Origin of the sequence: Bacillus sp. JJ1521, from assembly GCF_036965165.1 — a bacterium.
Taxonomy (GTDB): Bacteria; Bacillota; Bacilli; order Bacillales; family Bacillaceae_L; genus Ferdinandcohnia.
In genome coordinates, this window is the sequence record NZ_JBALOX010000001.1 from 1,880 (window position 1) to 48,989 (window position 47,110).

The window sequence follows — 47,110 nt, forward strand, 5'->3', positions numbered from 1 at the left end:
TCATATCGTTAAAGAAAATTCAAATCAATATGGTTTGTTTTTTTTATTACATTAAAAGGAGGTGAATTATTTTTAACGTACCAAAACCCATTACTGCACTAAAGAGAATTAAAATGCTCTTCCGGAGTTTAAACTCCATTGCAATGGGAAAAATGAGAGAGGAAGTTTCTAAGATTTTAAATTAGCTCTTTTCTTGTATTCTCAAATTGGGATTTTTTATGTTCAAAAATTAAATAGGGAGGTTTAAGGTATGCATTTGTTACCTCGAGAAATCGACAAACTTATGATTGTTGTAGCAGCGGACCTTGCGAAGCGTCGGAAGGAGAGAGGCTTAAAATTAAATTATCCGGAAGCTGTCGCATTGATTACATATGAAGTAATTGAGGGGGCAAGAGACGGAAAAACTGTAGCCGAACTGATGGAGTACGGTACCACGATCTTGTCGCGCGAAGATGTTATGGAGGGAATACCCGAAATGATTGATGACATTCAGGTTGAAGTGACTTTTCCAGATGGAACGAAATTAGTCACAGTCCATAGCCCGATACGCTAAACCATACAAGGAGGGAACCCAATAATGATACCAGGTCAATACATTTTAAAAGAAGAAGAGATTATTTGTAATGAAGGAAGAGAGATCGATACTATTTCTGTTACGAATACAGGCGACCGTCCGATTCAAGTAGGATCCCATTTTCATTTTTTTGAAGTGAATGAAGCTCTTCAATTTAAAAGAGATGAGGCATATGGAAAACGATTAAACATCCCTGCTGGTGCAGCTGTTCGATTTGAGCCAGGTGATGAGAAAGAGATTCAACTCATTTGTTTAGCTGGAGAACGCAGGGTATATGGTTTCAATAATAAGGTAGATGGACCTCTAGAAGGCGGGTGTAAATAATGAGTTTCAAAATGTCTAGAAAACAATACGCAGAAATGTTCGGACCAACAACAGGAGACTCCATTCGTCTAGCAGACACGGATCTATTTATTCAAATTGAAAAGGATCACACGACGTATGGAGAAGAGGTTGTATTCGGCGGGGGCAAGGTAATCCGGGATGGAATGGGTCAGCATCCACTTGCAACACGAGGCGAAGGTGTTGCTGATACTGTTATAACAAACGTCGTCATTCTTGATTACACAGGAATTGTAAAAGCAGACCTTGCCCTTCGAGATGGAAAGATTTATAAGATTGGGAAGAGTGGCAATCCATTAGTAATGGATAACGTGGATATTATTATTGGTGCATCGACAGAAATAATTGCGGGTGAAGGCTTAATCGTAACAGCTGGTGCAATTGATACCCATGTCCATTTCATTAACCCAGAGCAGGTCCATGTGGCACTAACAGCTGGTACAACGACATTAATAGGTGGTGGAACTGGTCCTGTTGCAGGATCAAAGGCTACTACTGTGACACCAGGTGAATGGAATATTCATCGCATGCTTCAAGCGGCAGAAGGTCTTCCGATTAATATCGGATTTACAGGCAAAGGACATGCGGCTACTTCGGCTCCATTAGTGGAGCAAGTAAAAGCTGGGGTTATCGGCTTAAAGGTTCATGAGGATTGGGGGGCGACGGGTTCATCTCTCGACCATGCCCTAAGGGTTGCAGAAGAATATGATATCCAAGTGGCGCTTCACGCTGATACATTAAATGAAAGTGGATTCATGGAAAATACGATGGCGGCGGTAAAAGATCGGGTTCTTCACATGTACCATACTGAGGGGGCTGGTGGGGGACATGCGCCTGACTTGATAAAATCAGCAGGATACCCAAATATTTTACCCTCATCAACAAACCCGACACTCCCATACACAGTCAATACTGTTGATGAACACTTAGATATGGTCATGGTATGTCACCATTTAAACCCTTCTGTTCCTGAAGATATCGCTTTTGCGGATTCGAGAATCAGAAGGGAAACGATTGCAGCGGAGGACATTCTCCAAGACATGGGTGTCTTCAGTATGGTCAGTTCGGACTCCCAGGCCATGGGGCGTGTAGGTGAGGTCATCTTACGTACCTGGCAAGTCGCCGATAAAATGAAAAAACAAAGAGGGACGATGCAAGGTGATGCTAAGTTCGCTGACAATAACAGGGCAAAACGCTATATAGCTAAATATACGATTAACCCGGCTATTACACATGGTATTTCCAAACATGTCGGGTCGATTGAAGAGGGCAAGATGGCAGACCTTGTCCTTTGGTCACCGAAATTTTTCGGTGTAAAACCGGAAATGGTGATTAAGAATGGACTTGTTGTGACCGGTTTGATGGGGGATGCCAATGCGTCCATACCTACTCCACAGCCGTATATCTACCGTCCGATGTACGCGCAATATGGGAAAGCTTTGTCGAAAAGCTCAGCTACTTTTATTTCTCAGGCGGCTTTTGATGAAGGAGTCCATGAAAGACTTGGTCTTGAAAAAATCATCCTTCCAGTTGGCGGCATTCGCACACTTTCGAAGAAGGATATGAAATTGAATTCCGAAACACCGGAAATTACGGTTGATCCACAGACATATGAAGTAAGGGTAAACGGAGAACTGCTAACATGTGAACCGGTTGATGTGGTTCCAATGGGACAGCGATATTTTCTATTTTGAGGTGAATGTGGTTGATTATTGAAAAAATTATTACGAATCTAGACGAAATGGATCGCAGTGAAATTGAAAAGCGCCATATCGAAAAAGTGTATTTAGAGAGCTCACATTTGGTAAAAAGAATTCAGAGGGTCAAAACCGACCATGGTAAAGAAATTGGGATTCGATTGAAAGAAATCCGCGACCTAGAAGCGGGCGATGTATTATATATGGACGATAAAAATATGATTGTCATTGATGTACTATCAGATGATTTACTCGTTATTAGCCCTAGAGATATGAAAGAAATGGGAACGATTGCGCATCAGTTGGGTAACCGACATCTCCCAGCACAATTTGAAGAAGAGAATATGCTTGTTCAATATGATTATTTAATAGAAGAACTGTTGCAGCAGCTTGAAATACCGTATAAACGGGAAGACAGAAAGGTAAAACAAGCGTTCAGGCATATCGGTCATAGCCATGGATAAAAATATCCTCTCTTTATTTCAATTATGTGACTCTAATTTACCGACCGGGGCGTTCAGTCATTCCTTTGGTTTAGAGACTTACATACAAGAGAACTTTGTAACGGATCAGAAAACCTTTTACAAGTGGCTTCAAGTGTATGTTCATGAGCAGCTCATCTATACAGATGGGCTTTCATGTCGTTTCGTTTATGAAGCATTACAAAATGAGGATATTCAAAAAATCTGGGAGCTTGATCGCAAAATAACCGTCCAAAATTTGCCTCGGGAAACGAGGGAAGGAACACAAATGATTGGCGATCGCATGCTTAAGCTGGCTACAACTTTATATGACATGCCATCCCTCTCACTGTACAGGGAACAGATTAGGCAAAAGCAGGCTTATGCCCACCCATCTATTGTCTTTACAATGGTGGCTTTCGGACTTGAAATATCGAAGTCCAATGCCATCCTATATTATTTATATTCCACAGTTTCGAGTCTTGTTCAAAATGCAGTGCGTGCAATTCCTATTGGTCAAACTGCAGGGCAGCAAATTATTCATGATGTTCAATCTGAATTAACCACGGCGGTTGAAAAGGTTCTGGAATTACCGGAAGAGGATTTTGGAGTTGTATCTCCAGGTCTTGAGTTATCGCAAATGAAGCATGAACGAGTTAATGTCCGTATCTTTATGTCGTAATTAATTTTTATAAAGGAGAGTTATGTGATGGAACCAGTTAAAATTGGAGTTGGAGGACCTGTTGGGGCAGGTAAAACAATGCTAGTAGAAAAATTAACCCGTCGTCTTGAAGGGGAAATAAAAATGGCAGTTGTCACTAATGACATTTATACGAAGGAAGATGCTAAGTTTCTTATGGAAAATGGTGTGCTTCCTGAAGATAGAATCATAGGTGTGGAAACTGGAGGGTGTCCGCATACAGCTATTCGCGAGGACGCGTCTATGAATTTTGCTGCGATTGATGAATTAATAAGTCGTCATCCTGATGTCGAGCTTATTTTTGTGGAGAGCGGCGGAGACAATCTTGCAGCTACTTTTAGTCCGGAATTAGTTGATTTCTCTATTTACATCATTGATGTGGCTCAAGGAGAGAAGATACCTCGAAAAGGTGGACAAGGTATGATTAAATCCGATTTGTTTATTATTAACAAGACTGATCTTGCGCCTCATGTCGGTGCTAGCTTGGAAGTAATGGCAAGTGATACAAGGGTATTTCGAGGGGATCGACCATTTGTCTTTACAAATTTAAAAAGTGAAGAAGGACTCGATGAAGTTATTGACTGGATTAAGCAACATGTATTATTAAAAGGATTAGAGTAAGATGACAGCTTGGACAGGTGAATTATCTTTGAATCTGGAAGAGAGAAACGGGAAGACTGTTGCGAAAAGGGTTTATTTTCAGGGTGCCTTCAAAGTAATGAGACCTGTGTATCATGATGATTCAGGGAAGGTCTGCTACTACCTCTTAAATCCGGGCGGCGGGTATTTAGATGGTGACCGCTATCGGATGGAGATTGAAGTAGAAGAAGGGGCTAAAGTAACCTTAACGACTCAAGGAGCAACGAAAGTATATAAAACACCAACTGACCACGTCTATCAGGAAACAGAGATTTCACTTAAGAAAGGGAGTTATTTGGAATATCTCCCTGATCCATTAATCGCTTATGAAAATGCCCATTATAAGCAAAAAAATGTGATTCATATTGAATCAGGTGCTACCTTTCTTTATACAGACATCATAACCCCGGGCTGGTCTCCGAGCGGGGATAAATTCAGTTATACTACCATTCAATTAGTGAATGAGATCTATATAGATGGTACACTCTGTGTATTTGATCATATTAAACTAACCCCCTCACAGCAATCCTTAACGGATATAGGATTTATGGAAGGTTATACCCATCTAGGATCAATGATCGTGATTGGCAATCAAACTAGTAACCATCTACTTGACGAGTTGTATGAAATGATTAAAGGAAATGAATCTGACTTTACTTTCGGTTTATCAAGGCTAGCGGTGCCAGGATTTAGTATTCGGGTACTCGCTAACTCGACACAGCTTATTGAACGTATCTTCGCAAACTGCCATAGTAAAATAACACAAAAATGGTTTGGGACTGTTCCGAGTTCATTACGGAAATATTAAATTTAAATAACATAAGTCCCCTCTCTTTGAAAATGAAGAATAATTATCCTATACTTAGGAAATTACTTTAGTAGTAAATACATGAGGGGGATTCTAATGCCTAAGGAAAACAATGAAGAAAAAACTGTAATCGAAAATTTTGAGGTTGAACCACTTTTAGTGGATCATGTTCATCATCAAAGACATGCCTTCACCTTTAAAATCCAAGGTGATGAGTTCAAGGGGCACCTGCATGACGGTGAAATCAAATGGCTTCATCCACATCCAAAACAAATGATTGGTGAGGAAAAAGTAGAAGCAATCGAAGGAGCTATCCATGATTCAATGAGGGAACACGGAATTAGCAGTAGGATTAAAGACTTTGAAATAATGCAAGCTTTTGAGGACCGCACGTATGAACGTAAGCAATTCATACTTCAAGTGCAGGGGGAGGAATTCAAGGGATTTGTGCACGAGGGAGAAATTCAGTGGTTCCACCCACACCCACATCAAAAGCTCGAGGAAAAGCATGTTGATGCAATTGAAGCAGAGATTCATGATAAAATAGTGGATCCAAAGGAAGACAAATAATTCTCTAAAAAAACAAAAAAGACCAGGAAGGTCTTTTTTTGTTTTTACGTACCCATGTTTATCGACTATAATAAAGAGAGAGAATTATGAAATTTAATTTCATTAAATATAGTAGTCGAAAATTTATTTTTAGAGGAGTAATTAGATGAGTTCATTACTGTTAAGAATAGAGCAACATTTGAATAGATTACCAGAAGCAGAAAGGAAAATAGGCGAATTTATTTTGAAAAATCCCGAATTGGTGCCAAATATGACAACTAAGGACTTGTCAAAGAACAGTGGTGTAGGCGAGTCGACTGTCATAAGATTTTGTAAGTCTATTGGAATTGGGAGCTTCAAATCCTTTAAACTAGAGCTTGTAAAAGATATTACCTTAACAGATATGAACTTGACCGATTTTAATATATTGAATAAAAAAGATGAACCGTATGACTTATTCCAAAAGGTAGCATATGTAAATAAGGCCGCTATTGAAGCAACACCGTCTTCACTAGATCGAAAGGAATTTGAAAAAGCAGTAGACGTATTAGCCAATGCGGATACACTGATGTTTTATGGGGTAGGCGGATCTGCAATTGCGGCCTTAGATGGTTATTATAAGTTCACAAAACTTGGCTATCGATGTACCAATCATCATGATTTTCATTTTTTACTGTCAGCAATCCCGCACTTAAACGCTAGGTCTGTGTTTATTGCTGTTAGTATGTCAGGAAAAACAAAGGATGTCTTGGACCTATCTAGGTTTGCTAAAGCAAAAGGGGCAACTGTTATTGCGATTACGAATATAGATAAATCGCCTCTATATAAAGAAGCGGATATTATCTTATGTACCCCAAAGGTAGAGCATGATTATAGAATCGGCAGCATTCCATCTAGAATGACGCAACTTACAATAATTGACGCGTTATATCTAAGTGTTTTCCACTTAAAAGGAGAAAATGTAATTAATCAATATCATGAGGCTAGGGATGAAGTAGTTCGCTTGCGACGGTAAGCGGGCTTTTTATTTAACTTTCTTTGCTAAGTGGGAAATAAATAAACCTATTCACAAGCTTTTGAAATTTAATTTCATGTTTATACACAACAATATTGACTTTTAATTCCTAAAAGTTATAATGTAATCAAGAAGTAAAATTTCATAAAAGAGGGTGAGATAATGCTAGATAAATTAACTACAGAATTGAGAAACCCTAATAGCATGGATTTGGATAAAAAGTCCATTAAAGAAATCTTAATATTGATGAATGAAGAGGATTCAAAGGTTCCGTTAGCTATTAAAAAAGAAATTGACAATATTGAAAGCGTAGTCAAACTTACGATTGAAGCATTTAGAAATGGTGGCAGATTAATTTATGTAGGTGCAGGGACAAGTGGTCGTCTTGGAATATTAGATGCTTCAGAATGTCCGCCGACCTTTGGGGTAGACCCTAAATTAGTACGTGGTATTATTGCAGGTGGGGAGAAAGCGATTACAAATGCAATTGAGGGTGCGGAGGATAATGAAATTTTAGGAAGTGAAGACCTAAAAGCTATTTCTTTAACTGAAAAGGATGTAGTGGTTGGGATAGCAGCCAGCGGAAGAACTCCGTATGTCATAGGTGCCCTAAATTATGCGAAACAAGTCGGTGCTGCCACTGCGAGCATTAGCAATAATAGAGATTCAGAAATAGGCAAAATCGCAGATATAGCAATCGAAGTCGTAACAGGTCCAGAAATTGTAACCGGTTCAACTCGATTAAAGGCTGGAACAGGACAAAAACTTGTGTTGAATATGATTACAACAGCATCCATGATTGGAATTGGAAAAGTATATGAAAACCTAATGGTGGATGTCCAACCAACAAACAATAAGTTAGTAGAACGTGCGAAAAAAATCATAATAGAAGCAACTGGTGTTGATTATGATACTGCACAAACGTATTTCGAAGAAGCGAATCAACAAGTGAAACCTGCCATTGTCATGATTTTATTAAAATGTTCATATGAAGAAGCGTTAGTCAGATTGGAAACATCAAAAGGCTTTATTAGACATACAAAATAGATAGTGCCAAAAAAGATAGGGGGAGTAACGATGAAGAAGGAAGAATTACTGGCAAGAGGTATATTGGAACGCATTGGTGGCGAAGAAAATATCGGATCCTTCACTCATTGTATGACAAGAGTTCGAATTAATTTAAAGGATGACGACAAGGCCGATATTAAAGGATTAAAAGAACTAGATGGTGTCATGGGAGTCATTGAGGATGACACACTACAAATTGTAGTTGGACCAGGTACTGTAAATAAAGTTTCTGATCACATTACTCGAATTACAGGTATTAAGATGGGTGAAGCAATTGATGCCAATGATGATGACGTTGTCAGTATGAAAAAAAATGATCTTAAAAAGAAAAATAACACGCCAGTTAAAAATTTGTTAAGAAAAATTGGAAGCATTTTCATACCGCTTATTCCAGGACTTGTTGCATCAGGTATTATTAACGGGATCGCTGGTTTTGCTAAAAACGCGGGTGTTGATCCAACTTTAACTTGGATGCAAATTTTAACGATTCTAGGTGGAAGTATTTTCGGATATTTGGCAATCGTTGTTGGTTGGAATACAGCTAAAGAATTTGGCGGTACTCCAGTACTAGGTGCTATCGCTGGTATCATTACGATGCACCCTGGTTTAGCAGATATTGTTCTATTTGGACAAAACTTAATTCCAGGACGGGGCGGCTTGTTTGGAGCAATGTTTGCCGCTTGGTTAATGGTATTTTTCGAGAGAAGGTACAGAAAGTTTGTTCCAAATACAGTCGACATTATTATCACGCCATTATTAACCGTTTTAACAGTAGGTATTTTAACGATTGCAGCTGTTCAACCTTTGGCAGGACTACTTTCAGATCTTATTACAAGTGGAATTCATGTTGTTTTAGATGTTGGAGGAGTGGTAGCTGGCGGATTATTGGCAGGCTTCTTCCTACCGCTAGTTATGTTAGGTCTTCACCACGGTTTAACACCAATTCATATGGAGTTAATTAACACAGTTGGATCAACTGCATTACTACCGATTTTAGCTATGGCTGGTGCAGGTCAAGTCGGTGCTTCTATCGCGATTTTAGTAAAAACAAAAAATAAACGCATTAAAAACGTAATCAAAGGTGGTCTTCCTACAGGTTTCTTAGGAATTGGTGAACCTTTATTATACGGTGTAACGTTACCATTGGGTCGTCCGTTCATTACAGCTTGTTTAGGTGCTGCGGTCGGTGGTGCATTCCAAGCAGTTATGCACACAGCGGCAGGTGGAATTGGAGTGTCTGGTATACCGTTGATTCCGTTAATCGTTGATAATAAATACTTGATCTACTTCTTAGGATTATTAATCACTTATACATCTGGTTTCTTATTCACTTACTTCTTTGGATACAAAAAGGAAATGGATGATAGCTTTTAAGAATTGATAGTGTCATAGATATAGTGAAACAATTGTGGGGGAGAGTATCAATTCTCCCCCTTTTTAAATTCTGAGTAGATTTACACGATTAAGGATGGTCGAAAGGAGAAGACAAATGCTAGGAATATCTATTTATTTAAACGAAGAATTATCGGAACAAAAAGAGTTATATATGCAGAAAATGAGTCAAATCGGTTTTAAAAGTATTTTTACATCTCTTCATATTCCGGAGGACGATCCTAGTCTTTATACAGACCGATTAAAAGCGCTTGGTTCAATAGCAAGAAAATATAATATGGAATTGTTTGCTGATATTTCCCCAAAGTCACTACACTATTTGGGATACACATGGGAAAACGCAGAGCACTTACAAGATTGGGGTTTATCTGGTTTAAGGGTCGATTATGGAATTTCTGATGAAGTGATCGCAAATCTTTCAAGAAAAATGAAGATAGCGATAAATGCAAGTACTCTTACGAAGGAAAACATACACAAATTAACAGAATACGGGCTTCAGCTAGCATCTGTTGAGGCTTGGCATAATTTTTATCCGCGTCCTGAAACAGGTTTGGATAATGAGGAATTCAATCTTAGGAATCAATGGCTAAAAGCTGAAGGGATCAAGGTAATGGCGTTTATTCCAGGTGATGGTGAAAAAAGAGGGCCGCTTTTCAAAGGGCTGCCAACCATTGAGGATCATAGAGACTTATCGACCTTTGCGGCATATCTCGATTTTCTGAAAAATCCTTCTGTAGATAAAATCCTAATCGGTGACCCGACTATAAGTGAATGGTCAAAGCAACAATTTGAAAGCTTCCAAGAAGGTGTGATTGAACTTAGGGCGAAAAGCGTTACAACTTATAAAAAAGTAATAGAGAAAATGAATCGTATTCTGTCCAATAGGCAAGATGCTGCAAGAGATGTGATTAGAGCTGCAGAATCAAGATTATATGGACTAATAGGGGATTTCCCTGTAAAGCCGGAAAACACTGTTGAACGTTTAATGGGATCAATTACTGTAGATAACTGTGATTATGGCAGATATCAAGGAGAAATCCAAATTACAAAACGTACTCTACCAACAGATACAAAAGTAAATGTTGTCGGAAGAGTAATTGATGAAGACTTGCCGTTATTGGCGTGTATAAGTGGTGGAGATAAGTTTAGGATAAATTGGCTTGAGGGTTAAGTGAAGTTGGGGTGGGTTTAGCCTCCGAAATATCTACAATGTAAATTAGTGCAAACACAGAGGTCTGCTGTCTCAATGATGTGGGATAGTAAGGTCTCTGTTTTTTTGTTTGGGTCGGAACGATCTATAAGAATACCTCAAATTTGAATCACAAATCCCAAACTAACAAATAATATATTAATAATAAGAAAAAGTGTCCACTGGGTATAAACATTTGAAGAATAGTGTGGTAAAGTATGTAGTATAAATGTTGATATAAAAGGTTTTGTGAAATCGAATTTGTATTTCTAGTAAATACACTTGTATTTTGTAAACATACAAAGGAGGATTCTAATGTCGAAGGTGTTGGACTCATTTTTACATGAAAATTTGGCGGATTTAAAGAAGAAAGGTCTCTATAATGTGATCGACCCTCTTCAAAGTGCAAACGGACCTATCATTAAAATCAATGGGAAAGAACTGATTAACCTTTCTTCGAATAACTACTTAGGCTTAGCAACAGATGAACGTCTAAAGGAAGTTGCAAAAGAAGCAATTGATACGTATGGGGTTGGTGCAGGTGCGGTCCGAACCATCAATGGGACACTTGATCTTCACATAAAACTAGAAGAAAGACTTGCGGAGTTTAAACACACAGAAGCAGCTATTTCATACCAATCTGGATTTAACTGTAATATGGCAGCAATTTCAGCTGTTATGGATAAAAATGATGCGATTCTATCTGATGAGCTCAATCATGCTTCAATTATTGATGGATGCCGTCTTTCAAAGGCAAAAATCATTCGTGTCAACCACTCCGATATGGATGATTTGCGTAAAAAGGCGAAAGAAGCAACTGAATCTGGCTTATATAACAAGGTTATGGTCATCACTGATGGCGTTTTTTCTATGGATGGTGACATTGCAAAACTTCCTGAAATCGTACAAATTGCAGAAGAATTTGACCTGATTACATATGTAGACGATGCACACGGTTCAGGTGTATTAGGAAAAGGTGCGGGTACGGTTAAACATTTCGGTCTTTCCGACAAGGTTGATTTCCAAATTGGAACCCTTTCAAAAGCTATTGGTGTAGTTGGTGGTTATGTAGCAGGTAAGAAGGAGCTTATTGACTGGTTAAAGGTTCGAAGTAGACCATTCTTATTCTCTACAGCTGTGACACCAGCTGATGCTGTTGCTGCAACGAAAGCAATCGAAATTCTAATGAATAGTACAGAGCTCCACGATAAGCTTTGGGACAATGCTAACTACTTCAAGCAACAGTTAAAGGAACGCGGCTTTGATATTGGCCATAGTGAAACTCCAATTACACCTGTTATTGTTGGGGAAGAAGTAAAAACACAGGAATTTAGTAAAAGATTAACTGAAGAAGGCGTCTACGCGAAGTCAATCGTATTCCCAACTGTCCCTCAAGGAACAGGAAGGGTGCGCAATATGCCAACTGCTGCTCATACGAAGGAAATGCTCGATCATGCAGTGGCGATTTATGAAAAAGTAGGTAAGGAAATGAACATTATTTAACCAATTCGGGGGAATGAATAATGGAGAAAATCGTAGTAACCGGGGCTCTTGGCCAAATTGGGTCAGAGTTAGTCACAAAGCTTCGCAAGGTTTATGGTGCTGATCATGTTGTTGCGACAGATATCCGAAAAACGGATTGTGAGATTGTCCAGTCAGGTCCGTTTGAGCTTTTAGATGTAACAGATGGCAAAGCGATGTATGACATTGCAAGAAAATACGATGCTGATACGCTAATTCATTTAGCGGCATTGCTATCTGCAACGGCAGAGGCAAAACCACTCTTAGCTTGGAATTTAAATATGGGTGGACTTGTCAATGCATTAGAGGTTGCCCGTGAACTGCGCTGTCAATTTTTCACGCCAAGCTCTATTGGAGCATTTGGTCCTTCCACGCCAAAGGACGGAACGCCGCAGGACACCATTCAGCGCCCCACCACGATGTATGGAGTGAACAAAGTTTCGGGTGAGTTGCTCTGTGATTATTACAATCATAAATATTGTGTGGATACAAGAGGACTTCGTTTCCCTGGATTGATTTCGTATGTGACCCCACCAGGTGGTGGTACGACAGATTATGCTGTGGAAATTTATTATGAGGCTCTTAAAAATAAACGTTACACCTCTTATATTGCAGAAGGAACATATATGGATATGATGTATATGCCTGATGCGCTCCAAGCCATTATTGATTTGATGGAGGCAGAGGAGTGCAACCTGAAGCATCGAAATGCCTTTAATGTCACGGCAATGAGCTTTGCGCCAGAGGAAATTGCGTCAGAAATCAAAAAGCATATTCCTGAGTTTGCGATGAAATACGAGGTGGACCCAGTCCGGCAAGCCATCGCCGAAAGTTGGCCAAATTCAATTGATGCTACGGCAGCAAAGGAAGAATGGGGTTTTAAGACGCAATATAATCTTGAAACAATGACAAAGGATATGCTTGATCAATTAAGTGTTAGGCTTATAAAAAATGTAGGATAAATATATAAAGGAGTATGAATTTCTTGAAGAATTCATACTCCTTTTTTATGTGTTTTTTTCCTAAAATACCCAAAAGTTAGAACGTACAGGTCATTAAGACGATTACCTTTTACTATATTGCACATGCTTTCCAAACAAAAAATGAAAAACCACTCAAAGTGGTTTTTCAATCGCGCATTGCTCCAGCCTCACGGGAAGTCATGGCACCTTGGCCTTGGCTGACATCCGTTTGAATCTCTTGTTTCACCTTTTGCGGGTTAGTTCCTGTAACATTCGTTTGAGCATTATTCTTATTAGGTTGTTTTTGTGGCATACAGACCCTCCTCAATAAAAAATTAACAATCTTATTATTTACAAAAGGCCCAGTAAAATGCAGACAGAGTTTAAAGTCCGGATAGATAGGCAAATAATTTGCGGAGAAATGCTTTTCTCTGCAATGATGATGAATGCTATTTGCAAAATATGCCAACAATATTTTTACAATATACAATAATATTTTATTGCAAAACGATAAATTTTATATTAGAATCAATATGAAAATAATTTAGTGAGGTGCTTTTTTATGAAACGAGGGTCAACACTCTTTTTAAAATTAGCGGTTTTTCTTATGGGGATTCCAGTTCTTGCTTTATGTATATTTGTGTTATTTGAGCTAGTTAAAAACCCAGTAAATCCAGACTATGACCATATACTATATCCCGTTGTAATAGGAATGTTTATATCCGTGATACCGTTTTTCGTTGCGTTGTATCAGGCATTTAAGCTTTTGAGCTATATTGACAAGAACCAAGCTTTTTCGCAAATTTCGGTTGTGGCTTTAAAGAATATCAAATTCTGTGCAATCGTAATCAGTGTTTTGTATGCGATTATTTTGCCGTTCGTGTATATGGTAGCTGAGCTAGACGATGCACCAGGTCTCATCATTGTTGGAATGGTCCCTATCTTTGCTTCAATGGTAATCGCAGTATTCGCTGCTGTTCTCCAAAGGCTTTTACAAGAAGCGATCAATATAAAATCAGAAAATGATTTAACGGTCTGAGGTGAAGAAGATGGCGATCATAATTAATATTGATGTGATGTTGGCAAAGAGGAAAATGAGCGTAACAGAGCTTTCGGAAAGGGTTGGAATCACGATGGCGAACCTTTCTATTTTAAAAAATGGTAAGGCAAAAGCAGTACGATTTTCAACCTTAGAGGGAATTTGTAAGGCGTTAGATTGTCAACCTGGAGATATATTAGAATACCGAAACGAAGAATAATGGGTCGTATCCACAAAAAAAGGAGGCACAAATGATGAGAGCATTAAAACAGCTTGTTCGGTTTGGTTGGGAGCAAGCACTGTCCTGTTTGTTTCCTGTTGTGATTTTTGCTTCATTGGCTTTAACAAAAATCATGCCACTTCCATTCTTACCAAGGTATGACTGGCTGCTTATCATCTGCCTTCTTATGCAATGGTGGATGGTCCGCTCTGGGCTTGAAACACGGGATGAATTAAAGGTTATCACCTTGTTTCACATTATTGGTCTTACTCTTGAAGTTTTCAAGGTACATATGGGGTCCTGGGCTTATCCGGAGGAAGGATTTTTCAAGGTCTTTGGAGTGCCTTTGTATAGTGGTTTTATGTACGCAAGTGTAGCGAGTTATCTCTGTCAAGCGTGGAGGAGGCTGCAGGTGGAGTTGGTGAAGTGGCCACCGTTTTTGCTAGTTGTGCCACTCGCTGCTGCAATTTATTTAAATTTTTTCACCCATCATTTTTGGATTGATATTCGATGGTGGTTATCGGCTCTTGTAATCATCGTATTTTGGAAGTCATGGGTCACGTACGAGGTAAACGGAAGGCGTTACCGTATGCCAATTGCGCTTTCTTTTGTGCTCATCGGATTTTTTATATGGGTAGCTGAAAACATCGCAACGTTCTTTGGGGCGTGGCAATACCCGAATCAAACTGAAGCTTGGAGTCTCGTTCATCTTGGAAAGGTGAGTTCTTGGCTTCTCCTAGTGATTGTTAGTTTTCTTATCGTCGCAACATTAAAGCTAGTTAAAGGGAAAAATCCCACAAGTCTAGATACTAGTCGGGCAATTAATACTGAAAATGACAAGAAGACTGAAATAGGTTTAAAAACTTTTTCTAAATGAGTGGAAAAAAGCAATGTTATCACGTTGCTTTTTTCATATTGCCATTATTTTCGATTAACTTGTAACATAATTTTGGTGACAAAATCTTCTTTGTCGTTCTTTACGACAGTATCATAAATATACTCTTCAAAAGCATAATCACCCATGGTTACATTTAATCGTTCCATCTCTGAAAACAGCCGGTTATACGTTTTATGTATTTTCTTTTCATCTCCAATATGGTATCCGATGAGAAAATCCCCTTTTACAGCCTGGAAATACGGGTATCCCTCCTGTTGATTTGGTTGCTCAATGTATAAATAGCTATATTTGGAGAATTCCCCCTTTAATACTTGTTCCCGTTTCGTTATCACACCTATCGGGTATCCTGTATCAAGCTGTGATTCGTTCAATTCACCTATAAAATCTGAAATAACCTCTAAAAACTCTTCTTCCGTATTATTTTCAATGTTTCTACTTAAATAGAGAGTGGCTTCTGGTAATTGTTCAAGCGTAACTTGGTCAAAATTAATTTTCGAGGCTTCTTCTATTAATTCTATTTTTGCCTCAATCATTTTTTCTTTCAATTCAATTTCCTGCCGCTTTTTTACGATTTCTTCTTTTTGTTGATACATTAAAGTCAAAAAACCTTCAGGCGATTTATTTTGCATATATTGTTGAATGTCGTTTAACGACATACCAAGATCCTTTAATAAATCAATAACATGGAATAACTCTATTTGGTTAATCGAATAAAAACGATACCCTTTTTCATTTTTAAATACCGGAGACAAAAGACCGATTTGGTCATAATAATAGAGTGTCTGTTTATTAATTTTGCAAAGCTTCGCGAATTCTCCTGTAGATAAGTATTTTCTATTTTCTTTATTCATTTTTTAATCCACCACCCTTGACTATATAGTAACTATATACACTAGGATATAGATTGTAAATAAATGAAATGAATACAAATCGGTTTGAGATATACGTTTTGTTAAGGAGAACAAACAGATGAAAAGTTATAAGGTCACCTTAGGATTATTACTAATGAATTTATTCATCGCCTTTTTGGGAATTGGCCTTGTTATTCCTGTCTTGCCCACGCTAATGAATGAGTTGGGTTTAACTGGAACAACAGTTGGTTATTTAACAGCTGCGTTCGCAATTGCCCAATTGATTGTTTCCCCATTGGCAGGTAAAGCGGTCGATAAAATAGGCAGAAAAATTATGATTGTACTTGGCTTATTTATTTTCGGTCTTTCCGAATTTTTATTTGGAATTGGCAAAGAAATTGAGATGTTATTTATTTCTCGTGTTTTAGGTGGAATTAGCGCAGCATTTATTATGCCAGCTGTTACAGCTTTTATTGCCGATATTACTAATTTAGATACGCGTCCGAAAGCACTCGGCTATATGTCAGCTGCAATAAGCACAGGATTTATTATCGGTCCAGGTATAGGCGGATTTTTAGCTGAATTTGGAACACGGATCCCCTTTTACTTTGCTGGTGGACTCGGTACACTTGCAGCGATACTTTCAATTGTTTTATTATCTGAACCAGAACGTGCAAAAGAAAACAATGAACAATCCTCAGAAGAAAAGAGCGGGTTCAAACGAATTTTTGCACCTAAATATTTCGTTGCGTTTATATTAATTTTTATTGCCTCATTTGGTTTGGCTGCTTTTGAATCGTTCTTTAGTCTGTTTGTAGACCACAAATTTCAATTTAAACCATCCGATATAGCCATCGTTATCACAGGTGGGGCAATTTTTGGGGCGGTGTCACAAGTCGTTCTATTTGATAAGCTAACTCGAATTTGGGGTGAAATTAAACTGATTCGATATAGCTTAGTGTTATCAGCTTTACTTGTCTTTTTGATGACTGTTGTGCATTCGTATTTTTCTATATTACTTGTTACATTTATTGTTTTTGTGGGATTTGATTTATTCCGACCTGCTGTTACCTCATATCTTTCAAATATTGCCGGAAATGAACAAGGTTTCGCCGGTGGAATGAACTCGATGTTTACGAGCTTAGCAAACGTTAGTGGACCTATTCTTGGAGGGATCCTATTTGATATAGATATTAACTACCCTTATTATTTTGCGACGGTGATACTAGTGCTAGGGATTGTATTAACATTTTTCTGGAAAAAGCCGGCGGATGAAAGCTCTACTAAAGTGAAGGTTAGAGTAACTGCTGAATAATTTGATGGTGTTGATCCAAGGATAGATTCAAAAAAGCTAGGGACCAACCATCCCTAGCTTTTCTCATACATTTTAATTCATTTCAACCTGTACCTTTTGTTTTTTCATTTTCACTGTAAAATACCCAATTGTAATCGCCATGAAAGCTACCATATAGCTTAAGAGAATTAAGTTGTTGTGCCACATGTAGGCAAAGTCACCACTTGAGATGACGGCCTTAAACGATTGAACTGAATATGTCATTGGCAACAAGGCATTGATTGGTTGCATTGCATTTGGAATTAACTCAAGTGGGAATGTACCAGCACTTGTTGTTAATTGTAAAATTAAAATCACAATCGCAATGAAACGACCTGGGTCACCCATCATCGTCACAAGCATTTGAATTAAGGCTAAAAAGACAAAGCTAGTTATCAATGAAGTGACAAAGAATAACGGAATACTTGCGACCTCGATTTTTAAACCTTCTAGTAAAATGACATCAACTAGAGCTGCCTGGATGACGCCGACAATTGCTAATACACCGAATTTACTAAAGAACCAGTGGAACGCATTTTTTGGTTGAACAGCAGGTTCTTTAAGCTTAAACACAATTGACATAAGCAGCGCGCCAACAAATAAACCAAGTGAGATAAAATATGGCGCAAATCCTGTTCCATAGTTAGGTACTGTGTTAATTTCTTGTTTTTTAACCGTAACAGGGTCACCCATCATATCATAGGTTTCGTCATTCGCTTCAACAGAATTTGCTTGTTTAGCACCTTCTGCTAGTTTCTCAGCAAGTTCAGTTGAACCGTCAGCAAGTTGAACGGTTCCTTCTTCTAATTCCTTCGAGCCTTCCGCAAGTTGTCCGGCTCCATCTTGCAATTGACCTGCGCCGTTTGTTAATTGACCCATACCAGTTGTTAAATCATGGGCACCATTGTTAAGTGCGACAGAGCCATTATATAATTTGCCAATTCCTTGTTGTAAACTGATTTGTCCTTCGTTAACCTGTTGAATTCCAGTAAGTAGTCGGTTAAAGGAAGGGCTAGTTTTTGATATCAATTGATCTTCTAAGCCAGCTGTTGCCGCACCAAATTGTTGATGTAGACCCGTTTTAAATTGGCTAAAGCCTTGATCCAATCCATTGGCTATTCCGGTCGAGATGCTTGGTTCAAGCTGTTGAGTTAATTGCTGTTCAAGCTGCTTTTGTAGCTGTTCTTTAGTTGGCTGGTCTTTAGATACTTCACTAATAATATAAGGAACTTGTGCTTCGTTTATTATTTCTTTTTTGACTAAAGTCTCTAATAGCTCTCCAGTTTTTTCTGTTTGAGATGCAATCATTTGGTCTGCCAATTTTTCAGACAGATTGGCTGCAATCCCATTTGTGAGTTGAGTTGATAGGCCGGTGCTAAGTTTTGCTTCAAGCTCATCAATGCCTTCGTCAACTTTACCAACACTTTCGTTAAGCTGAGCGGTTATGCCTTCAGCAATTTGCTTTGGAAGCTCATCCTTCATAAGGGCAACCCCGTCTTGGACCTGCGAAGTACCATCTACTAATGAAGGAAGTTTTTCATTAACCTCGCCTAGACCAGCTTTTACTTGGTCCGTTGCAGAAGTAAGGTCTGTTGCACCTGATGCTGCTTTTTCAACCCCATTCGTAAATTCAATTGATTTTGAAGCTAAAACGGATAGATTTTCTTCTAATCTTTTTGATCCGTCATGTACTTTCGCAATTCCGTCAGCAAGTTGTTCAGATCCGTCACTAGCTTGAGTTAGACCGTCTGCTACGTTTTGAACCTTGTCAAACATGGTTTCTGCATAAGTAGCAGTGACGTTCTTTGAAATTTCAGCCTTGATTTTTTCGACCGCTGTTTCCCCAATTTGAGATGATAAAAAGTTCGTGCTTTCATTTGGCACATATTTTAGTTCTAATTTTTGCGGATGGCTATCTAATAAAGTAGTCGCATTCGTTGAAAAATCTTCAGGAATCTCAACTAATAAGTAATAATCCCTGTTTTCAAGCCCCTTATATCCATCATTCTTTGACACAATATGAAAATCAAAGGTGGCGTTCTCAGAAAGTTTATCGGTTAACTCTTTTCCAAGCTGTAATTCGTCCCCATCAAAATCTGCTCCTAGATCCTCGTTTACAATCGCGACCGGTAAATCCTCCATATGGTCATATGGATCCCAAAATGCCCATAGGAACATTCCGGCATAAAGGACCGGTACAAAGGCAACTGCTAAAATGGGTATAAGAACTTTTCGATTGAAAAGGATATTTTTTAATTCTGCAAAAAAGGATGATCCCTTCATAAAATTACCTCCAATTAAATTAATGACCGTTTCATTCATTTGGTCATTTTCGACCAAATAAGATGGGTACTCAAGTGAGAGGACCCGTGGCATGTTTATTTTTCTAGTCCATTGAAAAAATACAGCTTAAATAAATTTGAGATTTCTTCTTTTTCTAATGGTTTGTGATTCCGTTCCCAGTCGAAAATTAACGAAACATACAGCTTTAACATTACAAAGGCTGTGATTTCCGGGTTGCAGGGCTTGATTTCATCACGGTCGATGGCTTCTTGAATGATGCCCTTCATATAGTTAATGATTGCCTGCTCGACTCGCTGTACGACCTCGACAACTGCTTGTGTCCCAATATCTCTTTCTTCCTGAAAAAGCTTGATCGTTAATTGATGAGACTTACGAAACTCTAGCAATCGAAAAAGTACCCGATGGGCATTTTCATAAAAAGTACTATTTTTATCCATTGCTTCTTCGGCTACAACTTTCATGTCCCGTATCAGTGTGCTGGTGATCTCATCGAATAGCTCTTCTTTATTTTTAAAAAATGTATAAATCGTGCCCTTTCCGACATTCGCAAGCTTTGCAACTTGATCCATTGTCGTAGCTTTGTACCCGAATAAAGAGAATGATTTTGTCGCAGCCTCTATAATGAGTTGTCTTCTATCAATCGCCACCTTCAATCACCCCATTGTTTATATTTTGACCAAATGAGGAATTCAGTCATTTAATTAACAATGAGAAATATATCATATCAAAAAGACCATTTCAAGTAGCCTTAAAATAATTTTTTAATGAGAAGAATTCAAATAAACTATGAAAACGATTAAATTTTATTCTTGAAATTATTTTTTGCCCATGCTAATATAAATCTTGTAAGAGGAATGCAACCGTTTGCGCAAAGTTGCGCAAAGTCATAAAACCATATAAAACGTAATAGTACCAATGTTATATATTTATTGGGCGTGATAGAAACGTACAATAAATAGTATGTAAATATTCTTAATTTTGACGAAAACGTCAAAAATTATGCAATCGGTTTCCTAAACCAGTGCAACGGTTCCTTCCTTTCAAAAATGAACAAATGGGGGTTTTACCATGAAAGCAAAGAAACTAATTCCTACAGTAATGACACTCTTATTGCTTATAAGTGTTGCTTTAGTAGGATGTTCTTCAAAAGATGAAGGTTCAAGTAAAAGTGAAAACGGTTCAAAAACAACCGTTGATATCTTCCAATTCAAAGTGGAATTTAAAGATCAATTCGAAGCAGTTGCAAAGCAATACGAAGAAGCTCATGACGGTGTTAAGATCAACATCACAACTGTTGGTGGTGGAGAAGATTACGGTGCAGCCCTTCGTTCAAAATTTGCTTCAGGTGAAGAGCCAACAATTTATAATATTGGTGGACCTCAGGATGTTGCAGACTGGGTTGACAGCTTAGCAGATCTTTCTGACACTGCTGCTGCTGGCGCTGCATTGGAAGGCACTCTCGAAGGTGTTTCTCAAGATGGAAAAGTTTTAGGACTTCCTTTTAACCAAGAAGGTTATGGATTAATTTACAATACAGCAGTATTTGAAGAAGCAGGAATCAATCCAGATGAAATCACAACGTTTGCTGCTTTAGAAGAAGCTGTTAAAACATTAGACAGCAAGAAAAAGGAATTAGGTTTAGACGCAGTGTTTGCCCTACCTGGTAAAGAAAAGTGGGTAACTGGTTTACACTTATCAAATGCATTCTTATCCCCTGAATTTGAAGGAAATGTATTAGGAACATTTGATGCTAAATCAGTTGATTTTAAATATGGTGATGCATTTAAGAAGGTTTTAGATTTACAAAATGAGTATTCTGTTCAACCAACAGTAAGCTTAGACTATGCAATGCAAGTAGAAGAATTGTTCTCTACTGGTCGTGTTGCAATGATCCAGCAAGGTAACTGGGTATATGGTTCAATTGCAGGTATCGATGAAGATCTTGCGAACAACGGTGTAAGTATTTTACCAATCCCTGTTGAAGGCTACAAAGAAGACGCCATCCCTGTTGGTATCCCAATGTACTGGGCTGTAAACAGCAAGAAAGATGATGCAGAAGTAAAAGCTGCAAAAGACTTCTTAGATTGGTTATACACTTCAGAAGAAGGTAAAACAGCTGTATTAGAAGACTTTAAATTCATCCCTGCATATGTAGGGTTTGACGCTTCAAAAGTTTCTGATCCACTAGGTAAAGCAGTGTATGAGTATTCAACTGAAGGAAGAACAATTCCTTGGGTATTTATGGGCTACCCAACTGGTTGGGGAGAACAACAGCTTGGTGTTAATATTCAAAAATACATCAGCGACCAAATGAGCTGGGATGACCTAGTGAAGGAATCTCAAAAAGCTTGGGAAGACTCAAGAAAATAATAGATTGACCTAACAATAGAAAACAAGGCAGCGTGTGGTTGCTTTGTTTTCTTTTTAACAAAAGCTTTGACACACATAATGTTTCGGGACTTCGATCAATTGGAGGTAGTTTACTATGCGAAACCGAAATCTATGGTATTGGTTATTTTTAGCCCCAACCTTACTTGCACTTGGAGTTGTTGTAATCGTACCATTAATTTTTGGAACTTATTACTCTTTTACAAACTGGAATGGAATCAAAATTACCGAGTTTGTTGGGCTTGAACATTACCAAAAACTAATTCAGGATAAAGAATTCATGAACTCCCTATGGTTTACCGTAAAATTCTCAGTCGTTTCTATTTTCCTGATTAATTTTTTCGGACTTTCATTAGCTTTATTAGTTACGCAAAAACTTAAAACAAACAATATTTTACGTACCATCTTTTTTATGCCGAACTTAATTGGAGGTCTAATCCTCGGGTTCATTTGGCAATTTATTTTCATGAAGGTATTTGCGAGCATTGGAGATTTAACTGGTATTGCCGCTTTTAAAGGATGGTTATCAACAGATACTACAGGCTTTTGGGCATTGGTTATTCTCATGAGCTGGCAAATGGCGGGATATATCATGATTATCTATATTTCCTACTTGGAAAGTGTTCCACAGGAATTATTAGAGGCAGCGGAAATCGACGGTGCGAACAGCTTCCAGCGTTTTAAAAATGTCACTTTCCCTCTTGTTGCACCAGCATTTACAGTAAGTTTGTTTTTAACCCTATCTAACACATTTAAGCTTTATGACCAAAACCTGAGTTTAACAGGCGGAGGTCCTTATAATTCAACACAAATGGTGGCAATGGAGATTTTTAAAACAGCGTTCTCAGTCAATCAGTATGCTTATGGACAGGCAAAAGCAATTATTTTCTTCATAATCGTGGCCGCGATTTCGTTAACACAGGTTTACATTAATAAGAAACGGGAGGTCGAGATGTAATGAAAAGTAAAAAAAGAAAATTATATTTGCTTGAAATTCTAGGAATTGTTCTTGGCCTACTTTGGCTCTCCCCTTTCTATTTAATGATTGTAAACTCGTTTAAAACAAAGCGTGAGATTTTTACAGATACCTTAAAGTTACCGGATGTTTTTACATTTGATAACTATGTTCAAGCATTTGAAGAGCTTGATTTTATTCGAACATTCTTTAATTCCGTACTGATTACAGTTCTAGGTGTTGTGGTGATTATTCTTTTTTCATCAATGGCAGCATATGCATTAAATCGTCGCAAAGGAAAAACAAGTGGTTTGATTTTATTCCTGTTTATCGCAGCCATGCTCATTCCATTCCAATCCGTCATGATTCCGCTCGTATCCCTATTTGGTAAAATGGACTTACTAAACCGTTTTGGAATTATTTTTATGTACCTTGGCTTTGGTAGTAGTTTATCTATTTTCTTATATCATGGTTCCTTACAAGGAATTTCGAAATCATTAGATGAAGCAGCCACTATTGATGGTGCGAATCGATGGCAAATTTTCTGGCACATCATTTTTCCGATGTTAAAGCCAATTACAGTGACAGTCGCCATTTTAAATATTATTTGGATTTGGAATGACTATTTATTACCATCCCTTGTGATTAACCAAGAAGGAATGCACACGATTCCATTGAAGATGTTCTTCTTCTTTGGTCAATATACGAAACAATGGCATTTAGCTCTTGCTGGATTAACGATTGCGATTATTCCAGTGATTCTCGTGTACTTCTTCATGCAAAAGCACATTATCAAGGGGATTGCAGAGGGTTCTGTAAAATAAAACTGGATAACCAAGGGGATTTAACCCCTTTCATATAGAACTTAGGTTTTTGGAGGGTTGTTGAATGGCAATTACAATCAAAGAAGTTGCAAAAGAGGCAAATGTATCGCCTTCCACTGTCTCAAGGGTCATTGCAGATAACCCTCGAATTAGTGAAGAAACGAAAAAACGCGTACGAGAAGCGATGGAAAAGCTAGGATATCACCCTAATTTCCAGGCGCGTAGCTTAGCGGTAAAAAGCACAGAAACAATTGGGATCGTGACGCCATTTTCAGCTTCACATGTCCTCCAGGACCCCTTTTTCCCAGAGGTTATTAGAGGAATTAGTGTACAAGCTCGTGAGCATAAGTACGGAATGTATCTTTCAACGGCAGGAACGGAGGATGAAATTTTTGAGGAAGTCGTCGGGATGGTGCAGGGGCGTCGTGTTGATGGCTTGATTCTCCTTTATTCTCGGACGGATGATCGTCTGATTAATTATTTACAGAAGAACGATTTTCCTTTTACAGTCATTGGTCGCCCAGTTTCTAGCGCAGAACGTGTTACCCATGTGGACAATGACAATATTTACATTACGAAGGTCGTAACAGAACACTTGATTGAGTTAGGTCATACAAAAATTGCTTTTGTTGGGTTTGATGGTGACTTTGTGTTTATGCTTGATCGCCTTGAAGGTTATAAACAGGCCCTAAGCGATGCTGGGATGCATTTTAATGAAGACTATCTTGTTCACAAAAGCACACTGCGCGAAGGGATAGGGGCAATTAAATCCTTTTTAAAATCAGTTGAGCCCCCTACTGCATTGGTTTGTACGGATGATTTTATTGCAATTGAGTTGATGAGTCATTTTGAGGAAATGAATATACGGGTGCCTGAGGATGTCTCGATTGCAAGCTTCAACAATGTCCTTCTTGCTGAATATTCAAAGCCTCCCCTCACCTCAGTGGATATTGATATTTTTCAGCTTGGAATGGAAGGTGCAAGCTGTTTACTAGAAAAAATAAAAAATCCGAATGTCCTACCGAAACGGATTACGATACCGGCGAAATTAATCGAACGAAAGTCGTGTGCTCGGATAAAGTAGAAAGTGGGTTGTTGGAAATGGAAAACAGAACCTGGTGGAAAGAAAGTGTTGTGTATCAAATTTACCCAAGAAGCTTTAAGGATACAAATGGCGACGGAATTGGGGATTTACAAGGGATTACGGAAAAGTTGGATTATTTAAAGGATCTTGGCGTTGACGTAATCTGGCTCTCCCCTGTCTATGAGTCACCGAACGATGACAATGGGTATGACATCAGCAACTACCGTGAGATCATGAAGGAATTCGGTACGATGGCAGATTTTGATGAGCTTCTGACGCAAATGCATAATCGTGGGATGAAGCTAATGATGGATTTGGTTGTGAATCACTCGTCCGATGAGCATGAATGGTTCCAGGAATCAAGAAAGTCCAAGGATAGCCCGTACAGAGATTATTATATTTGGCGCCCTGCTAAGGATGGAAAGGAACCGAATAATTGGGAGTCCTTTTTCAGTGGTTCAGCTTGGCAATATGATGAACAAGCTGACGAATATTTTTTACATCTTTTTAGTAAAAAGCAGCCTGATTTGAATTGGGAGAATCCAAAGGTTCGCCACGAGGTCTATGACCTGATGACGTTTTGGCTTGAAAAAGGAATTGATGGCTTCCGCATGGATGTGATCAATTTAATTTCAAAGGAACCTGGATTGCCAGATGGTGAACTTCAAGAAGGAAAAAAATATGCTTCTGGAGCCCCATATTATATGAACGGACCGCGAATTCATGAATTTTTACAGGAAATGAATCAACAAGTTTTATCAAAATACGATATTATGACGGTCGGGGAAATGCCGGGTGTTGATACTGAAGAGGCGCAGGCTTATACAGGAGCAGACCGCAATGAGCTGAACATGGTGTTTCAATTTGAGCATATGGATTTGGACTCAGGTCCGTCAGAAAAATGGGATGTCCGCCCATTGAATTTACTAGACTTAAAACATACTTTTACAAAATGGCAAAAAGGCTTGGAAGGCTCTGGCTGGAATAGCCTGTACTTAAATAATCATGACCAGCCTAGAATGGTGTCTAGGTTTGGGGATGACGGGGAATATTGGCTGGAGTCAGCGAAAATGCTCGCAACGTTTTTGCATATGTTGCAGGGAACTCCATATATATATCAAGGTGAAGAACTCGGGATGGCCAATGTTAAGTTCGATTCTATTGAGGATTACAAGGATATCGAGACCCTTAATATGTATAAGGAAAAAATGGAAGCCGGTATTGACCCAGAACAGATCATGCAATCGATCTACGCAAAGGGAAGAGACAATGCGCGTACACCGATGCAGTGGGATGAAAGTGAAAATGCTGGTTTTACAACAGGCACTCCATGGCTTTCAGTTAACCCTAATTACCTTGAAATTAACGCGGCGAAACAAGTTACGGATTCGAATTCTGTTTTTAGCTATTATAAAAGATTAATTGAATTACGAAAACAGCATGAGATTATGGTGTATGGTACCTATGATTTACTTTTACCAGAGCATCCAACGATTTACGCGTATACTAGAATACTAGGTGATGAAAAACTACTTGTGGTATTAAATTTTTCAAAAGAGAATTCATTATTTGAGCTACCTGAAGAATGTAGCTATAAAACAGAGGAATTATTAATTAGCAATTATGAAGTTGACCGAAATGAGTCAATTGAAAAAATAGAGTTAAAGCCTTTTGAGGCAAGGGTGTATCGGTTAACGATCTGAAGATGTAGAACATGAGAAGAGAGGATTCAAATATGAAGCAAGTATGGTGGAAGGAAGCTGTCGCCTATCAGATTTATCCAAGAAGCTTCATGGATTCAAATGGTGATGGTGTTGGTGATTTAAAGGGAATTATTTCTAAGTTGGATTATGTAAAAGAACTTGGCATTGATGTGATTTGGATTTGTCCTGTCTATAAATCACCAAATGATGATAACGGATATGACATCAGTGATTATCAGGACATTATGGCTGACTTTGGGAATATGGCCGATTTTGATGAGCTTTTAGAGGAAACCCATAAGCGCGGCATGAAGTTGATTATTGATTTGGTCATTAACCATACAAGTGATGAGCATCCTTGGTTTATTGAATCTCGTTCGTCAAAGGACAATCCAAAGCGCGATTGGTATATTTGGTGTGACGGAAAAGACGGAAAAGAACCAAATAACTGGGAAAGCATTTTTAGTGGTCCAGCTTGGGAATTTGATGAGGAAACTGGACAATATTACATGCATATTTTTTCAACGAAACAGCCTGATTTGAATTGGGAAAATAAAGAGGTTCGTGATGAGTTGTTTCAGATGGTCAATTGGTGGCTTGATAAAGGAATCGATGGTTTCCGAGTTGATGCCATCAGCCATATTAAAAAGCTTCCAGGCTTCCCAGATATGCCAAATCCAAAGGGTTTAAAATATGTCCCATCCTATGATGGTCATATGAATCGCCCTGGAATCCAAAAGTTTTTACAGGAATTAAAAGAAGAAACATTTGCGAAATATGACATTATGACCGTTGGCGAAGCAAATGGTGTAAGTGCGGATGATGCCGATGAATGGGTTAGCGAGGAACAAGGAAAGTTCAATATGGTTTTCCAGTTTGAGCACCTAGGACTTTGGGATGTGGAGAAAAGAGAACTGGATGTAGTTAGTCTTAAAAAGGTGCTTACGAGATGGCAAAAAGGACTTGAAAACAAAGGCTGGAATGCATTGTTTATCGAGAACCACGATCAACCCCGTGTAGTTTCAACATGGGGGAATGACCGGGAATTTTGGAAGGAAAGCGCAACGGCTCTTGGCACGATGTATTTCTTCATGCAAGGAACTCCGTTTATTTATCAGGGTCAAGAAATTGGGATGACAAACGTTGAATTCCAGACGATCGATGAGTACAACGATGTTGCGACAAAAAACCTCTATAAGCAAAAGCGCAATGAAGGTGTTTCACACGAGACAATCATGGAGGGAATTTGGGCAACAAGCCGGGATAACTCCCGTACGCCTATGCAATGGTCTAGAGCGGAAAATGCCGGCTTTACAACAGGTCAGCCTTGGATGGGCGTAAACCCAAATTTTGTGGAAATCAACGTCGAAAAGCAATTAGCCGATCAGGATTCCGTTTTGCATTTTTATAAAAAATTGATTGCATTGAAAAAAAGCAATAAGCTTTTCACATATGGTGTGTATGATTTGCTATTAGAGGAAGACCCTCAATTGTATGTGTACACACGAACACTTGGTGATGAGAAAGTGATTGTAGTTACAAACCTGTCTACTGATAATACGGTTTGTCGAGTGCCTGAGGGAGAGTTTAAGCATGATGGGCTGATGCTAGCTAATTATCATGTTGAAGCACACGAGAGTACGGATGAGATTGAATTAAGGCCATATGAAGCGCGAGTGTATCGTTTGGCGTAATTTTGGTTTGGAGAACACTGTCGTTGAGGTGAACGAAGGTATTTGTAAGGTAAGCAACATATTACACAAGGTTTTCCAATTTGATCTTATACTATAAATAACAATCAAGGGCTTAGAGGAATAAAATTTCTAAGCCCTATTTTTTTACAGTAATCCATTCGATTCACCTTTTCATGTAACTCTTCAAAATGTATTGACAGAGGGAAGATCTATCATTTCAAAAAAGTCCTTTTGCTTATGTGCATAAGGACTTTAAATGTGTTTTATAATTGATTCTTCTTCCTTATTAATTTATCTCTATCGGAAGCCATTGGAGGTTGTTCCAACCATCCATTTTTTATCATGATATTCGCTCCATCTTCAGAATACATCTGGACTTCTAGGGATAGCCTGTTATACATTACGGTAATATCACCTCTAGGACTTTGGCTGACGGCTGTACCGTAATAGCCTACGCTTAAAGAAATCAAACCAGATGTCAAGAACATCATCAGTTTATCTGAAAATGTGTGCGTGGTGCTATTTGTAATTTCGGAATCCCACCCCATTGGTGCAGGGAGTTTACTTTCCTCTAGCTTACTCCTAAATAATTTAATATGTTTATTCCCAATTTCTAATCCTTTTAAAAAGAATTGTTTTACATCTTTATTTTGTGCAACCTGACTAAATCCAGTAAGTACAGCAACTCCTAATGCGTTTCGTTGAAGATTCCCAAATAAATTAGCGACTTCAGCCGCCGTTAATGGTCTTTTCTCACCAACCACATCTAAAATAAACCATTGTTTTTTCACAAATTCAACCTTTTCCAAATTAGGTAAGCTGGGTGGCCTGACAAGCAATCCTTTTGACAATAATAGGTCTGTTGAATTTTTATATAATTGCATTGTTTCAGTAAGGCATTCCGAGTAATAGGTTCTAATGTCATCTCTAACAGATGCTGCTACACTACCAGCATATGATGTAAGTCCAATTTTAGCCATTTGGTTAATAAAATTAAGTACAAAACTGTCTGAATAAAGCCTAGGAGCATTTAAGTCAACATCCTCTTTTAGACTAAAACCATATGGAACAACATTTTTTTCTCCCTGTAAAATAGCTGTAATTTTTTGAAGATGTGATTGAGACAAATCTACAGCGAATTTGATGATAGGCTTAATTTCTTCATCCTCAGCTTTTTCTAAAAAATACGAAAGAACACATATGCTTGCGCTATCATTTAAGTATTGAATCCAAAGTTGAGCAATTTCACCTGCTGTTAGCCTGATCTGGCTGCCCTTTTCCTCCATTAGTGACCTCCAAAAAGATATACTATAAACTACAATTCCCATAAATTGTTTATAGTATGTATTTGTTCCATTTGCCGTTTTTGAGAGGTTTAGGGGGGAGGTCTTTTCGTATTTTCACGACTACCCCTTCACTGATCCTGCAAGGAGTCCGCGGACAAAGTATTTGCCGAGGAAGATATAGACGAGCAAGGTTGGAAGAGCGGCAAGTAAGGCTCCCGCCATTTGCACATTCCATTGAACAATTTGGCTCCCTGATAAGTTTTGTAAGGCGACCATGATTGGTTGTTGGTCTGATGTTGTGATCGTAACCGCAAATAAGAATTCATTCCAAATATTTGTGAATTGCCAGATAGCAACGACCACAAATCCTGAAATGGAAAGTGGAACCATAATATATCTAAAAATCCGAAGGAAGCCGGCGCCATCTATATTTGCTGCGATAAGATGACTATCAAGTTCACAAAGTTGATATGGATCACTTTACACTAAATGGAAAACGCGACAAAAAAGTGAAGGTAATAGCAAGAAAATGCAGATAATAAACCCGCACCGCATCTGATACTTGTGCTAATATTCAATATAATCTGATATAAAAGGGAGGCTTAAATAGGAAGCGCTTACAACAGGAAAGTAGTTTGTGATTGATTGAATTAAGAGGCATCAAGGTAGATTTATAAGGGAAGAGGAAGCTGAAATAACTATTAATTTAGATCTTAAAGAAAGGTAGAAATGAAAAAATTAGGGAGATGGAAAACGTTGAAGATAATGAATCTTATCAACTATCAACTTTTAAAACTCAGGGGGAAAGTATAAGATGTGGGGGAAAACCAAAAAGATAGTTATATGGTTATTAATTGTTTTTTTAGTGTCAGGTATTGGGATTCAAAATCCTGTAGTTAAAGCATCGGAAGAAGAGTATTCCATTAGTTCGCCTGAAACTTTTATCTATAATACAGATATAAGTGATAATAAACGTCGTCAATTATTTAATGATAATTGGAAGTTTTTTCATGGTGACCAAAGTAATGCCGAGTTGAATGCATACGATGATTCAAATTGGGATGATGTGCAATTGCCACATGATTACAGTTTGAGTCTGCCATACAGCCAAGTAGGTGAAGCAGAGAGTGGTTATAAGCTTGGTGGTATTGGCTGGTACCGTAAGGCATTTACACTTGGTGAAGCCATGAAGGACAAGCGTGTTGTTGTTGAATTTGGTGGCGTTTATATGAATGCAAGTGTGTATATTAATGGACATAAATTGGGTGACCATCCAAATGGATATACACCATTTGCATATGATTTAACTGACTACATCAATTATGACGGGGAAAACGTGCTTGCGGTTCGTGTGGATCATAAATTTCCATCAAGCCGTTGGTATTCAGGAAGCGGTATATACCGTAATGTGCATCTAACGACAACAGATGATGTTCATGTTGATCATTATGGGGTTCAAGTGTTAACTCCAAATCTTAAAAATCAAGTAGGTAAAGATGTTGATGTAAAAGTTAACGCCACAATTATGAATCGGTCATCTGAAGATGTGAATGCAGTTGTAAAACAAAGCATTCGTAAAAAGGGTTCAGAAGATAATATAGTTAGTGAACAAAGCGGCTCATTAAAAGTAAATGCCAATGACTCAGTGTCATCAAGTGTTTCTTTGAAAATAAATAAGCCAACACTTTGGTCCTTATCTAATCCACACTTATATGAAATAGTTACAGAAGTGTTAGTGGATGATAAAGTGATTGATGAATATGTAACGGACTATGGTTTTAGAACTTTTGAATTTAAAACAGATACAGGGTTTTATTTAAATGGAGAAGCCGTTAAATTAAAGGGTGTAAGTATGCACTCTGATCAAGGAGCATTGGGTGCAGCTGCACATTATCGCGCGATGGAACGCCAGGTCGAAATCTTGTTAGATATGGGTGTCAATGCAATCCGTGTTACACACAACCCTGCTGCTGATGAACTCATTGAAATTGCCAATCGAAAAGGGATGCTCATCATTGATGAAGCATTTGATACATGGGTAGGTAGCAAAAATGGGAACAACAATGATTATGCTGGATGGTTTAAAAAATCGGTTGGCGATAATCCATTATTGGGTGCAAGTGCAGATATGACATGGGCAGAATTTGACATTAAGACAATGGTTCGCCGTGGAATTAACGCGCCATCTATCATTAGCTGGTCAACAGGTAATGAAGTGATGGAAGGTAACAGTGGTCCATATAATGAATATCCAGAAATTTTAAAGAATCTTGCAACATGGGTTGCAGAAGTTGACCAAACTCGTCCAGCTACAATTGGTGACAACAAACTTAAAGCAAATTGGAGTGAGGCAATAAGCTTTGGTAACAAATTGACAGAACTTGGTGGCATTGTTGGTTTTAACTATGCAGATGGAAATCAATTTGACCAATTTCATAAAAATTACCCAGAATGGAAAATGTATGGTGCAGAAACAGCATCATCGATCAATAGTCGTGGTGTTTATAAACCTTCAAATTATAATAAACACTTAACATCATATGATGAGTCAGCTGTGGGATGGGGAAAACTTTCAGCGGATTCATGGTATTCCATTATTACCCGTGACTTTATGGCGGGAGAATTTGTTTGGACGGGCTTTGACTATCTTGGAGAACCAACACCTTGGAATAACGTGGGTTCGGGTGCTACAGGTGGTTGGCCTTCACCAAAATCAAGTTATTTTGGGATTGTTGATACAGCAGGTCTTCCAAAGGATCGTTTCTACTTCTATCAATCACAATGGAATGAAGATGTAAATACGCTTCATATCCTTCCAGCTTGGAAAGAAGATATGGTCGAAATCGATGGTAAAGGGAATGTTCGTGTTGATGTTTATAGTGATGCAAGGAGTGTTGAATTATTTTTTAAAAATGCTGAAGGTGAAGAAAAATCACTGGGCAAGAAAACATTCACACAATACACAACAGATGCAGGATATACTTATCAGGTATACGAGGGTAGTGATAAAAAAGGTCAAGATTTCAGAAACCTCTATCTAACATGGAATGTTCCTTATGTAGATGGAACAGTCTATGCTAAGGCCTATGATGAAAATAACAAAGTCATCACTGATACACAAGGCCGTGACAGTGTTACTACATTTAAAGAGGCATCTGAACTAAAACTTAAAGCAGATCGAAAATCGATTGTGGCTGATGGACGTGACTTGTCCTATATTACAATTGATGTTATCGATAAAAATGGTGATATCGTTGAAGATGCTGCAAATTTAATTAATGTAAGTGTAAGTGGTGAAGGGAAACTGATGGCACTTGACAATGGTGACCAAGTGGATCATGAACCTTATGACAGTGGCAAACGTAAAGCATTTAACGGTAAACTGGTTGCTATTGTAAAATCAACAACTAATGCAGGAAGCATGACACTTAATGTTGAGGCTGATGGAATCAAAGGTCAAAGTATAACCATTACAACCACACCTAATCCCGAAGAATCAACAGAAAAATATGTCATTGGGTATACAATGCCTAAAAATTACTATGTGAAATTAGGATACCAACCAAGACTTGTTTCAGAAACAAAGTTACTTTTAAGTGATGGAACTGAAGAAACGCATCCAATTACATGGGAAATTGAAGAAAACATGTTCAATAAACCTGGAACTGTTAACGTTGTAGGACATGTCGATAAGTATGATCTTCGTGTCTTAACAAATGTTACAGTTATTGAATCAGTAGGTGCAATTCTGAACTATTCACTAGCCACTGCGACAGGAGTTGACAATGTTAACTTACCTTCAAGTAGGCCTCTTGTTTTAGAGAATGGTGATGTTTTACAAACTGAATTCCCGGTAGAATGGGAAACTCAAGATGCTAAAAACTATAAAAAACCAGGACTTGTAACCATTAATGGAATTTCAACAGTGTTTGGTGAAACAATTCCTGTAACTGCGTCCGTTCGAGTTAATGATGCAGAGGTTACGCTAGGTGATAATATAGCGGGTAATAAATTAACATTAACACAAGATATACCAACAGAATTGCAATCTGATAGTTTAGAAGCGATTATCGATGGTAATACAGGATTCAAAACGGTTGAATCAGGACCGAACCCATCAGTTTGGACAAACTATGATATGGCTCAAACAGGACATAACAAGGCAGAAATTATTTTCACATATGCAACTGCACAATTCTTAGGATCTGCAGACTTATACTTCTATCAAGATGATTGGGCTGCACGTTTACCTGAAAATGTTGAACTATATTGGTCCAATGAAGGTACAGAGGATGCAAACTGGACAAAATTGGAAAACGTAATAGAAACTCGTGGAGAAACATCAAAAGGTACTCCAAATATTACAAAAATTAATTACCGTTTCAATGGTGTTCCGGCTGTTGCGTTTAAGATCGTCTTAACGAGTAATCCTGGAACCAATAGTGCTGGTAAAAAATTAGCGGTCGGACTTTCAGAGGTAGAATTACGTGTTGAACATAGTTCGCTTAAAGTAAATGCCGAGGCAACACTTGATGATTTACTACTCAATGGTAACAGTGTCCCACCTAAAGAACTGAAAGATAAAGTGATTAACACTGAATACCAAAAAGCAGTTGTTGAAGCAGTTAGTGATAAAAACGTTGCAGTAACAGTACTGAAACAATACAAAAATGTGATTCGCATTATTACAGAATCGGAAGATCATTTAACCAGAGATATCTATACGGTTCATTTAGATCAACCTACACCCGATGTGGATTTACCTGCAGATGATGATTCCCGAGACTATCCATATGGAAAAACTACGGCAACCGCTGGGGATTACCACAAAAATCACGCAACAGAAGGTGACCCTAAATTTGCAGTGGATAACAAAACATCTACAATATTCCATACTCCATGGGGTGGGACAGATAAATCAAACTTTTGGATTACCTTGGAGATGGAAGAAGTAACAGAAATTGATGCACTCCGTTATTTATCACGTAGTGGCAATAGTAATGGTATTGTAAACGAGTATAAAGTTGAAATTTCTTTAGATAATGAAACATGGGAAGAGGTATCAGTTGGTAATTGGTCAAGTAAAACGGATACATGGTCTATTGCAAAATTCGACGAACCAAAAGAAGGTAAATTCGTACGACTCACAGCCTTGTCAACCTACGGTGATGGAGCTCAAGCTAATCGATTTATGTCAGCAAAAGAAATTAGACTTCGTAAACCAGCTGTTGGAAAGGAATCATTAGAAAGTGCAGTAGTTACACTTGATCAAGATGTGTTTTCATATGATGGAAAAGGAAAGACTCCTAAAGCAACTGTAACGTTAGATTCTACAGTACTTGAAGAGGGCATCGACTATCGCGTCGCATATGGAAATAACGTTGAAGCGGGCGAAGCCAAAATCATAATTACAGGTATTGTAAAATACGAAGGCACCTTAGAAAAAGTATTTAACATCCTAGACAAAATTGAACTAGAATCCTTAGTCACGGAAGCTAAGAAGCTTAACCCGGAGGATCACTCAGAAGACTCCGTTAAAGTTCTAAATGATGCAATTGAAGTGGCAGAAGAAGTACTAGAAAAGGCAACAACTCAGGTAGAACTGGACGAAGCACTTGCTATGTTAGAAGAAGCCATTGAGAATCTTGAAACGATTGAAAATGTGATAGCTTCTGCAGTGGTCAACCAGTTGAAAGGAAATCAGAATGAATTGGTCATCACCGTCGAAGAAGTCTATGCAGACGGTAAAGGAAGCGGGACTTTGGCTGAGACCATTCTCATCGAAAAAAATGCAGAGGGAATTTACCAAGTGGGACGGTACGATGTATTCGTCAACACTAAAGGCAATACAAAGGTCTTTGAAATCTATATCATCGAATAGCAAAAAAACGGTTCAGCCTTAGGGTTGAGCCGTTTTTTTCTAACATCAGAATGGGAGTGGTGGCTGCTTTTGGGAAAGGAATTGCCCTCTTGCTGTTTGTAGGGCGGAAAACCCTGAAACCAGCAGGAGGGCAAGAAGGCAATAATTAATTCCTATTTTCTACTCTACGTATAGGCCAACTACCCCTTCACAGAACCTGCAAGGAGTCCACGAACAAAGTATTTGCCGAGGAAGATATATACGAGCAAGGTAGGTAGGGCTGCAAGTAAAGCTCCCGCCATTTGCACATTCCATTGAACAATTTGACTACCTGATAGATTTTGTAAGGCGACCATGATAGGCTGTTGGTCAGATGTCGTGATCGTCACCGCAAATAAGAACTCATTCCAAATGTTTGTAAATTGCCAGATGGCAACGACAACAAATCCTGAAATGGAAAGTGGGACCATAATATATCTAAAAATTCTCACGAAGCCAGCTCCATCAATTTTTGCTGATTCAATCATTTCATCAGGAATATTGGCGTAAAAGTTCCTGAACATGAGTGTTGTAATCGGAATCCCATACACAACATGCACAAAAATGAGTCCAGTAATCGTGTTATAAAGTCCGACCTCACGTAAAAATTGAATCATTGGAATTAAAATACTTTGGTATGGGATAAACATCCCGAATAGAATCAAAGTAAATAACGTGTTGGCCCCTTTAAAGCGCCATTTCGATAATACATAACCATTTAATGCACCTAATAGAGCGGACAGCAACGTCGCGGGTACGACTAAATAAATCGAATTAAGAAAATTAGGGACAAGCTTTTCAAAGGCTACCTGGTAGCTGCTAAAGTCGAGTGTCGCAGGTAATTTCCACATCTGGCTTAATGAGATTTGATCAAGCGGCTTGAGGCTAGTCACAATAATCACGTAAACGGGCATTAAATAAAAAAGGCTGAGGCCAATTAAAACAAGGTAAAGCAAAGGTCGAGTAACTGTTTTAATGGTCATTATGCTTCACCCTTTCTACTTGAGATCAAATACGGAACAATAAAAATGGCAACTGAGATTAACATGATGATTGCAATGGCAGCCCCATTTGCGTAATAATTACCGCGGAATGTCGTTTCAAACATGTATACACCTGGAACGTCAGTCACAAAGTTTGCCCCAGGACCGGTCATCGCATAAATTAAATCAAATATCTTAAGTGAGATATGGGCCATAATAATCACGACACTCACCGTAATTGGACGTAGCATTGGGAGAATAATCTTTGTGTAAATTTGAAATTCATTTGCACCGTCCATACGTGCAGCTTCTCTAACTTCATCAGGTATTCCGCGTAGTCCCGCAAGATACATGGCAAGCGAGAATCCCGTCATTTGCCAAACTGCGGCAATGATTACAGCGATGATAGCAAATGGAATCCCAAACTCAATTTTCCCCCAATTAAATCCAAATAGGATCTCGGTATTTGTATACCATTTTGAATTAAGTCCGATTTTTTCTAAAAATAAGTTCACACCCGTGGAAGGATTTAACAACCACTGCCATACGACTCCCGTTACAACAAAAGATAAGGCCATTGGGAAAAAGAAAATATTACGGAAGATGGGCTCCCCTTTTAATAGACTTTGGTCAAGCAATATAGCTAAAAGCTGTCCAATTACGATTACAGCGCCGATAAATAAAACCGTAAAGACAAGTGTGTTTCTTAAATCCGCTTGGAAACGGAAGTCTCCAAATAAATAGAGATAGTTTTTCGGGCCGGCAAATGACATATCAGGAACAAGTGAATTCCAATTACTAAGAGAAACGTATCCAGTCCATCCAATAAACCCATAAACAAAAATGACAATTAGGAGAATAGAGGGTAAAAGGAAGCCGATGGCCAGTAATTGATCTGTATTGAATACACGTTTCTTTTTCGGAGGGATTTCTGCTTGTTTTTGAGTGGATTTCCTCGACTGTTTCGCTAGTTCCATAGATAATCCTCCTTTATAGTAAAAGAAGGGGTGAGAGAGCTCTCATCCCCTTCATAGACTTATTTTAATTCAGCAGCAGCTGAAGTAAGTGAATCTGTAAATTGACCCACATCCTGTTGTGTAACGAAAATGTTAACAGCTTGGTTTACCTTTGTTAGGAATCCTTCTGCAGCTGCAGAACCGTGTGCTAAGCTTGGTGCTAATTTAGCAGACTTAAAGTCTTCAATTGTATCTTTTCCGTACTGGTCGTATTTTGATACATCAGAATCTATACGTGCAGGGATAGACCCTTTTAATGGATTAAATACATCCTGCCCTTCAGTAGATCCTAATACAGATAAGAATTTCTTTACATCCTCAGAATTGGAGAGTCCTTTTGGTAATCCAAATGTATCTGTAATGACCATGAACATTCCATCTGTGTCAGGAGTTGGAATATATCCGAAGTCTTCGTTTACTGTCAATTTTAAGTCATTAACAAAGTAACCCTTCGCCCAGTCACCCATGACGTTCATAGCAGCCTCACCATTTGCAACTAACTGTGAAGCATCCTGCCAGTTACGAGAAGCGTGGTCTTCATTGATATATCCAAGCATTTTCTTGAAAATCTCAGTAGCCTCAATAACCTTTGCATCGTCAAAAGTTATTTCTCCTGTCCAAAGCTTTCCATAACCATCTGTGCCAAGTACCCCTAAAAGAACAGATTCATATAGCTGAGTAGCTGTCCAAGGCTCTTTATCTCCTAATGCTAATGGGGTAATTCCTTTTGCTTTTAAAGCATCTGCAACCTTGAAGAATTCATCAAAAGTAGCTGGTGCCTCAAGTCCATTTTCTTCAAACACATGCTTGTTGTACCAAAGCACGTTCCCACGGTGAATATTAACTGGAACTGAATAGATTTTGCCATCTTTAGTAACCATATCAATTAAATCTTGTGGGAATTTATCGCCCCATCCTTCAGCTTCATAAAGATCGTTTAGTGGTTCCATTTTTCCAGCGGCAACCCAACCATCGTTGAGTTCAGCACCACCATGAACCTGGAATGTAGCCGGTGGATCATCCCCTTGCATACGGCTTGCAAGAACAGCCTTTGCATTTGTTCCGGCTCCACCTGCGACTGCAGCATTTTCAATTGGCACATCTGGATATTCTTCTTCAAACAATGTGATTAAAGCCTTTAATCCATCCTCTTCACCAGCACCTGTCCACCAGCTGAAGATATCTAGCTTTGCTTTGTTACCGTCTTTTTCTTTTGAGCCCGACTCAGAGCTACATGCTGCCATTGCAAAAACAAATACAAGTAACAGTGAAATGAGAAAACCCTTTTTCATGTAAAAATCCCCCTTAGTTTTGTTGGAAGCGTTAACAAATTAAATGTAACATGGATAAGAGGGCCGGTGAGAAAATACAATCTGCACTATTTTGCGAATACCTTCACTTTTTTGTGATAACAAAAAAATCAGCTTAATTTAATCTGATCGGAAGTTTATTTCAATGTAATACTTCGATATTCGGATGGTGACATACCCGTGTATTTTTTAAACACCCGGCTAAAATAATTCGGGTCCTTGTAGCCAACAGAATAGCAGATTTCCTTTAAACTTTTACTAGGGTCATCCATTTCCTTTTTGGCATGGTTAACCCTTACCGATGTGACGTAGTCAATGAAAGTGACACCCATCTTTTCTTTAAAAAGCTTACTGAAATGATAGGGACTAAGTTCAACATATTCGGCTACTTCCTCAAGTGTAAGAGATTCATAGTAACGCAAATCAATATACTTTTTGGCTTTTATTAGCATCCCATGGATTTGATCGTTTTTCCAATGTTCAGTTGAGTGTGTATGATCCTCACTGATGGATGTGATTCCTTCCTTTTGAGCGAGAGCCAGTAATTCTTTCATACGACTTTTGAGTTCGGTTTGGGCTTCGGCCTGCCGTCTTTCATCCTCAATCTCTGCTTTCACTCTACCAATTGCGGCAAAAATATCGGCTTTACTGCTTGGCTTTAATATGTATTCCTTCACACCTTGCTGCATCACTTCTTTTGCATATTCAAAAGTGTTAAAGGCAGATACCATAATGAATTTAATGTTAGGGTGTAATTGTTTTATTTGCCTGACAGCATCAACTCCATCAATCCCGGGCATTTTAATGTCCATGAGCATCAAGTCTGGCTGGAGCTGTGTAGCCTTCTCGATGGCAACTCTTCCATTTTGCGCCTCACCGATGACTTCAACATCTGTACATTCCGTCTTAATAATTTTTGTAATCGCCTTTCGTTCAAATAATTCGTCATCGACAATAATAACCTTAATCATGATCAGTCTCCTCTTTATTATCATAAGGAAGCAAAAGTCGAAACGTAGTTCCGCTATCTTTTATAGACTCAATTTCAACAATACCAGTTCGCTTATAAAATAACTGAAGTCTTTGAATAACATTTTTTACCCCAATCCCAGTTGAATGACCGGTTGATTCTTCATGCATAACAATATCCTCTTGTGAAGTTCCGTCTGCAATTTGTCTAAGCTTAGTTAGCGTATTCTCATCCATCCCTGCTCCATTATCCGAAATCTCCACATGGATCCGATCTGACTCATGGAATACCTTTAGCTTGATGATTCCACCATCCTCTTTCGATTCAATCCCATGAATAAACGCATTTTCGATGATTGGCTGGAGGGAGAGTGATGGTATTTCAATGTTTAAGCAATCAGGGTCAACGTCCAATTTAAAATCAATCCGTTCTCCAAACCGAGTCCGTTGTATATAAAAATACTCTTTCACAATCTTGACTTCGTTAAATAGAGTCGAAGATTTATGTAAATCCCCTAGATTGTAGCGAAGCAATGCTGCAATGGCCTCAATTAACCTTGATGTGTTTTGTGCCTCTTCTAAATAGGCCATTTTTGAAACTGTATTAAGAGTATTGAACAAGAAGTGGGGATTGATTTGGTTCTGAAGGCTTTTTAACTCCATTTCCTTGAGTAGTTTATCCAGCTCTGATTGTTGCTTAATTTCGCTTACCAATTGACGAATGTTGAGTCTCATTTGATTAAAGGTATTAGTTAACAGTTTAAACTCATCATTGGTTGTCACCTTGATTTCATCACCAGAAAAGTTTCCTTCTGAGATTTCATTGGCAGCCTCAGATAATTGGCGAATCGGCTTGGTAATTCCGCCTGATAACCACATGGCAAGAAGCAAACTCAACAATAATGTTGACCCAAAAAGGGATATTCCCATTAAATTAAAATAGCGGTTTTGCTTTTCAATTTCTTCATAGAATAATTGATAATCTGTCAGTTCGTTATTGACTAATGACAATGTTGTTTCTTGGATAAAGCCTGCAAATTTCGTAGCCTCATTAAGGTGTGTGGAGTACCGATTAATCTCTTTTTTCTGGAACATGCCAATCGTTAAATCGGTAGCCTCAATGTAACTACTAATCATATTTTTATAATTCGATAGAGTAATGGCGTTATTTTCATTTGAAAGCTCACTAATCAATTGCCCCTGATAAGTTAATAGCTGTTTTCTAGCCCGAAAATATTCCTTGAGAAAAGTGTCTTCCTCTTCAACGATATAGGATTGCACTTTTTCGTTGACGAGATGAACTTGCTGTGAAATATCATTCAATAATAGAAATTTTTCAAAGCTATCATCATACTCTGAAACAATTTTCTCACTGCTTTTATAAAACAAAAAGGCAACAGCATTCAAAATAATGAAGATAATCATAAAATAAAGAAGTAATTTCGTCCGAATTCGAATGATCATGATGGATCCATCCTTATAATGCTTTTTGAATCAAGTGGCAGGTCTGAAGCCCGAATAATCCTGGTCTCTGTATGTACCATATTAGGAACGCCTTGTCCTTCAATTAAGTCAATCATCATTTGAACGGATTGATATCCCATTTTATAAGGCTCCTGCATGACAGTAGCGTCGATTGTGCCTTTTTTCATATAATGAATGGTATCCTCGATGGTATCAAACGCAAGAATATAAATTTGGTCTTGTTTTTGATAATGTTCAACAACCTGCGCAATTCCGATGCCGTCTAATGCGCTTGTTCCATAAAAGGCAGTAACCTCTGGATGTTCTTTAAGGATTTTGTTAGCTGCCTCTGCTGCCCGAACCCTTGTGATATTTGACTCTTCAATGGTGATGATATTAATCCCTTCGGCGTGCTGTGTCGCATCCTTAAATCCTTGAACACGAAGCTGCTGGTGAGAAGCATCGAAGTTTCCAGTAATAATCGCGACATTTGCTTTCCCACCTGTATCTTCAATCAAGGCCTGACCAGCAATAAAGCCAGAATAGTAATTATCGGTACCTACATAAGATGACCGTTTACTCGTTGCAGCATCGGTATCTACAGTAATCACCGGGATCCCCTTTTCAACTATCTGGTTAATTAGTGGGGTAAATTGTTCTTCTTGAAGACCTTGTGTTAAAATACCATCCACCCTTGAGGCAGTAGCCATCTCTAGCGTCTTAATATGCTCTTCCGTATTTGCTTGGATTGGACCGATATATTCAAGAACGACATTTAAATCCTTAGCCGCCTCTTTCGCTCCATTTTCAACCAGGCGCCAATAGTCATTATCGAGCTCCTCTGGAATAAGCACAAAATGATAGCGAGGCGCCTCGCTTGTTGCTGTTTCAGCTTGGTTACCAAAATGAAAAATTTGATAGGCATAGTAACAGGTCAGGGATAAGGTAACGAGAAAAAATACCATCCCAATGCTATAAAGGAACTTTGAAAGAGTAGACAGAGCAAAATCCACCTCCTAATTGAAAGCGTTTGTATACTATTTTAGCGATAATTAATTAGGGTGTATATGAATTATTAGGTAAAAAGAAAAACTGCCCTTTTGTTTTTGGGCAGTTTTTTAAGATTATTGTTCTTTTTCTCCTATTTCATTTCCTGTCGTGTATTCGTAGCTTGCTTCATAGCCAGATTCCCTTGCCTTTGGTCCCTTCGCCGCCTTGTACTGACTGTGAGTGGATTGACCGACTCTGTTTTTCTTTTTAGCCAATTTGAGTGCCTCCTTTATTGGCGCTTGTTTAAGTTTTCCTGTGCCATGCGAATCATTTCTTTAACCATATTGCCACCGATGTTTCCGCCTACTTTGCCGGCCTGTTTGGATGTAAGGTTGCCATTGTAATTATCATTTAACGGAATCCCTAAATCCCTTGCGACCTCGTATTTTACACTGTCAGGATTTGCTGGATCTGTTTTGTACCCCTGTTTCTTCATTACGCTAGCTTTTAGTTGATCAAGTTCTTCTCTTGCCTCTGGAACGAGTGGTCGACGTTTTCTTCGAGCCATTTTGAACTCTCCTTTCGTGTTCTATTTTTTTATAGCATTCCCTAGTATAAATACTAGAAATTCGGTAAAACTTGGTAGTAACAACATTTTTTAAAATATTTTACGAAATTTAGTTTGAAATGCTTGTTTTTTGGCTAATCTAGTGATGTAATAGCTTATACGTAAGTTTAATAGGACGAATTTAGCCGAAAATCTTGCGAACCTATGAAAAAAGTGGTAAAAAGAATATGTGCTTATTTGGAGAGGAGAATTGAACAATGAACAAAACAGAACTAATCAGTGCAGTTGCTGAAAGTGCAGAACTATCTAAAAAGGATGCAACAAAAGCTGTTGACGCAGTATTTGAAGCAGTTCAAAATGCATTAAGCAGCGGAGATAAAGTACAATTAATCGGATTCGGTAACTTCGAAGTTCGTGAGCGTGCAGCTCGTAAAGGCCGTAACCCACAAACTGGAGAAGAAATCGAAATCGCAGCTAGCAAAGTACCTGCTTTCAAACCAGGTAAAGCTCTTAAAGACGCAGTTGCTGGTAAGTAATTTTACATAATTTCTGCGTAAAATGCCCCTCAGAGACGATCTGAGGGGTTTTTTCATGACTTTAGACTAGTTGCCCTATACAAATTGCTAGATTGTCAAAATGTGAGTTTGACGCACCTCCTTCTACGTGGGAAAATAAAGGTATCGATTTTTATAAAGGTAGTGAAGGGATGCAAAAGAGAGTCAATTGCTTAAAATGCAAACATTTTTACACGACATGGGACCCGAAATTTCCAAGGGGTTGTCGCGCCTTCGGTTTTAAGACGCAGGCGATGCCTTCAGTCACAGTGTTTAGATCCTCTGGAGCACATTGTATGAAGTTTGAGGAAAGGCAATTGAAGACGAAGCAGAAGCCTTCCTACAACGTAGATATTCGGGCATAGGAGTTGAAATTTGTGAATATATCTGTAGGTAAGATTTTAGATAAAATGCAGCAAGAATTGCAGACGGCAAAAGGTGAAGCAAGTGAACAAAAGGTGAGAGAGCGGTTAATGGCGATTAAAACTTTATGTGACCTTGTGTTGGATGAGGCGCAAGCTGAGGTTAGACGCGTTGAGACTGTACCAGTGCAGCCGCTGCAGCAGGTTGTGCAGTCAATTCCGGCGACGCAGCCAACAACGATTCAAAACGCAACGAAATTGAAAGAAGCCGACGCGAATGGAGACTCTCTATTTGATTTTTAGAGGGTCTTTTTTGTGGGACTTTAGGCTTTGTCCGATATCCACGATTCTTTGTCCGATAAAATTAGATTAATGTCCGATATATTAAAAAGTTTGTTCGATATCTTTAAAATAGGTGAGCGGCGATTGTTATAGTACTGAAAATACCTCCAGGTCAACATTACACCTGGAGGCTTTGAAGAAAGATTTCTCTTTTTTTATAAAGTTCATGTGCTGTTTCGATGCTGCAACGCTCAAATCGGATCATTCCACCAGGTGCTAGCTGAGCAATTTTAAATACATCAACTGAAATGACCGTCGCGATTCGCGGATAGCCTCCGGTTGTTTGTCGATCGGCTAACAGGATGATGGGTTCGCCACTGCTTGGCACCTGGATGCCACCAAGCGGGATGGCGTCAGATGCGATTTCGGCCTTGCCTTTATGCTGTAGTGGTTTTATCCCTTTTAAACGGTACCCCATTCGATCACCTTGGACGGCTCGATAATGATCCGAGAAAAATTGCTCAATTGAATCTTCTGTAAAATAATCTTCATGTGGTCCCGGAATGGCACGGATTTTTACTTCTTTACCGAAACTCGGAATAAGGTGGCGCGAGAGCCCTGTATTTTTTCGAGAAATACCCACTTGACCAAATAAAATATCCCCATCTTTGATCTCCGTTCCGAGTTTTGCCTTTGCGTAATACGATTTACTTCCGAGTACTTCCTCGGCCTCAAATCCACCAGCAACCGCTAAGTATGCGCGAGTTCCCGAGACGGGTTTTCCAAACCGAATCATGTCCCCTTTTTTCACGACAAAGGATTTCCATAATGGCGCTTTGTTTCCGTTCACAGTCATGGTTAAGTCGGCGCCGCAAACTGCGAGTGTAAGCAAGTCTGCTTCAACAAGTAATGTTGGTCCGATCATGGTAATCTCGAGAACAGTTTCACCCTTTGGGTTACAAACAAGAATATTCGCTAGTTGGCTCGAATAGGAGTCCATTGCACCACTTGTGACTACGCCAAATTGTTGATACCCAGAGCGTCCAAGGTCCTGAAATGTGGTATAAAGCCCTTTTTTAAGAACGGTAAAAAGTGGTTGTCCCATTTTAATCACCTGATTGCCTTAATTTTGATGCCTTCATTGGTAAGGGCGCTACGTAATTTTTGCACAAATTGAAGTGCATGGGTGTTGTCGCCGTGAACGCAAATCGAGTCTGTTTTAATCGGAATGACTTCACCAGTTGCGGTATGGACAGTTTGTTCTTTTACCATTTGTAGGACTTGTTTAATGGCATCTTGACTGTCATGAATGATGGCGCTTGGTTCGGTCCTTGGTGTTAAGGTTCCGTCCGATTGATAGGTTCGGTCGGCAAACACCTCAGAGACTGTTATTAGGCTGTATTTTTCCCCGGCTTCGACTAACTTGCTGCCAGAAAGTCCATATAGCGCAAGTGTGGGGTCAAATTTGGCAATGGCTCTTGCAATAGCCTCTGCTAGACTTGTATCGACCGCAGCCATGTTATATAGTGCCCCATGTGGCTTTACGTGTGAGAGCTTCACATCTTGCGCCTGGCAAAAGGCAGAAAGGGCGCCGATTTGATAGAGTATGAGATCATAGACGTCTGATGGTGAAACAGCCATTGCTCTCCTGCCGAACCCAACAAGGTCTTGGAACCCTGGGTGGGCACCGATGGCAACATCATATTTTTTCGCAAGCTCGACGGTCTGGTTCATCACATGGGGGTCACCCGCATGAAACCCGCAAGCAATGTTGGCGCTTGAAATTAAAGGGAGGACCTGCCCATCGTTGCCGATTTTATAGGCTCCAAAGCTCTCTCCTAAATCACAATTCAGATCGATTGTTTTCAATTTTGTTCACCTCAACCTTGAATTTATTTTCTTTTACTAGATTTTCATTTTCCTTAAATTCCTCGTCTGAAATCGGTGTAAAGCGCAGGTAGTCCCCTGCTTTGAGTAAAAATGGTTCCGATTTTTTAGGATCAAATAAAGGTACTGGGGTTCTACCAATGAGGTTCCATCCTCCCGGTGACTCGAGTGGGTACACCCCTGTTTGGTCACCGCCGATGCCCACAGCCCCTTTAGGAACCTTCAGTCTTGGGCTTGAAAGGCGCGGTGTCGCAAGCCGACTTGGGAGCCCTTTTAAATATGGAAATCCCGGTAAAAAGCCAATCATATAGACAAGATAGTCAACACTGCTATGGATGGAAATCACTTCTTCGGTCGATAGCCCAGACCTGAGTGCGACATTCTCAAGGTCCTCGCCATCGTAACAGGTCGGAATCATAATTACCTTTTTAGATGAAACTGCAGCTTCCGTAGAAATCCCGTCGCAAATCTCTGAAATCTGCTCTGAAAGATTTTTATAGGAAATGAGAATGGGATTGTAGTAAACAGTGATCGATTGAAATGCTGGGACAAGCTCAACGACCCCTTGTATCTTCATTTTTTCAATTTGTTTGGTAGTTTGCTGAATGTGCCTCTGTAAGTCCATAGATGCGGGCCTTTTGAAAAAAATCTGTAAGGCCAAGTCTCCAACTGGTAAAATGTCAAAGTCCATTACAAATCACCTCTTACTACTATCTTATAATGAATATGGTAAAATGAAATCACAATTTTAACATTATTCAGCACAAGTCTGAATAATGTTAAAGCCTCCGGCGGGGACATGCGATTTTCAAAGGAAACTTTTCGAGAAGTAAGATTAAAGATTAAGAACGCCACGTCCTGTGGCAACGTCTTTATNNCGCAGAGGCGTATTTGATGAAAGGATGGAGAATAAAAATGAAATTATTTTTAATATTGGGAGCGATTAATGCGTTTTTGGCAGTTGCGCTTGGTGCATTCGGGGCGCACGGATTAGAAGGAAAGATTACCGAAAAATATTTAAAAACATGGAACACAGCGGTTCAATATCAAATGTTTCATGCGATTGGCTTGTTTGTTGTAGCATTTTTGGCGGACAAGTTTTCACATGTGAGTCTTATTACAACAGCTGGCTGGAGCTTGTTCGTCGGGATTATTTTATTCTCAGGAAGCTTGTACGTATTGAGTGTATCGGGGATTAAAATCCTCGGTGCTATCACACCACTTGGCGGAGTAGCCTTTTTACTAGGCTGGGTATTATTGATGGTGGCTGCTGTCAAACACTTATAATTAGAAAAGTGCAAGACGCCATGAGTTGAGGAACATCGACTAA

General features: G+C 38.8%; 45 protein-coding genes. 28 read left to right on the forward strand and 17 right to left on the reverse strand.

The features are described 5' to 3' along the window. Positions 1-250: 250 nt before the first annotated feature. The 14 genes from V7147_RS00010 (at position 251) to V7147_RS00075 (ending at position 12,917) form a co-directional block, all read left to right on the forward strand. Entirely contained in the window at positions 251-553 is a 303-nt protein-coding gene (locus V7147_RS00010) for an urease subunit gamma (RefSeq protein ID WP_304213675.1), read from the forward strand. A 24-nt stretch (positions 554-577) separates the two neighbouring features. Continuing rightward, a complete protein-coding gene (locus V7147_RS00015; protein ID WP_335365811.1) occupies positions 578-898 on the forward strand; it encodes an urease subunit beta in 321 nt (106 codons plus the stop codon). Further along, positions 898-2,610 (forward strand): urease subunit alpha, encoded by a 1,713-nt coding sequence (ureC, locus tag V7147_RS00020; protein WP_335365812.1) that lies wholly within the window; start codon positions 898-900, stop codon positions 2,608-2,610. Before V7147_RS00015 ends, ureC begins: the two co-directional genes overlap by 1 nt. A gap of 11 nt (positions 2,611-2,621) precedes the next feature. Then, positions 2,622-3,077 (forward strand): urease accessory protein UreE, encoded by a 456-nt coding sequence (gene ureE, locus V7147_RS00025; RefSeq protein ID WP_335365813.1) that lies wholly within the window; start codon positions 2,622-2,624, stop codon positions 3,075-3,077. Next, positions 3,070-3,756, forward strand: coding sequence for an urease accessory protein UreF (locus V7147_RS00030; protein WP_335365814.1), 687 nt, complete (start codon positions 3,070-3,072; stop codon positions 3,754-3,756). The genes ureE and V7147_RS00030 overlap by 8 nt, the downstream gene beginning before the upstream one ends. A gap of 27 nt (positions 3,757-3,783) precedes the next feature. Next, positions 3,784-4,395: an urease accessory protein UreG gene (gene ureG, locus V7147_RS00035; RefSeq protein WP_335365815.1), complete on the forward strand. Its 612-nt coding sequence runs from the start codon at positions 3,784-3,786 to the stop codon at positions 4,393-4,395. A gap of 1 nt (position 4,396) precedes the next feature. Beyond that, positions 4,397-5,221: an urease accessory protein UreD gene (locus V7147_RS00040; RefSeq protein WP_335365816.1), complete on the forward strand. Its 825-nt coding sequence runs from the start codon at positions 4,397-4,399 to the stop codon at positions 5,219-5,221. A gap of 96 nt (positions 5,222-5,317) precedes the next feature. Continuing rightward, complete coding sequence (locus tag V7147_RS00045) at positions 5,318-5,791, forward strand: hypothetical protein (protein WP_335365817.1); 474 nt, start codon at positions 5,318-5,320, stop codon at positions 5,789-5,791. 145 nt (positions 5,792-5,936) lie between these two features. After that, positions 5,937-6,785 (forward strand): MurR/RpiR family transcriptional regulator, encoded by an 849-nt coding sequence (locus V7147_RS00050; protein ID WP_335365818.1) that lies wholly within the window; start codon positions 5,937-5,939, stop codon positions 6,783-6,785. Between the two features lie 162 nt (positions 6,786-6,947). Beyond that, a complete protein-coding gene (gene murQ, locus V7147_RS00055) occupies positions 6,948-7,832 on the forward strand; it encodes an N-acetylmuramic acid 6-phosphate etherase (protein WP_335365819.1) in 885 nt (294 codons plus the stop codon). A gap of 30 nt (positions 7,833-7,862) precedes the next feature. Continuing rightward, the gene (locus V7147_RS00060) at positions 7,863-9,227 is read left to right on the forward strand and encodes a PTS transporter subunit EIIC (protein WP_335365820.1); all 1,365 of its coding nucleotides are present in this window, start codon (positions 7,863-7,865) and stop codon (positions 9,225-9,227) included. A 115-nt stretch (positions 9,228-9,342) separates the two neighbouring features. Further along, positions 9,343-10,416, forward strand: a complete 1,074-nt coding sequence (locus V7147_RS00065; RefSeq protein WP_335365821.1) for a DUF871 domain-containing protein — start codon at positions 9,343-9,345, stop codon at positions 10,414-10,416. Positions 10,417-10,749: 333 nt separating this feature from the next. Continuing rightward, positions 10,750-11,937 (forward strand): glycine C-acetyltransferase, encoded by a 1,188-nt coding sequence (locus V7147_RS00070; RefSeq protein ID WP_335365822.1) that lies wholly within the window; start codon positions 10,750-10,752, stop codon positions 11,935-11,937. A 20-nt stretch (positions 11,938-11,957) separates the two neighbouring features. Then, entirely contained in the window at positions 11,958-12,917 is a 960-nt protein-coding gene (locus V7147_RS00075) for an L-threonine 3-dehydrogenase (protein WP_335365823.1), read from the forward strand. A gap of 166 nt (positions 12,918-13,083) precedes the next feature. Here the strand turns inward: V7147_RS00075 and V7147_RS00080 are convergent, their stop codons facing one another. After that, a complete protein-coding gene (locus tag V7147_RS00080) occupies positions 13,084-13,230 on the reverse strand; it encodes a hypothetical protein (protein WP_335365824.1) in 147 nt (48 codons plus the stop codon). Positions 13,231-13,479: 249 nt separating this feature from the next. On the opposite strand from V7147_RS00080, the gene V7147_RS00085 reads away from it, so the two are divergent. Genes V7147_RS00085 through V7147_RS00095 form a run of 3 tightly spaced genes read left to right on the forward strand, consistent with a single transcriptional unit; the run spans position 13,480 to position 15,053 of the window. Continuing rightward, the gene (locus V7147_RS00085) at positions 13,480-13,956 is read left to right on the forward strand and encodes a DUF2975 domain-containing protein (RefSeq protein WP_335365825.1); all 477 of its coding nucleotides are present in this window, start codon (positions 13,480-13,482) and stop codon (positions 13,954-13,956) included. Positions 13,957-13,966: 10 nt separating this feature from the next. Beyond that, positions 13,967-14,176 carry a helix-turn-helix domain-containing protein gene (locus V7147_RS00090; protein WP_335365826.1) on the forward strand — a complete coding sequence of 70 codons (210 nt, stop codon included), beginning with the start codon at positions 13,967-13,969 and terminating at the stop codon, positions 14,174-14,176. Positions 14,177-14,210: 34 nt separating this feature from the next. Next, a complete protein-coding gene (locus V7147_RS00095; protein ID WP_335365827.1) occupies positions 14,211-15,053 on the forward strand; it encodes a DUF817 domain-containing protein in 843 nt (280 codons plus the stop codon). Between the two features lie 44 nt (positions 15,054-15,097). Here V7147_RS00095 and V7147_RS00100 read toward each other — a convergent pair whose 3' ends face one another. Beyond that, positions 15,098-15,925, reverse strand: coding sequence for a MerR family transcriptional regulator (locus tag V7147_RS00100; RefSeq protein ID WP_335365828.1), 828 nt, complete (start codon positions 15,923-15,925; stop codon positions 15,098-15,100). Positions 15,926-16,043: 118 nt separating this feature from the next. Between V7147_RS00100 and norA the strand changes: the two genes are divergently transcribed. Beyond that, positions 16,044-17,240, forward strand: a complete 1,197-nt coding sequence (gene norA / locus V7147_RS00105) for a multidrug efflux MFS transporter NorA (protein ID WP_335365829.1) — start codon at positions 16,044-16,046, stop codon at positions 17,238-17,240. A gap of 72 nt (positions 17,241-17,312) precedes the next feature. Here norA and V7147_RS00110 read toward each other — a convergent pair whose 3' ends face one another. Together V7147_RS00110 and V7147_RS00115 are read right to left on the reverse strand one after the other, a co-directional pair. Next, positions 17,313-19,541: a YhgE/Pip domain-containing protein gene (locus V7147_RS00110; protein WP_335365830.1), complete on the reverse strand. Its 2,229-nt coding sequence runs from the start codon at positions 19,539-19,541 to the stop codon at positions 17,313-17,315. 95 nt (positions 19,542-19,636) lie between these two features. Further along, positions 19,637-20,209 (reverse strand): TetR/AcrR family transcriptional regulator, encoded by a 573-nt coding sequence (locus V7147_RS00115; protein WP_335365831.1) that lies wholly within the window; start codon positions 20,207-20,209, stop codon positions 19,637-19,639. Positions 20,210-20,630: 421 nt separating this feature from the next. Between V7147_RS00115 and V7147_RS00120 the strand changes: the two genes are divergently transcribed. The 6 genes from V7147_RS00120 (at position 20,631) to V7147_RS00145 (ending at position 28,210) form a co-directional block, all read left to right on the forward strand. Further along, the gene (locus tag V7147_RS00120; RefSeq protein WP_335365832.1) at positions 20,631-21,932 is read left to right on the forward strand and encodes an ABC transporter substrate-binding protein; all 1,302 of its coding nucleotides are present in this window, start codon (positions 20,631-20,633) and stop codon (positions 21,930-21,932) included. Between the two features lie 115 nt (positions 21,933-22,047). Beyond that, on the forward strand, positions 22,048-22,908 hold the full coding sequence (locus V7147_RS00125; RefSeq protein ID WP_335365833.1) for a carbohydrate ABC transporter permease: 861 nt from the start codon (positions 22,048-22,050) through the stop codon (positions 22,906-22,908). Continuing rightward, the gene (locus tag V7147_RS00130) at positions 22,908-23,729 is read left to right on the forward strand and encodes a carbohydrate ABC transporter permease (RefSeq protein WP_335365834.1); all 822 of its coding nucleotides are present in this window, start codon (positions 22,908-22,910) and stop codon (positions 23,727-23,729) included. Before V7147_RS00125 ends, V7147_RS00130 begins: the two co-directional genes overlap by 1 nt. 64 nt (positions 23,730-23,793) lie before the next feature. Continuing rightward, the gene (locus tag V7147_RS00135; RefSeq protein WP_335365835.1) at positions 23,794-24,813 is read left to right on the forward strand and encodes a LacI family DNA-binding transcriptional regulator; all 1,020 of its coding nucleotides are present in this window, start codon (positions 23,794-23,796) and stop codon (positions 24,811-24,813) included. A gap of 17 nt (positions 24,814-24,830) precedes the next feature. Next, positions 24,831-26,516: a glycoside hydrolase family 13 protein gene (locus V7147_RS00140; protein WP_335365836.1), complete on the forward strand. Its 1,686-nt coding sequence runs from the start codon at positions 24,831-24,833 to the stop codon at positions 26,514-26,516. A 32-nt stretch (positions 26,517-26,548) separates the two neighbouring features. Beyond that, the gene (locus V7147_RS00145) at positions 26,549-28,210 is read left to right on the forward strand and encodes a glycoside hydrolase family 13 protein (RefSeq protein ID WP_438824519.1); all 1,662 of its coding nucleotides are present in this window, start codon (positions 26,549-26,551) and stop codon (positions 28,208-28,210) included. Between the two features lie 263 nt (positions 28,211-28,473). Here the strand turns inward: V7147_RS00145 and V7147_RS00150 are convergent, their stop codons facing one another. After that, positions 28,474-29,496 carry a DUF3231 family protein gene (locus V7147_RS00150; RefSeq protein ID WP_335365838.1) on the reverse strand — a complete coding sequence of 341 codons (1,023 nt, stop codon included), beginning with the start codon at positions 29,494-29,496 and terminating at the stop codon, positions 28,474-28,476. A gap of 120 nt (positions 29,497-29,616) precedes the next feature. Then, the gene (locus V7147_RS00155; RefSeq protein WP_438824520.1) at positions 29,617-29,937 is read right to left on the reverse strand and encodes an ABC transporter permease subunit; all 321 of its coding nucleotides are present in this window, start codon (positions 29,935-29,937) and stop codon (positions 29,617-29,619) included. A gap of 373 nt (positions 29,938-30,310) precedes the next feature. Here V7147_RS00155 and V7147_RS00160 point away from each other — a divergent pair, with 373 nt between their 5' ends. Next, the gene (locus V7147_RS00160; protein ID WP_335365839.1) at positions 30,311-35,377 is read left to right on the forward strand and encodes a sugar-binding domain-containing protein; all 5,067 of its coding nucleotides are present in this window, start codon (positions 30,311-30,313) and stop codon (positions 35,375-35,377) included. 179 nt (positions 35,378-35,556) lie between these two features. Here the strand turns inward: V7147_RS00160 and V7147_RS00165 are convergent, their stop codons facing one another. The 8 genes from V7147_RS00165 to V7147_RS00200 form a co-directional block, all read right to left on the reverse strand. Continuing rightward, positions 35,557-36,378, reverse strand: coding sequence for a carbohydrate ABC transporter permease (locus V7147_RS00165; RefSeq protein WP_335365840.1), 822 nt, complete (start codon positions 36,376-36,378; stop codon positions 35,557-35,559). After that, positions 36,378-37,355 (reverse strand): carbohydrate ABC transporter permease, encoded by a 978-nt coding sequence (locus V7147_RS00170; protein WP_335365841.1) that lies wholly within the window; start codon positions 37,353-37,355, stop codon positions 36,378-36,380. Before V7147_RS00170 ends, V7147_RS00165 begins: the two co-directional genes overlap by 1 nt. Before the next feature lie 59 nt (positions 37,356-37,414). Beyond that, entirely contained in the window at positions 37,415-38,686 is a 1,272-nt protein-coding gene (locus V7147_RS00175) for an ABC transporter substrate-binding protein (RefSeq protein WP_335365842.1), read from the reverse strand. A 155-nt stretch (positions 38,687-38,841) separates the two neighbouring features. Beyond that, complete coding sequence (locus V7147_RS00180) at positions 38,842-39,675, reverse strand: response regulator transcription factor (protein ID WP_335365843.1); 834 nt, start codon at positions 39,673-39,675, stop codon at positions 38,842-38,844. Then, positions 39,668-41,137, reverse strand: a complete 1,470-nt coding sequence (locus tag V7147_RS00185) for a sensor histidine kinase (RefSeq protein ID WP_335365844.1) — start codon at positions 41,135-41,137, stop codon at positions 39,668-39,670. The genes V7147_RS00180 and V7147_RS00185 overlap by 8 nt, the downstream gene beginning before the upstream one ends. Further along, positions 41,134-42,102, reverse strand: coding sequence for a sugar-binding protein (locus tag V7147_RS00190; RefSeq protein WP_335365845.1), 969 nt, complete (start codon positions 42,100-42,102; stop codon positions 41,134-41,136). The genes V7147_RS00185 and V7147_RS00190 overlap by 4 nt, the downstream gene beginning before the upstream one ends. A 159-nt stretch (positions 42,103-42,261) precedes the next feature. Further along, a complete protein-coding gene (locus V7147_RS00195; protein WP_335365846.1) occupies positions 42,262-42,402 on the reverse strand; it encodes a hypothetical protein in 141 nt (46 codons plus the stop codon). A 14-nt stretch (positions 42,403-42,416) separates the two neighbouring features. Then, on the reverse strand, positions 42,417-42,695 hold the full coding sequence (locus V7147_RS00200; protein ID WP_335365847.1) for an alpha/beta-type small acid-soluble spore protein: 279 nt from the start codon (positions 42,693-42,695) through the stop codon (positions 42,417-42,419). Positions 42,696-42,952: 257 nt separating this feature from the next. Between V7147_RS00200 and V7147_RS00205 the strand changes: the two genes are divergently transcribed. Further along, complete coding sequence (locus V7147_RS00205; protein ID WP_010677267.1) at positions 42,953-43,231, forward strand: HU family DNA-binding protein; 279 nt, start codon at positions 42,953-42,955, stop codon at positions 43,229-43,231. A 395-nt stretch (positions 43,232-43,626) separates the two neighbouring features. Beyond that, on the forward strand, positions 43,627-43,914 hold the full coding sequence (locus V7147_RS00210) for a YwdI family protein (RefSeq protein ID WP_335365848.1): 288 nt from the start codon (positions 43,627-43,629) through the stop codon (positions 43,912-43,914). A 157-nt stretch (positions 43,915-44,071) separates the two neighbouring features. Here the strand turns inward: V7147_RS00210 and V7147_RS00215 are convergent, their stop codons facing one another. Genes V7147_RS00215 through pxpB form a run of 3 tightly spaced genes read right to left on the reverse strand, consistent with a single transcriptional unit; the run spans position 44,072 to position 46,471 of the window. Next, positions 44,072-44,998 carry a biotin-dependent carboxyltransferase family protein gene (locus tag V7147_RS00215; RefSeq protein ID WP_335365849.1) on the reverse strand — a complete coding sequence of 309 codons (927 nt, stop codon included), beginning with the start codon at positions 44,996-44,998 and terminating at the stop codon, positions 44,072-44,074. A gap of 5 nt (positions 44,999-45,003) precedes the next feature. Then, entirely contained in the window at positions 45,004-45,762 is a 759-nt protein-coding gene (pxpA, locus tag V7147_RS00220; RefSeq protein WP_335365850.1) for a 5-oxoprolinase subunit PxpA, read from the reverse strand. After that, positions 45,737-46,471, reverse strand: coding sequence for a 5-oxoprolinase subunit PxpB (pxpB, locus tag V7147_RS00225; protein WP_335365851.1), 735 nt, complete (start codon positions 46,469-46,471; stop codon positions 45,737-45,739). The genes pxpA and pxpB overlap by 26 nt, the downstream gene beginning before the upstream one ends. 224 nt (positions 46,472-46,695) lie before the next feature. Between pxpB and V7147_RS00230 the strand changes: the two genes are divergently transcribed. After that, complete coding sequence (locus V7147_RS00230) at positions 46,696-47,067, forward strand: DUF423 domain-containing protein (protein ID WP_335365852.1); 372 nt, start codon at positions 46,696-46,698, stop codon at positions 47,065-47,067. The last annotated feature ends 43 nt before the right edge of the window (positions 47,068-47,110 follow it).

Excerpts from the sequence above, each read along its gene's own strand:
- V7147_RS00180 (WP_335365843.1), bottom strand. The coding sequence starts at position 39,675 with ATGATTAAGGTTATTATTGTCGATGACGAATTATTTGAACGAAAGGCG.
- V7147_RS00040 (WP_335365816.1), top strand. The coding sequence starts at position 4,397 with ATGACAGCTTGGACAGGTGAATTATCTTTGAATCTGGAAGAGAGAAAC.
- V7147_RS00065 (WP_335365821.1), top strand. The coding sequence starts at position 9,343 with ATGCTAGGAATATCTATTTATTTAAACGAAGAATTATCGGAACAAAAA.
- V7147_RS00070 (WP_335365822.1), top strand. The coding sequence starts at position 10,750 with ATGTCGAAGGTGTTGGACTCATTTTTACATGAAAATTTGGCGGATTTA.
- V7147_RS00130 (WP_335365834.1), top strand. The coding sequence starts at position 22,908 with ATGAAAAGTAAAAAAAGAAAATTATATTTGCTTGAAATTCTAGGAATT.
- V7147_RS00060 (WP_335365820.1), top strand. The coding sequence starts at position 7,863 with ATGAAGAAGGAAGAATTACTGGCAAGAGGTATATTGGAACGCATTGGT.
- V7147_RS00205 (WP_010677267.1), top strand. The coding sequence starts at position 42,953 with ATGAACAAAACAGAACTAATCAGTGCAGTTGCTGAAAGTGCAGAACTA.
- V7147_RS00090 (WP_335365826.1), top strand. The coding sequence starts at position 13,967 with ATGGCGATCATAATTAATATTGATGTGATGTTGGCAAAGAGGAAAATG.
- V7147_RS00030 (WP_335365814.1), top strand. The coding sequence starts at position 3,070 with ATGGATAAAAATATCCTCTCTTTATTTCAATTATGTGACTCTAATTTA.
- V7147_RS00190 (WP_335365845.1), bottom strand. The coding sequence starts at position 42,102 with ATGGTATTTTTTCTCGTTACCTTATCCCTGACCTGTTACTATGCCTAT.
- V7147_RS00165 (WP_335365840.1), bottom strand. The coding sequence starts at position 36,378 with ATGACCATTAAAACAGTTACTCGACCTTTGCTTTACCTTGTTTTAATT.
- norA (WP_335365829.1), top strand. The coding sequence starts at position 16,044 with ATGAAAAGTTATAAGGTCACCTTAGGATTATTACTAATGAATTTATTC.
- V7147_RS00150 (WP_335365838.1), bottom strand. The coding sequence starts at position 29,496 with ATGGAGGAAAAGGGCAGCCAGATCAGGCTAACAGCAGGTGAAATTGCT.
- V7147_RS00200 (WP_335365847.1), bottom strand. The coding sequence starts at position 42,695 with ATGGCTCGAAGAAAACGTCGACCACTCGTTCCAGAGGCAAGAGAAGAA.
- V7147_RS00045 (WP_335365817.1), top strand. The coding sequence starts at position 5,318 with ATGCCTAAGGAAAACAATGAAGAAAAAACTGTAATCGAAAATTTTGAG.
- V7147_RS00010 (WP_304213675.1), top strand. The coding sequence starts at position 251 with ATGCATTTGTTACCTCGAGAAATCGACAAACTTATGATTGTTGTAGCA.
- V7147_RS00215 (WP_335365849.1), bottom strand. The coding sequence starts at position 44,998 with ATGGGACAACCACTTTTTACCGTTCTTAAAAAAGGGCTTTATACCACA.
- V7147_RS00185 (WP_335365844.1), bottom strand. The coding sequence starts at position 41,137 with ATGATCATTCGAATTCGGACGAAATTACTTCTTTATTTTATGATTATC.
- V7147_RS00085 (WP_335365825.1), top strand. The coding sequence starts at position 13,480 with ATGAAACGAGGGTCAACACTCTTTTTAAAATTAGCGGTTTTTCTTATG.
- pxpB (WP_335365851.1), bottom strand. The coding sequence starts at position 46,471 with ATGGACTTTGACATTTTACCAGTTGGAGACTTGGCCTTACAGATTTTT.
- V7147_RS00100 (WP_335365828.1), bottom strand. The coding sequence starts at position 15,925 with ATGAATAAAGAAAATAGAAAATACTTATCTACAGGAGAATTCGCGAAG.
- V7147_RS00050 (WP_335365818.1), top strand. The coding sequence starts at position 5,937 with ATGAGTTCATTACTGTTAAGAATAGAGCAACATTTGAATAGATTACCA.
- murQ (WP_335365819.1), top strand. The coding sequence starts at position 6,948 with ATGCTAGATAAATTAACTACAGAATTGAGAAACCCTAATAGCATGGAT.
- V7147_RS00160 (WP_335365839.1), top strand. The coding sequence starts at position 30,311 with ATGTGGGGGAAAACCAAAAAGATAGTTATATGGTTATTAATTGTTTTT.
- V7147_RS00230 (WP_335365852.1), top strand. The coding sequence starts at position 46,696 with ATGAAATTATTTTTAATATTGGGAGCGATTAATGCGTTTTTGGCAGTT.
- V7147_RS00125 (WP_335365833.1), top strand. The coding sequence starts at position 22,048 with ATGCGAAACCGAAATCTATGGTATTGGTTATTTTTAGCCCCAACCTTA.
- V7147_RS00015 (WP_335365811.1), top strand. The coding sequence starts at position 578 with ATGATACCAGGTCAATACATTTTAAAAGAAGAAGAGATTATTTGTAAT.
- V7147_RS00170 (WP_335365841.1), bottom strand. The coding sequence starts at position 37,355 with ATGGAACTAGCGAAACAGTCGAGGAAATCCACTCAAAAACAAGCAGAA.
- V7147_RS00135 (WP_335365835.1), top strand. The coding sequence starts at position 23,794 with ATGGCAATTACAATCAAAGAAGTTGCAAAAGAGGCAAATGTATCGCCT.
- V7147_RS00095 (WP_335365827.1), top strand. The coding sequence starts at position 14,211 with ATGAGAGCATTAAAACAGCTTGTTCGGTTTGGTTGGGAGCAAGCACTG.
- V7147_RS00145 (WP_438824519.1), top strand. The coding sequence starts at position 26,549 with ATGAAGCAAGTATGGTGGAAGGAAGCTGTCGCCTATCAGATTTATCCA.
- ureG (WP_335365815.1), top strand. The coding sequence starts at position 3,784 with ATGGAACCAGTTAAAATTGGAGTTGGAGGACCTGTTGGGGCAGGTAAA.
- V7147_RS00120 (WP_335365832.1), top strand. The coding sequence starts at position 20,631 with ATGAAAGCAAAGAAACTAATTCCTACAGTAATGACACTCTTATTGCTT.
- ureC (WP_335365812.1), top strand. The coding sequence starts at position 898 with ATGAGTTTCAAAATGTCTAGAAAACAATACGCAGAAATGTTCGGACCA.
- V7147_RS00175 (WP_335365842.1), bottom strand. The coding sequence starts at position 38,686 with ATGAAAAAGGGTTTTCTCATTTCACTGTTACTTGTATTTGTTTTTGCA.
- V7147_RS00080 (WP_335365824.1), bottom strand. The coding sequence starts at position 13,230 with ATGCCACAAAAACAACCTAATAAGAATAATGCTCAAACGAATGTTACA.
- V7147_RS00110 (WP_335365830.1), bottom strand. The coding sequence starts at position 19,541 with ATGAAGGGATCATCCTTTTTTGCAGAATTAAAAAATATCCTTTTCAAT.
- V7147_RS00140 (WP_335365836.1), top strand. The coding sequence starts at position 24,831 with ATGGAAAACAGAACCTGGTGGAAAGAAAGTGTTGTGTATCAAATTTAC.
- V7147_RS00075 (WP_335365823.1), top strand. The coding sequence starts at position 11,958 with ATGGAGAAAATCGTAGTAACCGGGGCTCTTGGCCAAATTGGGTCAGAG.